Annotated in this window: 49 protein-coding genes (2 of these 49 only partly in view); 27 read left to right on the top strand and 22 right to left on the bottom strand. The window is 60.6% G+C overall.

The genetic code is table 11. From position 1 onward, the window contains the following. Positions 1-54 carry the 5' portion of an SDR family oxidoreductase gene (locus tag BM438_RS16440; RefSeq protein WP_093635288.1) on the bottom strand. The gene continues 735 nt to the left of window position 1, outside the view, so only the first 54 of its 789 coding nucleotides appear in the window; its start codon is at positions 52-54; its stop codon lies beyond the left edge, outside the window. Between the two features lie 389 nt (positions 55-443). Here BM438_RS16440 and BM438_RS16435 point away from each other — a divergent pair, with 389 nt between their 5' ends. Genes BM438_RS16435 through BM438_RS16415 form a run of 5 tightly spaced genes read left to right on the top strand, consistent with a single transcriptional unit; the run spans position 444 to position 4,966 of the window. Then, positions 444-1,622, top strand: a complete 1,179-nt coding sequence (locus BM438_RS16435) for an alpha-hydroxy acid oxidase (RefSeq protein ID WP_244179386.1) — start codon at positions 444-446, stop codon at positions 1,620-1,622. Continuing rightward, positions 1,619-2,110, top strand: a complete 492-nt coding sequence (locus BM438_RS16430) for an aromatic-ring-hydroxylating dioxygenase subunit beta (protein ID WP_093635286.1) — start codon at positions 1,619-1,621, stop codon at positions 2,108-2,110. Before BM438_RS16435 ends, BM438_RS16430 begins: the two co-directional genes overlap by 4 nt. Before the next feature lie 16 nt (positions 2,111-2,126). Continuing rightward, positions 2,127-3,359 (top strand): aromatic ring-hydroxylating oxygenase subunit alpha, encoded by a 1,233-nt coding sequence (locus BM438_RS16425; protein ID WP_244179385.1) that lies wholly within the window; start codon positions 2,127-2,129, stop codon positions 3,357-3,359. Beyond that, complete coding sequence (locus BM438_RS16420) at positions 3,356-4,606, top strand: NAD(P)/FAD-dependent oxidoreductase (RefSeq protein WP_093635284.1); 1,251 nt, start codon at positions 3,356-3,358, stop codon at positions 4,604-4,606. The genes BM438_RS16425 and BM438_RS16420 overlap by 4 nt, the downstream gene beginning before the upstream one ends. 42 nt (positions 4,607-4,648) lie before the next feature. Continuing rightward, positions 4,649-4,966 (top strand): non-heme iron oxygenase ferredoxin subunit, encoded by a 318-nt coding sequence (locus BM438_RS16415; protein WP_093635283.1) that lies wholly within the window; start codon positions 4,649-4,651, stop codon positions 4,964-4,966. 15 nt (positions 4,967-4,981) lie between these two features. Here the strand turns inward: BM438_RS16415 and BM438_RS16410 are convergent, their stop codons facing one another. The 4 genes from BM438_RS16410 to BM438_RS16395 all read right to left on the bottom strand — a co-directional run bounded on the left by BM438_RS16410 (position 4,982) and on the right by BM438_RS16395 (position 8,189). After that, the gene (locus tag BM438_RS16410) at positions 4,982-5,554 is read right to left on the bottom strand and encodes a DUF2889 domain-containing protein (protein ID WP_093635282.1); all 573 of its coding nucleotides are present in this window, start codon (positions 5,552-5,554) and stop codon (positions 4,982-4,984) included. A gap of 106 nt (positions 5,555-5,660) precedes the next feature. Further along, positions 5,661-6,506: an enoyl-CoA hydratase-related protein gene (locus BM438_RS16405; RefSeq protein ID WP_093635281.1), complete on the bottom strand. Its 846-nt coding sequence runs from the start codon at positions 6,504-6,506 to the stop codon at positions 5,661-5,663. A gap of 58 nt (positions 6,507-6,564) precedes the next feature. Next, positions 6,565-7,335, bottom strand: coding sequence for an SDR family NAD(P)-dependent oxidoreductase (locus BM438_RS16400; protein WP_093635280.1), 771 nt, complete (start codon positions 7,333-7,335; stop codon positions 6,565-6,567). A gap of 80 nt (positions 7,336-7,415) precedes the next feature. Further along, positions 7,416-8,189 carry an enoyl-CoA hydratase/isomerase family protein gene (locus tag BM438_RS16395; RefSeq protein WP_093635279.1) on the bottom strand — a complete coding sequence of 258 codons (774 nt, stop codon included), beginning with the start codon at positions 8,187-8,189 and terminating at the stop codon, positions 7,416-7,418. 206 nt (positions 8,190-8,395) lie between these two features. Between BM438_RS16395 and BM438_RS16390 the strand changes: the two genes are divergently transcribed. Continuing rightward, on the top strand, positions 8,396-9,259 hold the full coding sequence (locus BM438_RS16390; RefSeq protein ID WP_167378408.1) for an IclR family transcriptional regulator: 864 nt from the start codon (positions 8,396-8,398) through the stop codon (positions 9,257-9,259). A gap of 47 nt (positions 9,260-9,306) precedes the next feature. Here the strand turns inward: BM438_RS16390 and BM438_RS16385 are convergent, their stop codons facing one another. The 5 genes from BM438_RS16385 to BM438_RS16365 all read right to left on the bottom strand — a co-directional run bounded on the left by BM438_RS16385 (position 9,307) and on the right by BM438_RS16365 (position 17,007). Next, complete coding sequence (locus tag BM438_RS16385) at positions 9,307-10,680, bottom strand: MmgE/PrpD family protein (RefSeq protein ID WP_093635277.1); 1,374 nt, start codon at positions 10,678-10,680, stop codon at positions 9,307-9,309. 9 nt (positions 10,681-10,689) lie between these two features. Beyond that, a complete protein-coding gene (locus BM438_RS16380) occupies positions 10,690-12,765 on the bottom strand; it encodes an acetate--CoA ligase family protein (protein ID WP_093635276.1) in 2,076 nt (691 codons plus the stop codon). After that, the gene (locus BM438_RS16375) at positions 12,762-13,973 is read right to left on the bottom strand and encodes a CaiB/BaiF CoA transferase family protein (protein ID WP_093635275.1); all 1,212 of its coding nucleotides are present in this window, start codon (positions 13,971-13,973) and stop codon (positions 12,762-12,764) included. Before BM438_RS16375 ends, BM438_RS16380 begins: the two co-directional genes overlap by 4 nt. A gap of 10 nt (positions 13,974-13,983) precedes the next feature. Further along, a complete protein-coding gene (locus tag BM438_RS16370; protein ID WP_093635274.1) occupies positions 13,984-15,207 on the bottom strand; it encodes a MaoC family dehydratase in 1,224 nt (407 codons plus the stop codon). A 111-nt stretch (positions 15,208-15,318) separates the two neighbouring features. Further along, positions 15,319-17,007, bottom strand: a complete 1,689-nt coding sequence (locus BM438_RS16365; RefSeq protein WP_093635273.1) for a thiamine pyrophosphate-binding protein — start codon at positions 17,005-17,007, stop codon at positions 15,319-15,321. 216 nt (positions 17,008-17,223) lie between these two features. Between BM438_RS16365 and BM438_RS16360 the strand changes: the two genes are divergently transcribed. The 5 genes from BM438_RS16360 to BM438_RS16340 all read left to right on the top strand — a co-directional run bounded on the left by BM438_RS16360 (position 17,224) and on the right by BM438_RS16340 (position 22,399). Beyond that, a complete protein-coding gene (locus tag BM438_RS16360) occupies positions 17,224-18,447 on the top strand; it encodes a CaiB/BaiF CoA transferase family protein (RefSeq protein ID WP_093635272.1) in 1,224 nt (407 codons plus the stop codon). 47 nt (positions 18,448-18,494) lie between these two features. Continuing rightward, the gene (locus BM438_RS16355; RefSeq protein WP_093635379.1) at positions 18,495-19,553 is read left to right on the top strand and encodes a hydroxyacid dehydrogenase; all 1,059 of its coding nucleotides are present in this window, start codon (positions 18,495-18,497) and stop codon (positions 19,551-19,553) included. A gap of 173 nt (positions 19,554-19,726) precedes the next feature. Beyond that, entirely contained in the window at positions 19,727-21,232 is a 1,506-nt protein-coding gene (locus tag BM438_RS16350) for an aldehyde dehydrogenase family protein (protein WP_093635271.1), read from the top strand. Positions 21,233-21,248: 16 nt separating this feature from the next. Further along, positions 21,249-22,007, top strand: coding sequence for an SDR family oxidoreductase (locus tag BM438_RS16345; RefSeq protein WP_093635270.1), 759 nt, complete (start codon positions 21,249-21,251; stop codon positions 22,005-22,007). Then, complete coding sequence (locus BM438_RS16340) at positions 22,004-22,399, top strand: hypothetical protein (RefSeq protein ID WP_143131711.1); 396 nt, start codon at positions 22,004-22,006, stop codon at positions 22,397-22,399. Before BM438_RS16345 ends, BM438_RS16340 begins: the two co-directional genes overlap by 4 nt. Positions 22,400-22,497: 98 nt before the next feature. Here the strand turns inward: BM438_RS16340 and BM438_RS16335 are convergent, their stop codons facing one another. Then, the gene (locus BM438_RS16335) at positions 22,498-23,547 is read right to left on the bottom strand and encodes a porin (protein WP_244179384.1); all 1,050 of its coding nucleotides are present in this window, start codon (positions 23,545-23,547) and stop codon (positions 22,498-22,500) included. A gap of 365 nt (positions 23,548-23,912) precedes the next feature. Between BM438_RS16335 and mhpT the strand changes: the two genes are divergently transcribed. Next, complete coding sequence (gene mhpT, locus BM438_RS16330; protein ID WP_093635267.1) at positions 23,913-25,190, top strand: 3-(3-hydroxy-phenyl)propionate transporter MhpT; 1,278 nt, start codon at positions 23,913-23,915, stop codon at positions 25,188-25,190. Between the two features lie 47 nt (positions 25,191-25,237). Here the strand turns inward: mhpT and BM438_RS16325 are convergent, their stop codons facing one another. Further along, positions 25,238-25,525, bottom strand: coding sequence for a DUF4148 domain-containing protein (locus tag BM438_RS16325; protein ID WP_093635266.1), 288 nt, complete (start codon positions 25,523-25,525; stop codon positions 25,238-25,240). Between the two features lie 536 nt (positions 25,526-26,061). On the opposite strand from BM438_RS16325, the gene BM438_RS16320 reads away from it, so the two are divergent. Beyond that, entirely contained in the window at positions 26,062-27,321 is a 1,260-nt protein-coding gene (locus BM438_RS16320) for a cytochrome P450 (RefSeq protein ID WP_093635265.1), read from the top strand. A 610-nt stretch (positions 27,322-27,931) separates the two neighbouring features. Here BM438_RS16320 and BM438_RS16315 read toward each other — a convergent pair. The 5 genes from BM438_RS16315 to BM438_RS16295 all read right to left on the bottom strand — a co-directional run bounded on the left by BM438_RS16315 (position 27,932) and on the right by BM438_RS16295 (position 34,884). Then, a complete protein-coding gene (locus BM438_RS16315) occupies positions 27,932-29,686 on the bottom strand; it encodes a GMC family oxidoreductase (RefSeq protein WP_093635264.1) in 1,755 nt (584 codons plus the stop codon). Positions 29,687-29,793: 107 nt separating this feature from the next. After that, the gene (locus BM438_RS16310) at positions 29,794-31,284 is read right to left on the bottom strand and encodes an aldehyde dehydrogenase family protein (protein WP_167378407.1); all 1,491 of its coding nucleotides are present in this window, start codon (positions 31,282-31,284) and stop codon (positions 29,794-29,796) included. A 72-nt stretch (positions 31,285-31,356) separates the two neighbouring features. Then, on the bottom strand, positions 31,357-33,030 hold the full coding sequence (locus BM438_RS16305; RefSeq protein ID WP_208620665.1) for an AMP-binding protein: 1,674 nt from the start codon (positions 33,028-33,030) through the stop codon (positions 31,357-31,359). 87 nt (positions 33,031-33,117) lie between these two features. Then, positions 33,118-33,957, bottom strand: coding sequence for an enoyl-CoA hydratase-related protein (locus BM438_RS16300; protein ID WP_093635263.1), 840 nt, complete (start codon positions 33,955-33,957; stop codon positions 33,118-33,120). Positions 33,958-34,032: 75 nt separating this feature from the next. Next, entirely contained in the window at positions 34,033-34,884 is an 852-nt protein-coding gene (locus tag BM438_RS16295; RefSeq protein ID WP_167378406.1) for an enoyl-CoA hydratase/isomerase family protein, read from the bottom strand. 219 nt (positions 34,885-35,103) lie between these two features. Here BM438_RS16295 and BM438_RS16290 point away from each other — a divergent pair, with 219 nt between their 5' ends. Together BM438_RS16290 and BM438_RS16285 are read left to right on the top strand one after the other, a co-directional pair. After that, positions 35,104-36,336, top strand: a complete 1,233-nt coding sequence (locus BM438_RS16290) for a CaiB/BaiF CoA transferase family protein (protein WP_093635261.1) — start codon at positions 35,104-35,106, stop codon at positions 36,334-36,336. Positions 36,337-36,392: 56 nt separating this feature from the next. Next, complete coding sequence (locus tag BM438_RS16285; RefSeq protein ID WP_093635260.1) at positions 36,393-38,051, top strand: class I adenylate-forming enzyme family protein; 1,659 nt, start codon at positions 36,393-36,395, stop codon at positions 38,049-38,051. Positions 38,052-38,057: 6 nt separating this feature from the next. Here BM438_RS16285 and BM438_RS16280 read toward each other — a convergent pair whose 3' ends face one another. Then, entirely contained in the window at positions 38,058-38,927 is an 870-nt protein-coding gene (locus BM438_RS16280; RefSeq protein ID WP_093635259.1) for a PaaX family transcriptional regulator, read from the bottom strand. 124 nt (positions 38,928-39,051) lie between these two features. Next, positions 39,052-39,438, bottom strand: coding sequence for a PaaI family thioesterase (locus BM438_RS16275; RefSeq protein WP_093635258.1), 387 nt, complete (start codon positions 39,436-39,438; stop codon positions 39,052-39,054). 250 nt (positions 39,439-39,688) lie between these two features. Here BM438_RS16275 and BM438_RS16270 point away from each other — a divergent pair, with 250 nt between their 5' ends. Together BM438_RS16270 and BM438_RS16265 are read left to right on the top strand one after the other, a co-directional pair. Next, positions 39,689-40,789, top strand: coding sequence for a porin (locus BM438_RS16270; protein ID WP_093635257.1), 1,101 nt, complete (start codon positions 39,689-39,691; stop codon positions 40,787-40,789). 63 nt (positions 40,790-40,852) lie between these two features. Continuing rightward, complete coding sequence (locus BM438_RS16265) at positions 40,853-42,160, top strand: MFS transporter (RefSeq protein WP_093635256.1); 1,308 nt, start codon at positions 40,853-40,855, stop codon at positions 42,158-42,160. A 24-nt stretch (positions 42,161-42,184) separates the two neighbouring features. Here the strand turns inward: BM438_RS16265 and BM438_RS16260 are convergent, their stop codons facing one another. Together BM438_RS16260 and BM438_RS16255 are read right to left on the bottom strand one after the other, a co-directional pair. Beyond that, entirely contained in the window at positions 42,185-43,069 is an 885-nt protein-coding gene (locus BM438_RS16260; RefSeq protein ID WP_208620664.1) for a PaaX family transcriptional regulator, read from the bottom strand. A gap of 13 nt (positions 43,070-43,082) precedes the next feature. Continuing rightward, the gene (locus BM438_RS16255) at positions 43,083-44,762 is read right to left on the bottom strand and encodes a class I adenylate-forming enzyme family protein (RefSeq protein WP_093635254.1); all 1,680 of its coding nucleotides are present in this window, start codon (positions 44,760-44,762) and stop codon (positions 43,083-43,085) included. 349 nt (positions 44,763-45,111) lie between these two features. Between BM438_RS16255 and BM438_RS16250 the strand changes: the two genes are divergently transcribed. The 4 genes from BM438_RS16250 to BM438_RS16235 all read left to right on the top strand — a co-directional run bounded on the left by BM438_RS16250 (position 45,112) and on the right by BM438_RS16235 (position 49,265). Next, the gene (locus BM438_RS16250; RefSeq protein WP_093635253.1) at positions 45,112-46,314 is read left to right on the top strand and encodes a cytochrome P450; all 1,203 of its coding nucleotides are present in this window, start codon (positions 45,112-45,114) and stop codon (positions 46,312-46,314) included. A gap of 56 nt (positions 46,315-46,370) precedes the next feature. Continuing rightward, on the top strand, positions 46,371-47,474 hold the full coding sequence (locus tag BM438_RS16245) for a Zn-dependent alcohol dehydrogenase (protein ID WP_167378405.1): 1,104 nt from the start codon (positions 46,371-46,373) through the stop codon (positions 47,472-47,474). Positions 47,475-47,512: 38 nt separating this feature from the next. After that, positions 47,513-48,928, top strand: coding sequence for an aldehyde dehydrogenase family protein (locus tag BM438_RS16240; RefSeq protein WP_093635251.1), 1,416 nt, complete (start codon positions 47,513-47,515; stop codon positions 48,926-48,928). A gap of 82 nt (positions 48,929-49,010) precedes the next feature. After that, entirely contained in the window at positions 49,011-49,265 is a 255-nt protein-coding gene (locus tag BM438_RS16235; RefSeq protein ID WP_143131710.1) for a ferredoxin, read from the top strand. A gap of 265 nt (positions 49,266-49,530) precedes the next feature. Here BM438_RS16235 and BM438_RS16230 read toward each other — a convergent pair whose 3' ends face one another. Beyond that, positions 49,531-50,445 (bottom strand): VOC family protein, encoded by a 915-nt coding sequence (locus BM438_RS16230; protein ID WP_244179383.1) that lies wholly within the window; start codon positions 50,443-50,445, stop codon positions 49,531-49,533. A 368-nt stretch (positions 50,446-50,813) separates the two neighbouring features. On the opposite strand from BM438_RS16230, the gene BM438_RS16225 reads away from it, so the two are divergent. The 6 genes from BM438_RS16225 to BM438_RS16200 form a co-directional block, all read left to right on the top strand. After that, a complete protein-coding gene (locus BM438_RS16225) occupies positions 50,814-52,118 on the top strand; it encodes an MFS transporter (RefSeq protein WP_093635249.1) in 1,305 nt (434 codons plus the stop codon). A 159-nt stretch (positions 52,119-52,277) separates the two neighbouring features. Beyond that, complete coding sequence (locus BM438_RS16220; protein WP_093635248.1) at positions 52,278-53,498, top strand: porin; 1,221 nt, start codon at positions 52,278-52,280, stop codon at positions 53,496-53,498. A gap of 49 nt (positions 53,499-53,547) precedes the next feature. Further along, positions 53,548-54,927, top strand: coding sequence for an amidohydrolase (locus tag BM438_RS16215; RefSeq protein ID WP_093635247.1), 1,380 nt, complete (start codon positions 53,548-53,550; stop codon positions 54,925-54,927). A gap of 75 nt (positions 54,928-55,002) precedes the next feature. Further along, on the top strand, positions 55,003-55,962 hold the full coding sequence (locus BM438_RS16210; protein WP_167378403.1) for a LysR family transcriptional regulator: 960 nt from the start codon (positions 55,003-55,005) through the stop codon (positions 55,960-55,962). A gap of 223 nt (positions 55,963-56,185) precedes the next feature. Further along, the gene (locus BM438_RS16205; RefSeq protein ID WP_093635245.1) at positions 56,186-56,893 is read left to right on the top strand and encodes a gluconate 2-dehydrogenase subunit 3 family protein; all 708 of its coding nucleotides are present in this window, start codon (positions 56,186-56,188) and stop codon (positions 56,891-56,893) included. Positions 56,894-56,957: 64 nt separating this feature from the next. Beyond that, on the top strand, positions 56,958-57,671 hold the beginning of the coding sequence (locus BM438_RS16200; protein ID WP_093635244.1) for a GMC family oxidoreductase. 1,059 nt of this gene lie beyond the right edge of the window; only the first 714 of its 1,773 coding nucleotides appear in the window; its start codon is at positions 56,958-56,960; the stop codon falls past the right edge of the window.

Genomic DNA, 57,671 nt, shown 5'->3' with positions numbered 1-57,671 from the left:
CCCTTTGCTCGCGCCAGTAATCAGCGCGGTACGCCCCTGCAGGTCGATGTTCATCTCAAGGCTACCTGTTCTGGTTGCGTTAGCGACGGAATCGCGAATCCCGGATGACGAGGAGAGCCGCGCATGTCTTAACTACCGCGCCATTGAACACTGAGCGACTTGGCCGAACAAGCGGGCAAGCGGTCCGCATTCGCACTGCGTGTCACATTGTGAACCGATCGTCCCGAACACACCCGTGTCCGCGCCACCCAGATATCAACAAGAGTTCATATCGTGAACTCAGTCATGTCGATCCCGCCTGTGAGACGAAAACGCGTGCCTATACTCCGCAGACATCACTTAAAACCGAAAGCCGGACACAGGATCCGTCACAGTCTGGAGACAACGTGCAAGAGAGTTCGACTACGCAATCAAGAGTTTTTACGTCGGTTGAGCGCCGGGCAGTGCCTCGAACATCCCCGGTCAAGGCGTACAACATCGCTGATCTACGTCTGGCCGCCCGGCGCGCGCTTCCTCGCGGGCTTTTCGAATTCGTCGATCGAGGCACCGAAAACGAATACGCGCTGCGGAGCATGCGCGCCGCCATCGAACGGGTAGGATTCAGGCCTCGCGTGCTCGTCGACGTATCCGCGCGCACGCAAAAGACCTCGTTGTTCGGTATTCCTGCCGACATGCCGCTTGCGGTGGCCCCCACCGGGGCGGCCGGCCTGTTGTGGTTCGACGGCGAAATCGAGATCGCACGCGCGGCGGCACGAGCGAATATCCCGTTCACGCTGTCGACTGCGTCGATCGTCTCGCTCGAACGTGTCGCCGATGAAGCGGGCGGACGGCTGTGGTTCCAGCTTTACATGTTCCCCGATCGGCAGCTCTCCTATGAACTGGTCGACCGCGTGCGCAGCGCTGGCTATGAAGCGCTGATCGTCACCGTCGATACGCCCGTCACACCGAATCGTGAATACAACCGTCACAATGGCTTCACGCTTCCGATGCGCATTAACCGGAGTAACGCACTCGACGTCGCCTGCCATCCGCGCTGGCTCTTCAATGTGTTCGCCCGCTACATGCTGCACTCCGGCATTCCGACGCTGGAGAATTATCCTGAGAGCATGAAGCGTCGGCTGGATCAGGCACCGAGCCCGCTCAAGAACGACTCAGTTAGTTGGGACGATCTGAAGGAATTGCGCAAACGCTGGAATGGTCCGCTGATCGTGAAAGGCATCTTGCGCGCCGATGATGCCCAGCGGGCCCGGGAATGCGGCGCCGATGCGCTCATCGTTTCGAACCACGGGGGCCGCAACCTGGACGCTTCGGTACCGCCGTTCGCCGTGCTACCCGAGATCGTCGACAAGGTCGGCACGAGCATGGACGTAATGATCGACGGTGGATTGCAACGCGGCAGCGACATCGTGAAAGCGCTGGCCATTGGCGCGAAATGCGCTTTTGTCGGCCGCGCGCCGCTGTGGGGTGTTGCAGTCGACGGCGAAGCGGGCGCCTTTCTGGCGCTCGACATCTTACGTACCGAGATCGACCGGGTACTGGCTTTTACGGGCTCTCCTTCCCTGCAGGCGGTTGACCGAAGCCTGCTTCACCTTGACGATACCAACTTCCCCGCGCCGCAATGAAACCGACTCCTTCCCCTTTCCCGCCTGAACTGACCCGCGAAATCGCGACCCTGTACGAGGATTATGCAGCCGTCGTCGATAGCTGCAATCTCGAAGAATGGCCGGGCTATTTCACCGACGATTGCCTGTACCGCGTAATCCCACGCGAAAACTACGACGCCGGCCTGTCGCACGCGACGATTTACTGTGAAGGTATCGGCATGGTACGTGACCGTGCCGCAGCAACACGAGACTGTACGGTCTATGAACCCCGCTACCTCCGCCACTTTCTGAGCGGTGTCCGGATTTCGAAGATCGAATCGGAAGTGATTCATGCCACAGGGTCATTTCTCGTCATCGAATCGGTGTCCGATATGCAACCGTATGTGCTTCTGGTCGGGCAATACGTCGATAGGATCGTCGCCGGACCTGACGGAATGAAGTTCAAGGAACGCTCGTGCGTGTACGACAACTACCGCATTTTCAACTCACTTGTTTTTCCCGTTTGAGAGGCGACAGATGAACATGCAAGCGACAACGGCCACACCGCGCACCTGGCCCGAAGGCGGTATCACCCGCGTTCCCGCGTGGATCTATTCCGACGAAGAAATCTTCCGCAAGGAGCTGACCACATTCTTCTCCGGCGACACGTGGAGCTTCGTTGGACTCGAGTGTGAAATCCCCGATGTCGGCAGCTTCAAGCGCGCGTGGATGGGCGACAAACAGGTTATCGTTGTACGCGACGAGGACGGCATCAACGTCGTCGAGAACCGCTGCGCGCATCGCGGCGGCGCAATTTGCTGGAAAAACAGTGGCGAAGTGAAAGACCTCACCTGCGTCTACCACCAGTGGAATTACAGCCTCAAAGGCGAACTGCGGGGCATCCCACTCAAGCGAGGCGTCCACGGCGCGGGGGGAATGCCCGAAGACTTTGACGCGAGCAAACACAATTTGAGGCGCCTGCGCGTTACCGTACGCGGCGGCGCGGTGTGGGCATCGTTCAGCAACACCGTGCCGGAGTTCGCCGATTATTGCGGTCCGGAACTGCTCAAACGGCTGGACCGTCTGCTATCGGGACGGCCGCTACGGATGCTCGGGGTGTCGCGGCAACTCATTCCTTCAAATTGGAAACTGTACTTCGAAAACACCCGCGATCCGTATCACGGCACCTTGCTGCATACGTTCTTTATCACGTTCGGGCTGTATCGCGCGGATTCGAAACACATCACGTCACCAACCGAAAGCGGCAAGCACTCGTGCAACTATGCGGTACCCGGCGATCGGAGCAAAGGCGAGGACATCACGAACGAACTCACACGGTTTCGGGGCGATCTGCAACTGAACGACATGGAGACAGTGCGTTACTTCGACGAGTACGGCGACGGCGAAATGTCCGCGATGCAGGTCTTTCCAAGCGTATTCGTCCAACAGCATGCCAACATCCTCGCGATGCGCAGCATCGTGCCGAAATCGACCCGCGAAGTGGAAGTAATCTGGACGTACTTCGGCTATGCGGACGACGATGAGCATCTGCAACGCATCCGTCTGAAGCAGTCGAACCTGCTCGGGCCGTCCGGATTCGTATCGATGGACGACAGCGAACTGCTCAAACAGATGCAGAACCAGGTAGCCGGCTATCCGGGCTCGGTCGGCGTCGTCGAAATGGGCGGACATGGCACGGAAACCCAGGTGACCATGGCCACCGAAGTCGGCATCCGTGCGTTTTACGACTATTACCGGCGCGAAATGAGCCTATGAGTCGGACGACCCACCAGACAATCGTGATTGTCGGCACCGGATATGCCGGTTGCAGCGCGGCGCTCGAACTACGCAAGCGAGCCTTCGAAGGGCGCATCGTGATGATCGGCGACGAACCGCATCTGCCGTATGAGCGCCCCTTGCTGTCGAAAGCGGCAATCGTGGGTGTGCCCCCGCTGCTGCATCCGGCGGCACATTACGCGGCGCAGCGTATCGACATACTGGCCGGCACACGCGCGGATCAGCTCAACCTGGACGAGTCGAGTGTGTCGCTGTCTGATGGAACGCCAGTGCGCTACGACGCGCTGTTGCTCGCAACCGGCGGCACCGCACGCAGGTTGAACGTGCCTGGCGCCGAATGCGCAATGACATTGCGAACTTTCGACGACGCATTGCGTTTGCACGAACGCTTGCGTCAACCCGGGCATATGACCATTGTCGGCGGCGGCGTGATCGGACTGGAGATTGCCGCGCTAGCCCGTACGATGGGCTGGTCGGTCATCGTCCTCGAGTCGGATCAACGACTGATGGCCCGTGCCGTATCCACGCATGTCAGCATGTTTGTCGCCGATGTGCACCGTGAGGAAGGCGTCGACATCCGGCTAAACGCACAGCTGATCGCGTTGCGCAACGGAATGAACGGCCGAGTCGAAGTCGTGACGGAATCGGCTGTATTCGCGTCCGACCTGGTGGTGGCCGGCATCGGTATGCAGCCGGATATCGCACTCGCGGCCGATGCTGGAATTGAAACCGACGGGGCGATCGTCGTCGACGAACTCGGGCGAACGTCCTCACATGGCGTATTCGCGACCGGCGACGTCGCAAGTTTCTGGCACGCGCGCTACGGGCGCCGGATGCGGCTCGAAAACTGGCGGCACGCTTCAGCACACTCAACGATCGTCGCGGCCAATATGGTCGGACACCACGTGCGCTATGACGAAGTGCCGTGGTCCTGGACGGACCAGTACGGCATGAACATGCAGATTGTCGGCTTGCCTGCGGACGCTGATCAGACGGTGCTACGTGGTGACCCCGGAGAACGGAAGTTCGTCGCGCTGCATCTGCGCGAAGGGCGTCTTACCGGCGCCACGCTCGTGAATCAGGGTAAGGACATGCGCCCCTGCAAGGCGTTAATCGAATCCGGCGTTACGCTGGACGCAGACCGCTGGCGAGACACATCCCTCGATCTGCGCCGCCTCGCTGCTGATGTAATCGTAGCCCCCAATGTAATTTCCTTGTCCGCATAACGCGCCACCTGGTGTGGCTAATCAGTTTCGGGAGTTCAGGATATGGGTTGGATCAAAGCCATTTGCACGGCCGACATCGCCGCAGGCGAATGCCAGGGCGTCGAATTGAACGGGATCGAGATCGCGATCTACAACGTCGACGGCCGCTTTCATGCGACGTCGAACATCTGCACGCATCAGAAAGCCTATTTGACAGAAGGCTATCTGGACGGCGAATTCATCGAATGCCCCCTGCATCAGGGACGTTTCAACGTCGTCACCGGTGACGCCGACGGTGCGCCCGTCACGCAACCCGTTCGCGTCTTCCCGATCGTCGTCGAAGGCACGGATGTGCTCATCGACGTCGGCAATGAAAGCTGAATACGTGCCTGAAGCCTAGTCGCTCTCCGTGCTTTTCCCGCCCGTGTAGTACGCGGGCCATCTGCGCATCACGACGCCACGATTGCTCGCATACGCAAAGCAGCTATCTACCTTCAGTGGCTTGCCATTGCTGTCCAGCGAGTCAGGCCTCCCCAATCGAGCCATCGTCAGCGATTGATACGCCGCCGTTGCCATCGGAGTCAGGATTTCCATCAGATGCGTGCAGCTTTGCGCGCCGCCCAAACGATTACGCACTTCCCGGCTCCAACCACCGGCGATCCGCAATCCCTTGAGCACCTGCAACGTACCTGTCGCCGATACGCAGTCCGCGTAAGGCGCCGAGTGCGTCGTCGCACTGACGTCAACTACGCACATTTCCTGATCGATCACCAGCTTGACGGTCATATCGTGAATCGGCGCACCTGCCGGCACAACCTTGGTCCCACCAGGCGAGGTGAATTCGTGCGGCTTGCGATCGGTCACTCGGCCTTCGATCTCGAAGAGGCCATCGGCGCGTTTCCACCCGCGCATGTCGATGCGTCGGAAATGCAGCTCTTCGCGCGTCATCGTTTCATCTGTTTCGGTCATATCGGTTATTCCTGTCGCTACAGTTTTCAGTTCGGGTCCAACGCAAAGCGCCCGGCGCGTCTCGTCGCATGTAAGCAATCATGCGACGAGACGCGCTGCTCGACCTCTATTGCAGTTCAGGCCAGAAACGCGGCGGACGTTTCTCGAAGAACGCGCGTTGCGCTTCGTGCGCTTCGTCACTCTCGACGAAATTCGGCGACATCAGATGGGCATGACGGCGTACGTCGCCCGCCATTTCATCGATCTCGACGTCAAACACCGCCTTCAGGATGCGAATGCAGGTCGGACTGCCGTCGAGTACATAACTGCACCACTTCAACACCTCCTGTTCGTGGTCGGCGAGTGGCACGACTGCATTGACGAGCCCCCATTCGAGTGCTGTTTTCGCATCGATCCGACGCCGCGTAAGCCACATCTCGCGCGCACGCTTCGCACCGATCACCCGAATCAGATAGCGCACCATATAACCGTCTGCGGGACTGCCATGGCGAGATCCGATCTGCCCGAATATGGCGTTGTCCGCCGCCACTGTCAGATCACACGTATAGGCAAGATGGTTGCCGCCACCAATCGCATAGCCGCGCACGGCGGCGATCACGGGTTTCGACGAAAAGCGGACGACGTGATTCGGCGGCACGTCGAAAAACCAGTCGGCAGTCGTGCGCTCGCCTTCCCAATTCACGTCGCCGCCCGTCGAAAACGCGCGATCGCCGACGCCTTGCAGCACCACGACGCCCACACCGGGATCGCGGTTAGCCACTTCGACCGCGATCATCAGATCACGCATTGTCTTGTTGGTGAAAGCGTTGAGCACCTTCGGCCGGTTGATCGAAATTCGCGCCACCGACCCACCGATCGAGCGTGTGCAGCGCTCGTAAAGTACATCGCCGAGATTCGGTAAATCGGACGGTGTTTCCCACGACGTAAAAGTGACTTCAGGTTGTTCTTGCATGATGCCCTCAGGAATTCAAAGATGATCTCAATGAGTTGTCCGGCCCTATCGACACAGTTCAGGTGGTGACGAAGCCACCATTGACCGGTAGCGTTTGCCCGGTAATGAATTCGGCTTCATCGCTGACAAGGAAAGTGACCGCGCCCGCAATATCGCGCGGATGCCCAACCCGGCCGACCGGATATGACTTGATAATCTTCGCCATCATTTCCGGCGGCCGGTTCCGGCTTTGCTGCATGCTACCCTGACCGATTTCGTCCGCCGTTTCCGGAATCGTCATTGCGGGCGACACCGCGTTGACCGTCACGCCGTAGCGCCCCACCTCGTGCGCCAGCGATCGTGTCATGCCGAGCACCCCCCCCTTGGCCGCCGAATAGGCAACCTGCTGGCGCTGCCCCACGCGCCCGGCCTCTGACGCGACGCTCACTATCCGCCCGAAATGCCGCTCAAGCATCCCGGGCAACACCAGGCGCGTCAGGACCAGCGGTGCCAGCAGATTCAGGCGAATTTCGAAGTCCATTTGTGCGAGATCTTTCTGTGCAAACTCGATGCTGTGCACCCAACCCGCGTTGTTCACCAGAATCGCGACCTGCTCTTCGCTAGCGAGACGTTGTCCCAATGCCTGCACTTCGCCGACCTCGCTGAGATCGCAGCCCATCACGCGAATCCTGCCCGGGCGAAGTGCCGCAGTCAGTTGCGCCTGCTCGACATCCTTGTCCACGATGATGACCTGCGCGCCGGAATCGGCGAGCTGCAAGCTGATGCCTCGTCCGATATTCGACGCACCGCCCGTCACCACCGCGGTGCGTTGCTTAAGATCGATGTTCAAAACCTGCCTCCTACTATCTTGCCTCGATCAACTTGCGAGGCAACTGTCGATTTCCGATGTCACGCTTTCGAGGGCGCGCCTTACTTGCCGTGCGCCGCGAAGTGCGCGACGCCACTGTCCATTGCGTCCGATTCACTCCGGTATCGATGCTGGACCCATCGCTCCATCCAGAGGCCTTCTTTCAGCGGCACTTCGAGACCCCGGCGCGCGAGCAGCTTCATCGCAGCCAGCGCACGCCCATCGGTCTTTGCGAGTTCGCGGGCAAGTTCAAGCGTCGTTTCAGCGAGTGCACCGGTGGGGGTCGCGATCGAAACAAGTCCAAGCCGCTCCGCCTCGCGTCCGCTCATGCGACGCCCGGTCAACAGGTAAAACAGTCCGCGTGCGAGCCCGATCTTTCGCGGCAGGCGCTGCGAACCACCGCCGCCCGGCAAAAGATTCCGACGAATGTGCTCGTCGCCGATCTGTGCGTCTTCGGCCGCGACAACGAGGTCGCACGACAACGTTAGTTCCAGGCCGCCCGCAAGCGCGAAACCATGCACTTCAGCAATCACGACCTGATCGGCCGCTTCGAGCGTCTCGCACATCTCCTGCAATCGGTCCTGAAAGTGGAGATGCGCGGCGGCGTCGGCGAGCACACCGCTGCTGAGCCACTTCAAATCGGCACCGGCGCAAAACGCCCGGCCCGAGCCACGGATCACGATCACCCGTATGTCCCGATCCGGTGCGGAACACTCGCGCACGGTCGCCAGCAGGTTTTCGAGCGAAGGACCGTCGAGCGCGTTGAGCCGTTCGGGTCGGTTCAAGGTAAGGATGCGAATTCCCGGATGAGAATCGTCGACAAGTAGGGTTGTCATTTAATCCAATATCAGTAGTTAAACGAATTGCCTCTGGCCTCTCGCGGCGGGCACACTTACTCTAGTGGAGGGCTCGCGCCGCGCCTATCGAACGAAGGCTGCCCGGAGCGGAAAGGTTCACCATATGAACAGGGCGCTCGCATGAGCCAGCGGTTGCCATGTCGGGTCGATGGGATTCTCTTTGTCTAACCAGCGGGCAGGTAAGCATGACGAACCAGTCAAACGACAGTAGGCCGACCGGAACTCAGGCCATCGAGCGCGCGATTCTTCTCCTCAAACTCCTCGCCACGCGCGGGCAATTCGGCTGGGGGCTCACCGATCTTGCGCGCCGCTCGAAGCTCGACAAGGCAACTGTGCATCGCATCATCTGCCGGCTCGAAGCTGATCGGCTGGTCCGGCGCGATCCGGTGAAACACCGTTACTTTCCTGGTCCGATGCTAGTCGAACTGAGCCTGTCGGTGATGTCATATCCCACACTGCTCGATGAGGCACGCTCGACCATCCGCCGCCTGGCGCGGTTAAGCGGTGGCGTGTCGTTCTGCTACCTGCGCAGCGGCGATGATTTTGTCGTCGCGGGACGCGTCGATCAGGAAGTGCATCTGGGGATGCTGAACGAGGTGGGCTACCGGCGTCCTCTGCTGATGTCTGCGGGAGGTGTCGCGATGCTGATCGTGATGCCGGAAGCTGAGCGAGAAATAGTCGTCGAAGCGAACCGGCGCGCGATGACGGAGATGGGAATCGCGCAGATCGAGCGCTTCGAGCATATGCTCGGACGATCGCTCAATCTGGGCTATTCGGCGAACCTCGCCGACGTGGCGCCAGGCATCCATTCGTTCGGCGTCGCGATACTGGATTGCGCCGGCGCGCCGGTAGCGTCAATCTCGGTTGCGGGCAATCCCGACCGGTTCCCGGTGGCGTCGGGACAACGCTTCGCCGATCTGTTGACGCTCGAAGCCATTCGACTCGGAGAATTGATGCCAGTGTCGCCGGTGGCACCCACATCACTGATGTCTGTGTCACCGGCGACACTGGTTCAATCGGTCATCGAAAGCGCCGCTGCGGCGGTCTAGCAGACTTCGCGGCGTGGTATCGCGTCATTGACGCGGCCCGCGCAGGTTCACGCGTGCAGAGGAAGATTCTTCAGTGCGTGCACGACAGCGCTAAAGCGTTGCTCGCTGTCGATCTGGCGTAATACGTCCCAAAGCGGATCGAGCGCATCCTGCGACGCCGCGCGAGACGCGCAATCGTTGAATTTCCCGCGCAGGCGTTCCGGCGAAAACCAGCGTGCGGGCTTTCCCTGCGCAAGCGGCACGAATCGCGTGAGGCGCGCGCCGTCTTCGGTTTCCACACTGACTTCTGTCGCGAACTCGTTGTCGTCTTTCCATCGGTCATCGAGTTCCATGGTCACGTTCGGAATCAGCGCCCTTATCCGCGGATCGTTCACGTTCGCGTCGCTGAACGTGGAAAGCCTCACGTCGCCGTAAAGCAGCGCGACGGCCACACAGAAATGCAAGCTGAATTTCGCTTCCAGTGCCGAATCCGGCATCACATGAATCAGTGGCGAGAAAGCCATATCGCAGACACCGACGCGAACCGAGCGGATCGCGCGTCCTTCGAGAATCCGGTGCAGTTGCTCTGCCGCCTCGATGCCTGGATGCGTCGCCCCACATGCGGCATAGGGTTTGAGTGCGAGGCCGTGTTCAGTGAGGATTTCCGGCACGATGCCCATTTCACATAGCGGCTTCGCGTCGAAACCGATGCCGTCGTTGAATACCGCAAGGAAGCCACGTTCGTGTTCGAGCGAATGCTCGCTTGCGGTGAACCCGGAACGCGCGAGCAGCGCGGCAAGCACGCCGTTACGGGCGGCCTGCCCAGCATGCAGCGGCTTGGTCATGCTCCCGAAGTTGGCGCGCAACCCGCTTGCCGACGATGCGGCAATGCCGAATGCCATAACCATCTGCGCTTCGCTAAGCCCGAGCAATCGCCCCGCCGATGCAACCGCCGCCAATGCACCGAACGTACCCGTGGTGTGCCACCCACGTTTGTAGTGCTGCTTATTCAGCGCGCGCCCCAGCTTCCCGAAACATTCGAAGCCGACGATATACGCATCGATCACGTCCCGGCCATTTATATCGACCAATGGCGCAAGCGCAAGCATCGTCGAGACTAGCACGGCGCTCGGATGCGCGTACGCGGGGTGATTGGTATCGTCAAAGTCGAGTGCGTGCGCGATCGTGCCGTTGTAAAGCGCCGCGTCTGAGGGGGACGCGTAACGGCTTGTGCCGACGAGCAAGGACGGCGTCTGCGCGTGAAACGCATCGAACGCCGGTAGCGTAGCGAGCAGTGGCCCGGCGAGCGCTTCCCGGCTGCCCGCCAGCATGCAACCCATGCAGTCGATCAACGCATCCCGCGCCCGTTCACGCGCAAGCGAATCGAACGTATGGCGACCGATAGCGAATTGCGCCATCGCGTAGGTGACATCAAAACTCATCGTCGTTCCTCATGACTTGAAAAGAGCATCGACCGCGACAACACCCTGCCCCTCGGGCAACACAATCAGTGGATTGATTTCAATCTCGAAGGGTGCAGGCGTGGTTGCAAGGAATGCATCCCCAAAGCTCACAGCGGCCTGCACCAGCGCATCGATATCAGCCGCAGGCTTGCCACGAAAACCCGCCAGCAACGTAGACAAGCGCAGTGGCTTCAGCGCCTCACGAACTGCGCAGGTATCGGTTGGCAGTGTCAACCAGCCGACGTCGCCGAACAGTTCGATTGCCGTGCCGCCCAGACCAATTGCCATGACCGGCCCAAAGTCCGGATCGCGCATGGCGGCGAGAATGGCTTCGACACCGTGGGCTGCCATCTGCTGAACGAGCACACCCGCATCTTGCCGTCCAAGCAGCCAGCGAATGCGCTCGGCTTCGACATCGACGGTACCGGGGTCACGTACGTTCAACGCAAGCAGGCCCAGTTCAGTCTTGTGATCGGAGTCTTCGGGCAACGCTTTTACGGCCACCGGAAACACCAACTCCTGGCACGTCGCGCCCGCCGGCATACCAGGTCCGACGATGCGCCACGGCGGTGGTGTACATCCTGCCTGAGCCAGCCAATCGGCCATCTGCGGCCACGACACGGGTAGCGCCAGTGGGGCGGTGTCGCGCAGTTCGCTCTGCACAGTCACCTCAGCACGCCTGCACGCCTGAAAGAGCCAGCCAAGATAACGTGCGGCCTCCGCGGGATCTCGCGCGCAAACGATTCGTTGTGCGCGAAGCACTGCCTGATCGGCAGAGGACAAAGCATCACCAAGAAATGTCGCAATGATGGGCAAATTCGTATCACGCGCGATAGCGCCGAGCAGATCCACACGCTCCATCACGTCGCGCGGGCCCCGATTGGCAACCTGAACAATCAATGCTTCGCTATTGGGATCGCCTGCTATCGCGCGAAGACACGTATCGAAAAGACCCGGATGCGACAGCACCTGTCCGGTCAGATCGGTTGGATTTTCGACACCGCCGAATTCTGGCAATGCGTTCGTCAGTACCTTGACTGTTTCGCGCGTAAAGGTTGCGAGCGCCACGCCGTGTGCGTCGAGATGATCCGCGGTCATCGCTCGCGTGCCGCCGGGGATGCTGAAAACAGACACACCGCCATGCGCACCTCGCGCCGGCGGCAGTGGCGCAATGGCGAGCACTTTCGTCGCTGCGATCAGATCGGTCAGGCTGTCCACCAGCACTGCGCCCGCGCGCCTCAACAGATGTTGATACACGATGCTAGCGGACGCGATCTTGCCTGTGTGCGACGCTGCTGCTTTCGCACCGGCATGCGTGTTGCCCGATTTGAGTGCAACAATACGCATGCCTTTCGCAGTCGCCCGCTCGATTGCATTCAACAGGCGCTTGCCGTCACGCAAACCTTCGATGAACAGCGTCACGACTTCGACGTCATCCTGTTCGATCATCCATTCCAGATAATCAGAAATCGTCAAGACCGTTTCATTGCCGACCGATACGACATATGCGCAGCCAACGCTGTCGTCCTGGAGATGACGAGCTAGCGCACCGGCCATCGCACCACTCTGCGACAGGATCGCGATGGGCGCGTGATGTAGTTGGTCGCGCCGCGCCGCCGACCCGAACGTCAGCAGCAAGCGCGAACGAACCGACCATAACCCCTCACAGTTTGGCCCGACGATCACAACACCGGTCTCTTCTGCCGCGCGTTTGAGGTCGTTTGCGATGGTTTCGCCGTCGTCCGTCTCCTCGAAACCCGAACTCGGAATCACGCACGCGCGAATTCCCTTGGCCGCACACTCGCGCACCGCTTCCGCACATGCACTGGCAGGCAACATGATCATCGCGACATCAGGCACGGCAGGTAACGCGTCGATGCGCGGATAGGCACGCATGCCCTGTACTTCGGCGCGCTTCGGATTGACGGGATAAACCTCGCCGGTAAAGCCCGTCTGACGCAGGATCTGCAACGGCGCGCCAGTCATTTTCTTTGGATCGCCCGACACGCCGATCAGTGCGACCGAGCGTGCGCGAAACAAGGGATCTAGCGGTGAGCGTGTCATATCACCTTCCGTTCGCGCAACGACGCGATCGCGTCCGGCGAGCGCCCGAGCAGTTGCGCAAGCACTTCGTCCGTGTGTTCGCCAAGCATCGGCGGTGGCTTACGAATGTCGCCACCGCAGTCGGAGAAGCGGAACGGCACGCCCAGTTGCGACAGTTTGCCAAGTGCAGCATGTTCGACGGTTTTCACCATGTCTGGCGACGTCGTCTTCAATTCCTCAAACGCGTCGCTGAGTTCGTTGACCGGCGCGCATGGCACATCGGCGGCTTCGAGGATTTCGATCCAGCGCGCGCAGGTCTGCTGACGAAACACGGCAGACAATGCATCGACCATCTCAGCGCGATTGAGGACACGGCTCTGATTGGACGCGAAGCGCTCGTCGACGGCGAGGCTGGAACAGCCAATCGCATCGCACATTGTCCGATATGTTTTGTTAGTCCCCGTCGCGACGACAACGAAACCGTCGCTGGTTGGAAACGCCTGATATGGCACCAGTTGCGGATGGCCCGACCCCAATGGCCGCACATTCGCGCCACCATCCATCACCGCAACCGAGTAGTTGATCAGCAGACTCATCGTCGCATCGAGCAACGAGACGCTGACCTCCTGCCCACGTCCGGTCCGCTCACGATCGAACAACGCGGCGAGCAACCCGGCGACAAGATAGATGCCGCCGCCGAAATCCGCGATCGATGCTCCCGGCCTCAACGGCTCATCGCTATTAACCGCCCCTGTGATACGCATCACGCCCGAACGCGCCTGCACCGCGATGTCCATACCGGCTTTTTCCGAGAGTTCGCCGCTTGCCCCGTATGCGGAAATGTTCGCGTAGATCAGTTTCGGATTGAAGCGTTTCAGGCTTTCGTAGTCGAGGCCGAGACGCTGTGTCACGCCGGGGCGGAAATTCTGCACGACTACGTCCGCCCATGCCGCGAGTTCCTCGCACAGCTTGCGACCGTCTTCACTTTTCATTTCGATCGCCACACTACGCTTGTTGCGGTTGACCGCGAGGAAGTAGTCGCCACCGACACGTGGGATATCGCTATGGAATTTCTCGCTGACATTCATGTAGCGGGTCGCGTCGCCCCGTTCGGGTTTTTCGATCTTGACGATGTCGGCACCGAGATCGCCAAGCACCATCGTGCAATAGGGTCCCGCGACACCGTGCGTCAGATCGAGTACCTTAATTCCTTCAAGAGGTCTACGCATCGTTGCTTCCTTAGCATGTGAGCGTGATATCGCGCGACGGCAGTCGCACGGTTGCTTCACCACGGCAATTGCGCTCGCCGCGCTGGTTTTCGCCCCACCAGCTCACGTCGATCAATGCTTCGCCACCTTCCACTGAACTCGTCTTGCGCTTGCCGGTGATTTCGCCTGTCAGGCGCGTCAGATCACCGACCAGATTCGGCTTTGTCACGCGCCCGTCAAGACGGCGGACAAAGCCGCGGTCGCCGCACCAGTTGGTAAGCAGATGCCCAGCCCAGCTGATGCGCTGCCAACCCTGGTCGTAGGCGCCAGGCATGCCGATCTCGTGCGCAATCTCGACGTCGAAGTGACCTGCGGCCGGGTGCATGGGGACGTTACGCGCCGGCGAGTAGTACACGTTGCGCGGATGGCGGTCGCGATCGGCAAACGCCAGCTTCATCACGTTGTAGACCGTGCGCCGCCCTGAATAGAATCCGACAATATCGACCAGCGTGAGCGGGCCTTTCAGCACGGTCGGCAGTTGGTCGCCGATCTGCACATCTTCCCAGTACAGCGTGTCGTTGCCGCGGCGGTACTCGTTGCGATAACCGTTGGCGATGGCCTCAATTTCGTCGTCCGTATAACGGTAGGGCGGCGGAAGCTCCTTCTTGTCATCGACCGCAAATTTGAAGCCCCCGCCACTGCGTTTGCGAGGCACGCGGTAGATGTCACCCTCGTATCGCGTCACGAGCTGATTGTGCTGGTTTGTATACAGCACTTCTCCTACCTGATTGACGTACCGGGCAATGTTCGATCCTTCCTTGATCTGCACATCGATCAGCCGCGCACGTGCCGTGATCGTGTCGCCTGCCTTGACCGGAAGAAAATGCTCAAAGCGTGAACCCGCGAAAATCCATTGAATGCCAGGCAAGCCGGGCGCGACGATGCCACTGTCGATCGTGTACAGGAATGTCGGCGGTGCGACTACCGTTCCCCACGTACTGCGTTTTGCATAGTCGGACTCGGAGAAAAGCGGATTGTCGTCGCCGACGCTGTAGCGCGCCCAGCGCCGGATATCGTGAACCGACAACGGCTCGTAAATCGCCGGCGTATGCACGTCGCGCCGTAGCCAGACGCCGATCAGCTTGCGGGCGTCTTCAATCTGATCGTCGGTAAGGCTCGGAGAATCCTCGCCGCTTCGTATCATGCGTGGCGCTGCTTTCTTCGAGGCATCATGCGTGATGTCGTCGGTTTTCATTTACCATGCCTTTTCTATTTATTACGTCATGCAAAATATAATGATCGGACCTTCTTTGAATCGACGGTCCATCTGCTTGTCGGCCTGGAGTGCGACAGATGGTGCGCATTTTCAGCGTTTGCGTCGCTCGTACTCGATCGTTTCGAGCAGGAATGGCGCGGCAACACTCGCGTTGATTTTGCAATCAAGCAGGATTGGGCCAGATTGGCTCGCAAGCAGCGGCTCGAGCGCGCGTAATTCGTCGAGTGTGCGTACCGTTTCAGCCTGAAAACCGACCGCCTGCGCAATGGGGGCGAAATCGAGATCGGCAAACACCGATTTCGCAACCGGCATTGAACGCATCTTCAGATAGTGCAGTTCGGCGCCGTACGCACCGTCGTTCATGACAACGATGATGAGCGGAATATCCTCGCGTACTGCTGTCTCGAGTTCGCCAAGCGTCATCAGGAAACTGCCGTCGCCGACAAACAGCACGGTCGGCTGATCGACACGCGCACACGCAAAACCGAGTGCCGTTCCAAAACCCATGCCAATCGACGAGAAATCTCCAGCATGTTTGATGTGTGCCGGCCCCGGCACAGAGATATAAGGCGCGATCTGCAGAAAGTTGCCAGAGTCGTACACGATATTGCGTTCCGTTGGCAACAAGCGGTCGAGTTCCAATGCCAGCGAACGCGGGTCCATCGTGCGCGGAGTGTTAGCAGGTTCGAATTCGCTTTGCAGCTTGAAGTCGGCGAGCCACTGCCGGTTCGCCGCGCCATGCAGTGGCTTCTGATCGGCGCTACGAGGCGGCAGGACTTCAAAAAGCTGTTCGGCAGCCTGTTTCACGTCCGCGACAACCGCGACGTCCGCGTGGAACCAGCGTCCAATGTTTTCCCGATGCGTGTCCACGTGAATCAACGGCACGTCATTTGGCAGCGACGTGCCAAAGCTCGTCGTGCGCTGATTCAAGCCGGCGCCAAATGCGACGATGCAATCAGCCTGATCGATCAGCCGTCGTCCGCCGGCATGGGAAAACGAACCGATAATGCCGACGTCGAACGCATAGCCGCGGAACATGTCCTTGGCCTTGAACGTCGTGCCGGTGCATGCGCCGACCTTGTCGGCGAGCCGGATCAACGCGTCCCGCGCGCCGGCGCGATGCGCGCCGAGCCCCGCGACGAACACCGGGTGCTGGCTACGTTTGAGAATATCCGCGGCAGCGTCGATAGCAGCGGCACGCGTGGGCTTTGGTGCACTGCCGGCGACAGATCCGCGCGGCGCCGTTTCGACATCCTCGACCGCGCCATATTGCACATTCATAGGCAGCAGCAGCGCGACCGCGCCATATGCGGTGGCAGCAAGCGCGGTGGCCAATGCCTGACGCGCACCACCGGATTCAGTCGCGACAATCGTCTTGACGCCCGCCGCGTTCAACACGGCGGTGCTATTGAACCCTTTGCTATCTGGTCCGTATCCGGACGGCGGCGCCCAGGCCACCGAGGCTTCGCCAAGCACGATCAGCACGCGTGATCCACTGCGCTGCGCATAGGTTACGCCGTGCAACCCGTTTGCGGTGGCGGGTCCGCGCCCCAGTATCACGATCCCCGTTTCGCCCGTGGCGGCCGCATAACCCTCGGCCATCGCGACGGCGTTGTTCTCATGGCGTGCGCCGTAAAAACGAACCCCCATTCCGTCGAGGGTCGCCACCAGCAAGGCGGTATCGTCGCTCATCAGACCGAATACTGACGTCACGCCGGCGTTCTTAATGTCGATCGCCAGCCACTCGTATGCCGGTCTCTGGATTACGGATGATGTCACGCGTTGTCTCCCTGGTTCGTTGAATCGAAAGACTACCTCCGGTGGGCCACCGCAACGGCGCGTTGCCGACCGTCCGGTTCACGATATGAACCACCCCTCGCGGAACGCAGAGAAACCGCTTGTTTCACCATCTGAACCGCGTGGCCGTCGGCCGACACTGCGCGCCTGCCGACCTTCATATAGTTGGAACTCCTTTGTTCTGTTCACGGAAAACTAATGACACAGCAGTGCAACGCGTCGCACGGCGATCAGCCGGCGGGACCGCTCGCCGGCATCAAGGTGGTCGAAATTGCGTCGATCGTGCTCGGACCGCTCGCCGCCCAATATCTCGGCGACATGGGCGCCGACGTCATCAAGATCGAACCACCCGAAGGCGACCTGACGCGTTCGCTCGGGCCGCAGCGCAATAAGGGCATGTCGGCGGTATTCATCAATTGCAATCGCAACAAGCGCAGCGTCGTGCTCGACCTCCGCATCGAGGCTGATCAGCGCAAACTGCATCAGATCGTCGCCAGTTGCGATGTCGTCGTTCATTCGATCCGCACCCAGGCGGCACGACGGATGGGCATCAGCTATGAGGCGCTCTCGCGTCTCAATCACCGGCTGATTTATTGCCATCTCAAGGGTTTCTCCGACGAGGGCGTCTACGCCGGCAAACCCGCTTACGACGATGTCATCCAGGCGCTGTCCGGCATCGCGTCGCTGCAGACTTCGATCGTCGGCGAGCCTCGTTACGTACCGACCATCTTCGCCGACAAGGTCAGTTCGCTGCATGCAGCCTATGCGGTGATGCTTGGCCTCTACCATCGCAGCAACACAGGTCTCGGTCAGCAGATTACCGTGCCCATGTTCGAGGCGATTGCGGCTTTCAACGCAGTCGAACATCTATGGGGTGCGACGTTCGAACCACCCATTTCGTCGATGGGGTACGAGACGATCGTGAAGGCAGCGCGCCGCCCTTATGCGACAAAAGACGGTCACATAGCGTTCCTGCCCTATACCGACGCACACTGGCAACGTTTTTTCGAAGCGACGGGTGCACTTGAGTTGATCGAGGACGAGCGCTTCTGCAACTACCCCGCCCGGCAAAAGCACTTTCAGGCCGTATGGTTACACGTCACGGAGCAGCTCGCGCTGAAGACGAACGCGGAATGGATGAGCCTGTTCGGCAACGACATGCCGATCGCGGTCGTCAACACACTTGATGACCTTCTTAAAGATCCGCATCTCGAGAGTGTCGGCTTCTGGGAATTCCGCGAGCATCCGAGCGAAGGGCTCTTGCGTTTTGCACGCAGCCCGTTCGAGATGGACGATTGCCCGCCGTCAATCCGTCGTCTGCCCCCGACGCTCGGCCAGCACACAACTGAAGTGTTCGACGAATTTGGCGTCGAAACAGTTGCCAGCAATCAGGGCGGCGCGGCAGCGCTGGCACAACCTTGAGCGGAGAAAGCCACGCCCACTCTGTGCAACGTATTGCCGGTGATCATATGACAACCGGCCACTGGAATATCGTCCGGTTTGACCTGCCGTTGGACTCGAGCTTCGACCGTTTGCTCGACGAAGCGCCCAGCGTGCGCGTCAGGATATGTGACCCGCACGGGGATGAACGGACGACGCAGGCGGTGCTCAGTGCGCTATCCATCGCGCACGGCTATCACGTTTCGTCGGCGAAAGACGAACTTCCCGCACGCTGGTTCGTCACTGAAGCGCTGCTTGAACGCTGTCCGCAGTTGCTATGGGTCACCACGTATGGCGCTGGCTACGATACCGTCGACGTCAACGCCTGCACGCGCGCGGGCGTCTGCGTCGTCAATCAGGCTGGCAGCAACGCGGTAGCCGTAGCGGAGCATACATTTGGATGCCTGTTGGCGCTGACTCGCCGGATTGTCGAATGCAATCAGCAATTGCGTCTCGGTGGTCACTTTTCCAGACACGACTTTATCGGGCGGGACCTAAGTGGACTCACGCTGGGCATTGTGGGTATCGGACATGTCGGGAAACGGGTGGCGGCACTGGCACGCGCTTTCGGCATGAACGTGATCGCAGCTGATCCGCTCGTCGACGAAGCAACGATCCGTGCGCGCGGTGCCAAGCCGGCTTCTCTGGAGACGCTGCTGGGCCTCGCCGACGTCGTGTCGCTACATTGCCCGCTCAATGCCGGAACGGCTGGGCTTATCGATCGCGCGGCATTCGAACGCATGAAGCCCGGTTCACTTTTTATCAGCACTGCACGCGGCGGTGTGCATGACGAAGCTGCTCTGTACGACGCGCTGCAACAGGGCCATCTGGCCGGCGCGGCGCTCGACGTGTGGTCGAGCGAACCGCCGGCCCCGGATCATCCATTGCTTAGCCTCTCCAATGTCGTCGCCACTTATCACATTGCCGGCGTCACGACGGGTGCGCGGCAGGCAATGGCGTCGACGGCGGCCGGACAGATTGTTCAGTTGACGCAGGCGGAGCCGCCAGCAAACCTCGTCAACCGCGAAGTATGGCCCGCCTGTGCACGCCGCATCGATCTTGCCCGCCAGAGCCTGGGTCGTGCGTGAACGACAGGACGGTCCGGTTCATATTGTGAGCCGGTGCGCGGCCCGGCATGCCGCAACGCCTTGTGTTCGCATACGTCGGCGTATTCAATGGTGACTCGCTATCAGGACATCGAAGGAACGTTCAGTCGATGCCGATCTTAAGGTGCACCCAGCAACAAACCCCTCGCACCACCATGGAGACACGAGTGACCGATCAATCCGCCCCGTTTGCCAGTCCGCAATTCATCAATCCCGACACGCCCAGACTTCTGCTGATCGATGGCCAATGGCGACCGTCCGCTAGCGGCAAAACCTTCTCCACATCGGACCCCTCCACCGGCCGAATCGTCGCGTCGATTGCGGAAGGCAGTGAACGCGATGTAGACATGGCGGTGGCCGCCGCGCGACGCGCATTCGAAGGCGCCTGGCGCAAGTTCAAACCGTTCGAACGCCAGCGGTTGTTGCTGCGACTGGCCGATCTCGTCGACGAGCACTTTGAAGAACTGGCAACTATTGAAACCATCGACATGGGCGCGCCGATCACTCGCACCCGCGGTGGCCGTCAACGCGTCGTGGGCCTGATCCGGTTCTACGCCGGTCTTGCCACAGCGATTCATGGCGAAACGATCGAAAACTCGATCGCTGGCGAAGTGTTTTCGTACACCCTGAAAGAACCCGTCGGCGTCGTCGGCGCAATCGTGCCCTGGAACAGTCCAATCGGCCTCGGCATCTGGAAAATCGCGCCTGCACTGGCAACCGGCTGTACGGTTGTTCTAAAGCCCGCTGAGCAGGCCTCACTGTCGTTACTACGCCTGGGTGAACTGATCTGTGAAGCGGGCTTCCCCGACGGGGTGTTCAACGTCGTGACGGGATTCGGCAACGTCGGCGCTGCGCTTTCCGCGCATCCGGACGTGAACAAGATTACGTTTACCGGATCGACCGAAACAGGCCAGGCGATCATTCGCGCATCCGCCGGCAATGTCAAACGCTTGTCTCTGGAATTAGGAGGTAAATCACCCGATATCGTATTCGCCGATGCCGATATCGAAGCGGCCGCGTTAGGCGCTGCAAACGCGGTTTTCGTCAATAGCGGGCAGATGTGCATCGCCGGCTCACGCCTCTACGTCGAACACGGCATCTACGATGAATTCGTTGCCCGCGTCGCCGAATACGGCGCAAACATGCGCGTCGGGGCGCCACTCGATCCAGACACACAGATGGGACCACTCGTGTCGGGCGAACAATTGGACCGCGTGACCGGCTATATGGCCGCTGGCGTGCGAGAAGGAGCAAGGGCCGTCACCGGAGGCGCCCGTTTGCACGGTGCGGCGTGGTCTCAGGGCTTTTTCGTACCGCCAACAGTGTTTGCGGGCGTCAAGGACAGCATGTCGATCGCACGTGAAGAGATCTTCGGGCCAGTGATCAGCGCAATGCCGTTTACCGATATCGACGATGTCATTCACCGCGCCAACGATACAGCATTCGGTCTCGGCAGTGGCGTCTGGACGCGCGATGTCGGCAAGGCGCATCGCGTATCGGCAGCGATCCAGTCGGGCACTGTATGGGTGAACTGCTATTTGCCGCTGGACCCAGCCGTACCGTTCGGCGGCTACAAGATGAGCGGCTACGGTCGAGAGTCGGGCATCCATCATGTCGACGAGTTTCTCAACGTCAAGTCGGTCTTTCTCAAGACCGCATAATCAAAAGGAGACCAGTATGCGATTTTCCAGAAGGACGGTCATCGTAACGGGTGCCGCTTCCGGCTATGGCGCAGGTATTGCCGCGCGGTTCGCCGGCGAAGGCGCCAACGTCGTCGTAGCGGATCTGAACGCCGACAATGGACTACGGGTAACGGAATCGATCCAGTCAGACGGCGGCAATGCGACCTTTGTGCGCGCTGACGTGTCAAACATGAATGACGTCACAGCATTGCTGTCGAAGTCGCTTGACGCATATGGCAGCGTACACGCCGTCATCAACAACGCAGGTACCACACATCGAAGAAAGCCCCTTTGTGATGTCACCGAAGAGGAGTTCGACAGGCTGTTTTCGGTCAACGTAAAGAGCCTGCTTATTTCCGCAAAGGTGATGGTGCCGTATTTCCGTAGCGTAAAGGCCGGCGTATTCGTCAACGTCGCCTCGATCGTTTCATTCCGGCCGCCGCCTGGTCTTGCCTGGTATGCAGGCAGCAAGGCAGCGGTAGTCAATATAAGCCGCGCAATGGCCGCTGAACTGGGTCCTGACAACATACGCGTGAATTGCGTAAATCCCGCCGTCGGCGACACAGGCCTGCTGGCAGAGTTCATGGGGGAGCCAGATACGCCTGAGCTCCGGACAAAATACGCGTCGATGATTCCACTCGGCCGCTTCACCACACCGGATGACGTAGCCGGCGCTTGCCTCTACCTGGCATCGGACGACGCCAGATTCGTCACCGGCACTTCGATCGACGTCGACGGCGGTCGATCCGTATGAGCGGCGTGCGATCAAGATGTCCCACGAACATTGGACAAGAGACCAATATGAATAAACGTAGATTCACCGGCATTTCAACACTGGTAATCGCGCTGCTATGTGTCGCCGCGCCTCCCGAAACCCGCGCCGACGATAGCGCCAGCGCAGCGGCTGTCACAACGTCGAACGCCGCATCGTCACCGCAGCAGATTCGTCGTGCGCAGCGCAAGGCAGCACGAGCTAAAAAGAAAGCCCAACTGGAAGCGGAAAGGCAGAGGTTGCAGAAAAATGGCTATCAGGCGAGCGATCAGGACGTCGACACACCCAAAGCAATTCAGGACGCGCAAAACAACGCAGCAGCAAAAGTAGACGCCAAACGCAAAGCCGCTTCTGGCGCCGAAGTGAACCGCTAACCTCACCGGCTCGTCTCATTGCTCACTGAAGATGAAGAAGGCCTTCTGCATGACCTGAGAAGGCCTCCTCTTATGATCATCACACCAGGCACGTGATTCTAGAAGCGCGATAGAATCCCGACGCCAAGCGTCTGACCACTCGATAGTCCCGTGAAATGATCGTACGCGTACGCCGCATAGATTTCAGTACGCACCGAAAGCGGATAGTCATACATCAATGCGGCGATGTTGCGTGTCTTACCCTGCCCGACAGTTCCTTGCGAATTTTCTGAATACACATATGACCCTTTGACTGTCCCCACTCCCACCGGGATCGTAAAGCCGACCTGGCCCGTGTTATTCGACATGCCGCCCAACTTGACGTTGTCCTTCAGATACAGATATTCACCATAGAGTTTGAACAGCGAGAAGTCGTACGCAACGTTGACCTCAGCAACCGACTGGCTGGTCAAGCCGGCAACGGACGCACCAAGATCATCTGCGGTCAGGTTGTACTTGATCGTTTGATAGACGATGCTGGATGAGAAACGCCCGTTGTAGTACGCAGCACTGAGCGACCATTTGTTCTGCCCTGCTTCGCCCGCTGCGCCGCCGAACGCGTACAACGCGGAGCCGACAAAGCCCTTGAGATTCGGACTTACATAGCGCACCGCGTTGTTCCAGTCCGAGTCGCCTAAAACGGTCTGGTTTCCGACGCCATTGAATACCCGGGTAATCATTGGCGAAAAGACTGTTGAGTCTCCCATTGGATTGAACGACACGCTGTTGTAGTTGATAAGCGTGGCCATCCGTCCGGCCGTGACTGTCCCCCACGGCGCCTCGATACCCGCGTAGGAGTTGCGTGAGAAGAACGAGTCACCGTTATAGCGTCCATATGCGCCGCTCGTCATACGGAGAAACGCCTGCAGCGTGAAGATCGCGTAGTACCCGCTGCCCAGGTCTTCACGACCTTTGAACCCGAGAAATGCAGGGGAGTCGCCAGAGTTGCCAAGCACGACGGCCGTTTTTCCACCGAGCGGCTTCTGCATACCCACCCATTCGTCAGCAGCACCATATAGTGTCACGCTGGATTGCGCAGCGGCAGGAGAAGCAATGCATAACTCGCAGAACGCCAGTGCGCCGGCCGTGTAAAGAATCGACTTTTTCATACGTCTCCAAAGTTGTTTTTTAGTCGTCATTGGTGGCTCGACTGAGCACTCGCGAACGATGATCAACCGAAAAGACGCTGCGAAAACATCGACTCCATCAAGATTTCACACAATGTGAACCGTTGCATCTAAGCGCGAAAATATGCGAGTTTTATAAAAAAATCGAAGAAGAGACCTGCTTACCGTATTTGTTGACTGATGCAGTGACGGCAAGCCGACCAGACGCGATCCATACGAGTCGATCGCTCAGACGGTCCACTATGTAGATAGTTTTGCAGTGCGACCGTTCTCGCCGGTTGAATGCCGCGCAATGATCTTCCCTGAACGTGCCGTCATAGCGGAACGTCAGGCCGGTGGATTCGGGAATGAACCTGCCGTCGCTTATAAAAAACACATTGGAGAAGGCTTTGAAGTCAATCAACCCAGCGCAATCGTCGAGTACGCTAACCATTTGGTTATGTCTGATTGTCGCGTTACTGGAAGGTCTCGACCTGCAGGCACCCGGTATTGCTGGAGCGCGAATGGCGCGCGAATTTGGACTCGACCACGCTCACCTGGGCCTGGCATTCAGCTTCGGCTCGTTGGGTTTGCTTCCGGCTTCGGCCATTGGTGGCCGTCTATCTGACCTGTTCGGGCGAAAGCGCGTGCTGATGGGATCGGTCGTGTTGTTTGGTGTCTTCTCGCTCGCCACGACGCAGGTGGACGGATTCAATTCGCTGCTTGTTGCACGCCTGTTGACCGGTTTAGGACTTGGTGCTGCAATGCCGAATCTGATTGCCTTGAGTTCGGAGGCATCTCGCCCCAATCGACGCAACCTCGCGGTGGGCGTGATGTATTGTGGCATGCCCTTCGGCGCATCGCTTGCCGCATTGATCGGTGTGTTATGGCCAGATTCCTCGGGCTGGCGACAACTGTTCTACATAGGTGGCTTTGGTCCGTTGCTGGTTCTTCCACTCCTTGGACTATTCCTTAAGGAATCCAATTATTTCATCGCTGGACAAACGACGATTTCGTCAGGCAAAGCCAACAAACCCGGCATTTTTTTCGCGCTGTTTCGCGATGGCCGCGCCGCCGCCACCGCGTCGCTTTGGGTCAGCTATCTTGGAACCGTCATCATCCTGTATTTTCTTCTCAACTGGTTACCGTCCATGCTGCTAAGCCGCGGCTTGACGGCCAGCGAGGCAAGCACGGTGCAGATGGTCTATAACTTCGGCGGAGGCATCGGGTCCATTCTGATTACATCGATGATGGATCGCATCGGCCGCACACCAACTGTCACGATCATGTATGCCGGGATGGTTGTTGCTTTAGTGTTGCTGGGTACCACGAGCGGAAGCATGGTGCTGGTCTGCGGCGGATTTGTCGCGGGAATTTGCCTGCTCGGCGGACAATCTGCGCTCTACTCTATCGCTAGCTCTGTCTATCCAACCGAGGTTCGAGGGACAGGCGTTGGCGCGGCGGTCGCCATCGGTCGCGTGGGCGCGATTATTGGTCCGCTCGGCGCAGGCCAGTTACTAAGCGCCGGGCACAGCGAAACAACGCTGCTATTTGCGAGTATTCCGTTAATCGCCGTATCGGCTGTGGCTGCGTTACTCGTCGTAGCGCGATTTCAGATGGAAAGCTGCGAGGCGATCGTGCAATAGCGTCAATTCCCGAGGAGAGACGTCTATGTTTAAAGTCGCGTCAACGCTCACTCCTCGCGCAATACGGGACGGGCGGACTGCGATGAGCAAGGGACAGAGCCACCATTGCTGTTTATAGCCCCTTGGCGGGCCGTGACGCGCGCTTCCGCGGCCTGCACATTGTCTGGGTAAGCGTAAGGATCAGCGGTGGCCGGGTTGTAGCCGGCCTGCTCAATTTGAATCAGCCGCGACTTCACTTCTGCCCGCGTCAACGATGAAGCTGTTTGAGCGGAGGACACGACGGGAATGGCAAGCAGCGTAAGTATGACGGCGGCTGCCTGAATGGTTGCGTTCATGCTGGATACCTCGATGAAACGTGATCGTTCTGATGAATCACCCGTGGCAATTCATAGCGCAAGTCTAATGGCCATTTTCCTACGGGTAAACGCTTCTTTTGAACAGTCACTGTTGCCTCTCACACACTAATGATCTGCAGTGGACGGTCGGACTCGGAAGCTGATCGACATGATTGAGATCGACCTACCCCTTTGATCCGTTGAAACAGTAGCTACGCAAGGGCTACGACGAGTCGAACGCACTCGCCGATATCGCGCGCTTCGTGACATCAGACCAGGCATCCCATAGTGCTGGCACGGCAACCGACGTCGAGGCAGATATATCCGCCGTCACCTGACGGCAGTCGTAAAGCGAAACCGCATCGATGTTGGGCGCCCGCGGTGTGCGCGAAGTCCACGATATGAATGAATAGCCGTCGAGGCCTATCGTCTTTCTGGGTTGCGTTGCGCAGAATTCATGCTGACGTTTCGCGATGACAGTGCTCGCCGCGACACGCTGTTTCGAAAAGGCCCAAGCACCCACAAAGGAGATGGTAATGGACGGCAAGGCTGTAGACGAGGCAATCGCCAGTGGAACAACATACGGCAACCCTGAAACCGAACATGCACTGTTCGCACAACTGCGCAGTGAAGATCCAGTCCATTGGACTGAACCAGACGGATACAAGCCGTTCTGGACCGTTACCCGCCATGCAGACGTCGTTGCGGTTCAGCGCGCGCACGAACAGTTCATCAATGCGCCTCGCCAGCATCTTGTCAGTCTCGACTTCGAAGCCCTCGTCAAGCAGGCGATGGGTGGACGCAAGCACCTAACCAAGTCGATGCATTTGATGGACGGCGAGCAGCACACAGCATATCGGGAAATCACAGCGAACTGGTTCTTTCCGCAGCAGGTCAAGCTGCTTGACAAAAGCATTTCGGCGCTGGCCCGTCGCGCGATCGACGACCTCGAGCGTAAGGCACCCGAGTGCGACTTTTATCGCGACATCGCGGTATGGTACCCGTTGCGCGTGATCATGCTCATCCTCGGGTTGCCCGATAGCGACGCACCTCTGCTTCAGCGCCTGACCAGCTCGTATTTCGGCGGTTCAGACCCTGAGATGCAGACCGCCGGCGATGTGATCGACGCGGCGCTCGCGCTACGCCAATACTTCGACGTGGTCGCCGCCGACAGGCGCGCGCATCCGACCGACGACGTGTCAAGCCTCATTGCGAACGGCACAGTTAATGGACGGCCTCTCGAACAATACGAAAGCGCCTCCTACTACGTTGCGCTGGCGACCGCAGGCCACGACACCACTAGCGCGTGCATCGCCGGCGGCGTACTCGCGCTGATCCAGAATCCCGATCAGTGGCAAAAGCTAAAGGAAAATCCCTCGCTGATTCCCACCGCCGTTGACGAGATCATCCGCTGGGTTTCGCCAATCAAGCACTTCTTCCGCACTGCGACCCAGGATTGCGAGGTCGGCGAAACGCCGGTCAAGGCAGGCGATAGCCTGATGATGGTCTACACGTCGGCGAATCGTGATGAATTAGCATTCGATCAGCCGTTCAGTTTTCGAGTCGATCGCAAGCCAAATCGCCATGTCGGCTTCGGCTACGGTGTGCATATGTGTCTCGGGATGATGCTGGCCAAGTTCGAGATCCAGATCCTGCTACGCGAAATGTTGACGCGCATCGACAGCCTCGAACTGAACGGGACGCCGGCGTGGGTGGAAAGCGGCTTCATCAGCGGCCTGAAGCGCTTACCGATCTCATTCCAGATGAAGCAGTCACAAGCGGCACTCGCCGAGTAACTGCTGCTTTGCGCTGCGTTGGCGCTCAACCGCACGCCAACGCACGATTGGGTCCCGAGAAAACCTTTCAGTCCACGCGAACGGTTCTGGCCGTTGTCGAAACGCTTCGAAGCCGATTAGCTTGGCGACGTACCTATTCGCAACCCCGGCGGCGATGGCGCCGATTTTTGGCGACAACAAACACGAGCTTCGTCGGACGAAAACGGCCGACCTTCAGCCCCCCGCCGAATTTACCTTTTCAAACATGGCCTACATATGGGGTAGACAGCCGACTCCAACAGTTGCCCGCAAAGCAGCGCCAAGTTTGACTCCCGCTCTGCCCGACCAGTGCGTACCCATCATCCTATCCATACTGCAAGATCAATCGCCACAACAAATCAGCAAAAGGCGCGCGTCGTGCTTCCGACATTGTTCATTGCAGTGGCAGTGCCACGATCGATCTTGGACCAAGCGAATTGGACCTGAATCAATTGCCTTCGTGGCTGGCCGAGCCGATCGCGCCGCAGCAGTTTGGCGTACGGACGGTTTATACGCTGAGAGTCGTCGGCGCCCCGGGTCGCGTAATAGGCACTGAGCAACGGCCGGACTAACCCAGGCGAAGGCACAGGCATCACGCCGGCGACATCGCTCTATCCGCGATCGCTCCGCCGCCCGGCTGCGTCGATAACAAACCATCGGCAATCTTCTCCGCCACCATGAGTGTCGGCGCGTTCGTGTTGGCACCCGGAACGACCGGAAAAATGGATGCGTCCACGACTCGCAATCCCTGCACACCACGCACCCGCGCAAACTCATCCGTCACGGCCAGGGGATCGTCGGCGGCGCCCATGCGGCAGGTACACGAGGCATGCCACACGCCGACACATGCACCGCGAATGAAGGCGCGCAATGCCTTATCGTCTCCGAGCAATTCGTCCAGCGTCGGACCGCCGGCCACGACACGCCGCATCAGGAAGCCGCGCAAGGGTGCCGGGCCGTCAAGCAGTTTTGCCAGTACGTCCGTAATGAATTTGTTCTTCGCGCTCAGCATCGCGACCTGCCGCACTTTCTCACTGTAACTGGCGGGAAAAGGATCTTTCGTCACGGCCTGCATGCTCGCACTCGCCTGCAACAAGGCCATGCGCTGGAAACCGTCGACGAGCCGGTCCAGATCACGTTCGTCGTCCAGCAGATTCAATGCGACGTTGGGTCGAACACGCCAGTCGCGCGACTGCAGCGTAACCTCGCCTCGCTTCGAGAACGGGTTGTTGACGTAGTTAAGCAAAGTGCCGATGCGGCGGCCCACCGCATGCCACGACGTCTTGGTTACGCCGAGGATCAGCATATCGCCTTGCGACGCGCCGCCGATCTTCGACGAATAGCGGGCTCCGACGCGGATATGGTGGCGTGTCACGTCGTTGATGCGTGCGCCGTCGTCGATGAACGACGCCAGTGCGATCGACGGATGCTCCATCAGGTTCTGCCCGACACCCGGCAGTCCCGCGACAATGTCGATGCCGAGATCGCGCAGATGCGCGACCGGCCCGATCCCCGAGCGCAGCAGCAATGCCGGCGAGCCAATCGCGCCCGACGATACGATGATCTCGCCGCCACTCACACGTTTGCCTTTATCGTCTTCCTGAATCACCACGCCCGTGCAACGCGTGCCATCGAAAATCAGGCTCGCGACTTCGGTGCCAGTTCTGATCGTGAGGTTCGGCCGACTGCGCGTTGCCGCGTCGAGGTAAGCCGTCGCGACCGACACGCGCTGCTCGTTGAAATTGGAAATCGCAATCGGGAAATAGCCGTCGCGGAAGTCGCCGTTCTGATCCGGCAAATAGTCATAACCTTGCGCCTCGAGCGCCGCGGCGACAGCTCGCGCATGACCGGACCATTGCTTGGGAAAAATGCGCCGCACACGTATCGGCCCATTCGTACCGTGCAGCGCATCATGAAAGTCAATATCCGTCTCCATTCGCTTGAAGAATGGCAGCACGGATTGCCAATTCCAGCCCCGCGCGCCATGTGCCTCCCAGGCGTCGTAATCGGACGGTGCACCCCGGTTGAAGAACTGGCCGTTGATCGACGAACCACCACCGAGAATGCGCGCCTGTTCATACTTGCGTGCGCGGCCCGCTACACCGTTGATCCGCACAGTCGTCGCTTGCAACTCCGGCCAGATGTAATCGGGATTCAGATAAGCGGTGCCCGGATAGCTGTCGAGGATCGCGGGCGGTACGTTGTCGAGCGAAATGTCGGCGCCCGCCTCGCAGAGAAGCACGCGGTTGGCGGCGTTCGCTGACAGGCGGCTCGCCAGCACACAGCCGGCCGAACCGCCGCCGACGATGATGTAATCGAAATACTCAGAAGGAGACGTTGCAGCCATGTGGCACTCCTTTCACATGCGCGCGCGAAAATGCTGCGGATATCACGCACTTCGGGTTCGAGCGGTTGGCGGGTCGGGACAGGTCCACGAGCAAACGGCATCCATGGCTATGCATTGATCCACACCGCCTTCGTATTGAGGAACTCCTCGACGTGTTCGCGTCCAGACTCGCGGCCGTAGCCGCTCATCTTGTAGCCACCGAACGGCACCGCTGGATCCATCGCCTGGTAGCAATTGACCCACACGGAGCCGGTGCGCAGACCACGCGTCACCTGCTGCGCCGTGGCGAGGCTGCGGGTCCACACGCCGCCGCCGAGGCCGAAGTCCGAGGTGTTGGCACGCGCGATCACATTGGCCGCGTCGCTGAACCGCAGCGCGGAAATCACCGGACCGAAGATTTCCTCTCTCGCGATGCGCATGTCGTCGCGCACGTTGGCGAACACGGTAGGTCGCACGAAAAATCCGTTGTTCAATTCGGACTGACCAGCCGGCAGGCCTCCGCCGAGCAGCGTCGCGCCCTCATCCTGACCGGCGCGCAGATAGCCGGCGACGCGCGTCAGTTGTTGCTCGGAAACGAGCGGCCCGAGCTGCATGCCGGGGTCGGCGGGATCGCCGACGCGCAATGCGTTGCCGAACGCCGCGACCTTTTCGACGAACTCGTCGTATACCGCCTCCTGCACGAACAGCCGCGTGCCGGCGCTGCAGATCTGCCCGGAGTTGGCGAATACCGCCATCGCGGCAGCCGGCACCGCGGCGTCGAGATCGGCGTCCGCGAAAATGATATGAGGCGATTTGCCACCCAACTCGAGCGAGAGGCGCTTGATGTTGCCGGCCGACGCTTCGATGATCTTCTGCCCGACGTGGGTGGATCCGGTGAAGGCGATCTTGTCGACGTCATGGTGGGCGGCCAGTGCCGCGCCCGCGCCGCCGCGTCCGGTGACCACGTTCAGCACGCCTGGCGGCAAGCCCGCTTCGAGGCAGAGTTCCCCTAACCGCAACGACGACAACGGTGACTGTTCAGCGGGTTTCAGGACCACCGTGCAACCGGTGGCCAACGCCGGACCGATCTTCCACAACGCCAGCGTCAGCGGTCCATTCCAGGGCGTAATTGCGCCGACCACGCCGAGCGGCTCCTTCACCGTGTACGAAAAGATATTGCCGGGGACCGAGTTCGGGATCGTCTCGCCATGAATACTCATCGCAAGACCCGCGTAATAGCGGATCAGACCGACGGCGCGCTCGCGCGAAGCGCGTGTGCGCAACAAAGGCGCGCCCATATCGAGCGTATCCAGCGAAGCCAGTTCTTCGTAATGTTCGTCGAGGACATCCGCGAGACGCAGCAGCAGCGCCTGACGCTCAGCCGGCTTGAAACGGCTCCACGGCCCTTCGAAAGCCTTGCGCGCCGAAGCGACAGCGCGATCGATATCGACCGCGTCGCCATCAGACACGGTCGCGATCACGCGCCCCGTCGCCGGGTTGATCGACGTGAACGTCTGCCCGGAGGCCGCGCTCACATGCTGACCGTCGATCAGTAGTCGTTTCTCGCCTTCACGGAGGAAGATCTGCTTTTCGCGCAAGGCGTCGTTAAATGGCATCATGCCTGTCTCCTGTGAGCGGCGGCCTGACCGCTCCGTTTTATACCGCGAGCTTTCGCAAGCGGCCTTAAGTCTCTATGCGATCGACACCTTCGCGACAGACGGGACCGCAGTTTGCGAGGCGACGCGTGGCTCGCTGACCAAATCACCTGCCGCGATCTGTTCGCGCAACCTGTATTTCTGGATCTTCCCCGACGACGTCGCGGGAAATTCATCGACGAAGAACCACAGCGCCGGCGTCTTGTACGCCGCGAGCCGTGCGCGGCAGAACGCATGCAGATCGTCAGCGGTTGGCTTCGGTACGTCGGCTTTGAAGCGCACCACGGCAGCCACGATTTCGCCCCACTTCGAATCCGGAGCGCCGACCACCGCGACCTGCGCAATGGCCTCGTGGGTCCACAGCACGTCTTCGATCTCTTTCGGATAGATGTTCTCGCCGCCGCGAATGATCGAATCCTTCAGACGCCCGGTGATGCGCAAATAGCCGTGCTCATCCATTCGGGCCTGGTCGCCGGTACGCAGCCAACCGTCCTCGCGCAGCGTGCTTTTCGACGCTTCATGCATGTCGAAATAGCCGAGCATGGATTGGTAGCCGCGCGCCCAGATTTCGCCCGTCTGGCCGAGCGGCAGAGTCGCGCCAGTTTGCGGGTCGGCAATCTTCACTTCCATCTGCGGCGCGGGACGTCCGATGGTTTCAGCCTGACGCTCCGGGGTGTCGTCGGGAAAGGTCTGGCAGATGACGCCGTTCAGTTCCGTTTGCCCGAAGGTGATGGTGAAGCGGCAATCGAAGGTCTGCATGACCTTGACCACCAGCGGCGCCGGCACGGGCGTTCCGCCGCTCATGATCACCTTCAGACTCGTTAGATCCAGTCGCGGCCGGCTCGGATGCTCCATCAACGCGATCACCATGGTGGGCACCGCATGAATGTGATTTCCCCGCTCCGCGGCGATCAGTTCGAGCATGAATGCAGCGTCAAACTGGGTGAGCATCACGAAAGTGCCCAGCCGTGTGAACGCGCCCAGTTGACTCCCCGCGCACCCGCCGACGTGAAAGAGCGGCATCGCGCTGACCCACACACCGCCTTCCGGAAAGTTCGCGCGCAACGATGCGAAGCGTGATGCGTTGACCAGGCCGCGATGGTGTAGACATGCCCCCTTCGGAAAACCAGTAGTCCCAGACGTGAACTGAATCTGCACCATATCGGTGGGCCGCACGCGCGGCAATTCAACCGGCGTGTCGCCGGCCTCGCAGAATTGCGCCCAGTCGTCGAAGCAGATCATCTCGCGCAGATGCGGCAAGCTCGGGGCAATCGCGTCGATAATCGCACGTTGATCCGTATTGCGGTAGGCCGCGGTAAAAAATACTCCAGCCGCTCTCGCACTACGCAGTACGTGACGCACTTCATCGGCGAGATACGCTGGATTGACAGTCACGAGCACCAAACCGGCAAGGCTCGCGCCGTGCTGCAATAGAATCCATTCGGCGGAATTGGGCGACCACACCGCCACTCTGTCACCGGGAGCGAAGCGCTTCAACAATGCAAACGCCACCCGCTCGGCGGCGCTCAACAGGTCGCGATAGGTCCAGCGCCGCGTGGCCTTCGTGGCCGCGTTGCCTTCCACGAACGCGGTGCGATCCGGCACCTTCCGCGCGGCGTCGCGCAACACGTCGCCTAGCGTGGTTTCCCACAGATCCGGCGCACGGTCCGCGGGCCAATACGACTCATCAAGTTTCACTTCAGCTGGCATCCCGCTTCCCCCTCTTCTGCAACGGCGACACAGTCCGGCGATCCGCATCACCCATGTCCTCTTTCTGCGTGTAACTGATCGCGCGGTTCATGGCGCCGCCAGCGCCGCGAACGCCGGCGCGCGCTTTTCCTGCATCGACTTGACGCCTTCCAGATAATCGGGCGCCTTCATCAATTCGCCGATGAGCCGCTTCGAATCTTCGACGGCAGCGCCCACGTTGGCGCTCAGCAACTCGGCATAGACCTGTCGCTTGGCGGTTTTGACCGCGATCGGCGAGGTTGTCCTCGCAAGGTCCTTGGCGATATGCATGATCCGCGATTCGAATGTTTCCGCTTCGAACACGCCGTTCAGCCAGCCCATACGGTCTGCTTCCTCGGCAACCAGCACACGGCCGGAGATCAGAATATCCATGGCATGCGTCAGGCCGACGATGCGCGGCAGAATCCACGCGAGCCCGTATTCGGCCGGCAGACCGAGGCGCGGCGTCGAGGTGGTGAGCTTGGCGCCGCTCACTGCGTAGCGCAGGTCACAGAACGACGCGAGTGCAACGGCAATGCCCGCGCAGGCGCCGTTGATCGCCGCGATCACAGGCTTTTGCAGGCCCCAGTGCCAGACCATCTCGTGATCGAATTCCTCTCGCACGCCATGTCCCGGTTGTGGCAACACCTGTGCATTGGTGCTTTCCACATAGTCCTGTTTTGCGTCGACATAGTGATCGAGCGCCTTGAAATCGGCGCCGACGCAAAACTGCCGCCCCGCGCCGGTCACGACGATGACACGCACCTCTGGATCGGCGTCGTGACTCGCCATAAGCCAGCGATATTCCTCGTTCATGCGTTTGGTCCAGGAATTGCCTCGACCCGGGCGGCTCAGGCGCACGATCGCCACGCCATCTTCCTTGCTCGTTTCCGTGACATGCAGATCCATACTCTCGTCTCCTCTCATGTGCGTGCGACAAGCGCTCAATCACGGCGCCGTTGATGTCTGCACGACGCAGGCGAATCAGTCGAACTCCTTGTTGCGTTCCTTGAACGCAGCAGTGGTGCCTTTGTCGCGCCGCTCGCGTAAAAAGTTGTATTCATCTTCTTCCAGCCGAAGATTGGTCCCGAGCGTGTGGCCTACATAGCCACGATAGAACTGCTGAGAACCACCGAGACTGTCGAGCGCCATCTGGAACATCGCCTTGCCGGTGACGAGCGCGTCGCGCGGATGCTGTGCGACGCGGCGGGCCCAGTCTTCGACAGTGGATTCGAGTTGCTCCTGCGGCACGCTTTGATTCACGAGGCCGAGGCGTTCCGCATCGCGGCCGTCAAAGTTGTCACCCAGCAGTAGTAACTCACGCGCTTTCTTCGGACCATAGGTCATGATCTGCGTATTCAGATGCCACGTATTGCCGGCCAGTCCGAGGCGTTGTTCCGAATGGCTGAAGCGGGCGTCGTCCGCGGCAATCGCGAGATCCACCAGTTCCACCAGATAGAGCCCGGCGCCCGTGCACCACCCCTGCACCTGCGCAATCACCGGCTTCAGCGAATACTGGAACGCCATGTAGTTCTCGCCAAGCTTACGATCACGCAGCAAGCGCGAACGCTGACTCGGTCGGCGCGGTTTCACACCAGGTTCAGTCGTTTCGAGCCCGTATGAGCGCACGGCGTCGTTGTAATCGTGTCCGGAGCAGAACGACTGCCCACGCCCTTTCAGGATGATGACCTTGACGTCGTCGTCGGCCTCCGCTTCGTGAAGCGCTTCGACCAGCGTGTCGAGGTCATCGAACTTCAGCGCGTTGTGCTTTTCGGGGCGATTGAGGATCAACCGCGCAACCGGACCGTCTTTCTCGACCAGGATCGCTGGTTCCATACATAGCTCCATGCAAAAGGTTGCCAACCGCGAGGACAGGGCCATCGACCGTTCAATCCAGCCCGCTGCGCCAGCGCCTGAATAAATGCTACATCGTTTGACTAATAGTATCAACATATGTAGTATTTTTTCAAGGCCAACCCGATCCCTCGCAAGCGCCGCATTGTCATTTCAGGCTTCATCGATCGGGACGCTTCTGAAAAACCCTGGAGAACAGATATGAGCGAGACACCGCACGGCGCCCACGCAGCGCCGCACGATCAAGGCGCACAGCCGTTGGCTGGCATACGGGTGATCGAATTTGCGCACTGGATGGCCGGGCCGCTAGCCGGCGGCCTGCTGGCCGATTGGGGTGCAGACGTGATCAAGATCGAGCCGCCGGGCGGCGAACCGATGCGGGCAATCTTCTCATCGCTCGGTGCGCGCAGCGACACGCCCAACGGTGCGTTTCTGGCGGCCAATCGCGGCAAACGGTCGGTGGAACTCGAAATCAAATCCGAGGCGGGCATGCAAGCGTTCGACGCCTTACTAGCTAGCGCCGACGTGCTGCTCACCAACTTGCGCCCCGACGCACTGATGCGCCTCGAACTGACACCCGAGGCGATTCGCGAGCGCTATCCGCGGCTCGTCTACTGCTCGGTCAGCGCATACGGCTGGGGTGGTCCCGACCAGAACCGCCCAGGTTATGACGTGGCGGCTTTTTTCGCGCGCACCGGCATTTCGCACGAGATCACGCAGCAGGACAGCGCACCGCTCGCCCTGATGCAAGGCATCGGCGACAGCTTCACCGCGATGACGGCGGTGACCGGCACGCTGGCGGCATTGCTGGAGCGCGAGCGCACCGGCCGGGGCCAATTCGTCGAGGCTTCGTTATTGCGCACCGGCATGTGGGCGCTGTGCGGCGAACTCGGCGTGCAGGCCATGGGTGGCAACCCCAAGCCGCCATATCCGCGCGGCGAGTCGCGTACGCCGCTGTACAACTCCTATCGCACTCAGGACAGCCGCTGGTTCTTCCTGGTGGGCGTAGAGGCGCAACGCCATCTGCCCTCGGTGCTCGCCGCGATCGGCCGCAGCGATTTGCTGGGCGACGAGCGCTTCAACAGCGCCCGGGCGATCGCGAAGCATCGCGCTGACTTCATTCCCATGCTCGACGCCGCCTTTGCCGCGCATCCGCTCACGCATTGGGCCAAAGTGTTCGATGAACACGGGGTGTGGTGGGCGCCGGTGCAAACGCCGGCGGATCTGATCGACGACGCGCAGGCCGCCGCCACGGGCGCATGGATTGAAGTGGACACCGGCGCCGATTCGGCATCGGTGAAATCGGTTGAAGCGCCGATCCGTTTCGACGGCAAGCGACGTTCGCGTGTGGCCGCGTCGCCCGCCGTGGGTGAGCACACCAACGAAGTCCTCGGCGCGCTGGGTCTCGCCGCGCGCCAGTGCGCCGGTTCCTGAACCACGCAATGCATCTCGCGCACGCAGCGCTTTCTATCCAATCACTGAGGTAAAAAATGGCGGAAGTCGTAACCGAAGCCGGTCAATCCCAACGTTGGGGCCGCGATGTCGAATCGATCACGGTCGATCAGCATGCCTGCCGCGCCTATCGAAACCGGCCACGCTCGCTCGCCGAATTGCTGACCGATAGCCTGCGCTGGGGCGAGCGGCCGTTTCTCGTCGAAGGACAGCGGCGCCTCAGCTTCGAGACGCATGCGCGTGCCGTCGGCGTGGTGGCGACACAGCTTCGCGCGGCCGGCGTGCGGACCGGTGACCGCGTGATGCTGCTCGGCTTCAATAGCGTCGAGTGGCTGCTCGCGTTCTGGGCGACCCAGCGTCTGGGCGCCGTCGCCGCACTTGGTAATGCCTGGTGGAGCGACACGGAAACGGCGCACGCAGTGGATCTGGTGAAGCCCGCGCTCATCGTCACCGACCGGCCCGCCGAACGTACTTTTCCCGCCGGCTATACACGGCTGGCCTTCGATCAGTTGCACGCGGAACACGGCGCGGACACGATGTTTCATCTGCCCGACGCGGATATCGCGGAAGACGATCCGGCCATTCTCATGTTCAGTTCGGGCACGACAGGCGCCGCCAAGGCCGTAGTGATGTCGCATCGCGCCGTGATCGCGAACATCCAGAATCTGCTGGTGCTGACCGGCCGCCTGCCGGATGAACTGGGCCCGGACCACGCCGGCACGACCAGCTTGCTGACCGTGCCGCTGTTTCATTTGTCGGGCATTCAGATCAGCTTCTCGACGCTGCTGTCCGGCGGCGCACTGATTTTTCTGGAAGGCCGCTTCACACCTGAAAAGGTATTGAGTCTGATCCAGCAGGAACGAGTACGCGTGTGGGGCGGCATTCCGACGATGGTGTCACGGGTGGTCGAGTTCGAGCACTTCGCCGACTACGACACCTCCAGCGTCAAATCGATCCCGATGGGCGGCGCCGCAGTCTCGCCCGAACTGCGCGCGAAAATTCAGGCGGCGTTTCCGCTCATCAAGAAGCGTGTCAACAGCTTGTATGGGTTAACGGAGGCCGGCGGCGTCTTGGCCGCGGCATCCGGTGCGGAGTTGCAAGGCCGGCCTGGTTACGTCGGCCGGCCATTGCCGGTAGTCGAGATCAGGATCGATAAAGCGGATCCGCACGGCGTGGGCGAAATCTGCGCGCGCACGCCTTCGGCGGCCAGCCGCTATTGGGGCGAAGAAGCGTCGATCGCCGACAAGGACGGCTGGATTCGCACCGGCGACCTCGGCCGTCTCGACGAAGAGAATCGACTCTATGTAGTGGGCCGCTCGAAAGACATCATCATTCGCGGCGGCGAGAACATCGCGTCGGCTCATGTAGAGCGCTGCCTGGCTACGCATCCGGATGTGCTCGAAGTCGCCGTCATGGCATTGCCGCATGACGATCTCGGCGAGGAAGTGGCGGCCGCGGTCGTGCTGCGGCCGGGCGCGACGATACGCCCGGAGGATCTCGCGGAGCATGCGGGCACGACACTCGGTCGCTTCGAAATTCCGTCCCGTTGGTGGCTGCGCTTCGACGCGTTGCCGACCAATGCGTCAGGCAAGATTCTCAAGCGCGAACTCGTCGAACAATGGCCCGCAGCCAACGCAACGGCCGGCCCGCGTGACACACAGCTCACGGAGCCTTCGCGTGTCACTCCTAACTGCTGAGGCCGGTTACCGCGCGGGCGCGGTGCCGGTTAGCTCCGTCCACCTCGCGTGGGCGGCGTCCTGCCAGCGCGCCCGAATCGTGCCCAGCTTCGCGGCGTCCTGGCGTCCCTGCCAACCGGCCGGCAACAGAATGTCCGGCAGACCGGGATCGATATAGGGCAGGCGTTGCAACTGATTGACCAGTTGCACGTGCGCAAACAGGATCGCGTCGTCCGAGCGCGGCCGCATTTTCTGGAACGTCGATGCGAGTTCGCGATAGTGCTCCGACACGGCGTCAAGATTCCATGCGCGTTGGGCGAGCTCGGCATCGCTCACCCCGAGATCGAACGATTTACCGACAAACCCGAAGGCCACCCCCGACAGACCCAGTTCCGCAAGTACCGCCTTCGTTTCAGCCTGTCTGTTCACGTGAGGGTTGACCCACAGCGCCGGCGATGGATTGCCGAAACCCAACCAACTCAGCGCGCGATAGGCTTTGACGCGCATCGTGCGATGCGTTTCGGGCAAAGACAGATGCAGGACGAGCCAATGACCGTTCCACGCCTCGCCTGCCAGCGACTTCACACGCAGCGACCCCGCTGCGATCAGATCGCGGCCGCGCGTGGTCAGCGACCAACTGGCGCGCCGGCCGTCACGTGCATTCTCGATCCACCCCGCGGTCGCTGCACGCGCAATCGCCTGGCGAGCCGCTTTCTCGGCCACGCCAACACCTTCTAATGCGTGCAGCAAGGTAGCCGTCCACACTGGACGATCCTCGCGCACGACGAACTCGCCGAGCAGCGTCAACAGAAGCGACCGCGCGCTGCCCGGCGTGACGCGTTCTGCGGTATCGGCCTCGTCGCCGAATTCAATTGCGTTGTGAGACGAATCTGCCATGCCGCGTTCCTGATCTGACGAACGTAAAAATGGAGGGTGCTGCTTAAAAACGTCCGATGGTAGGCAATTTGCCACGGACACGTCAAGCGGCGAAGCGTGCCCTCAGGAGCAACTGCCATCTGCTTCATGCCGCGACCGTGGCGTGGCTGAACACGCCTTGCGCGGTTGCGATAAGCACACCGCTATCGGTCCACGCCTCGCCGTTGGCAAAGAACACTGAACGGCCTTCGCGCTGAACGTAGCCCTTGCCGACGATATGCGTGCCCACGCCCTTCTCCAGATACGACAGCGTCAGCGAAAGGGTTGAGCCTACGCGCTGCTTCCCCTCTTCACGATTGAACAGACCCGCGAGGCCGCACACCGAGTCCAGCAGCGCGGCGGTCACACCGCCGTGCAGAATGCCACCGGAATTCAGCAGGCTCGGCGTGACCGGTAAAACGATCTCGGCATAGCCGTCACGCCATACTTCGACCCTTGCACCCAGCAGATCGATGAACGGATTGAGCTTCATGTGTCCCTGCTCCAAGGTGAATTGGCGAACGCGTCCCCCGGCGCCAGAAATCGCCGTTTAAGGGTAAACACGTCGCTGCATAAATGCTACATGAGATGTAAATTGATATCGCATAATGTAGCACATCAGAAGCGCTCCGTTACATCTCATGTTCCGCGACGAACGAATCGCGGCTACGCAAAGCGCCACGCCAGACCCATATCCTTAGTCATACGTATAACAAAAAAATCCCGATCATTTGGAGACGTTGATGAAGAAGATTGCTTTCGGCATGACCTGTCTGGCGTTCACAGGCGCCGCGCACGCGACTGTGACGCTCTATGGCCTGATCGACGCGGGCCTCACCTACACCAACAATCAGAAAGGATCATCGAACTGGCAGACCGCCAGCAGCGTGATGCAGGGCGACGCCTGGGGACTGCGCGTCACAGAAGACCTGGGCGGTGGATTGACAAGCGTCGCGGTGATGGAAAGCGGCTTCAACCTGTTCGACGGCACGTTCATGCAAGGCGGCCGCGAATTCGGCAGGCAAGCGTATCTTGGCCTGTCGAACCAGTACGGCACGATCTCGGTCGGCCGGCAATACGACCTGATCGCGGATTTCGTCATTCCGGTCAGCTCCGTACCGTATCTCGGTGTCTATTCCGGGCATGTTCAGGATAACGACAACCTCCAGCACACGTTCCGCCTTAGCAACGCCGTCAAATACATCAGCCCGAGCTACGGTGGCTTTTCGTTCGGCGGCATTTACGCATTCGGTAATGAGGCAGGCTCGTTCGCGACCAACCGGGTATGGAACGTCGGGGCAAGCTATAAACACGGTGGGTTTTCGATTGCGGCGGCCTATGAGGATCTGAACCAACCTGCGGGCAACACAACGGGTGCGGTGGGCATGTCCGGAACTTCCGGCTCGGATTATCCGTCGCTCCCGGCGCTCTACGAGACCGGCACCGTGCTCAAACAACAGATCGCAGTCGTGTCCGGCAACTACCAGATCGGCAAGTTCACCGTCGGCGCGACCTACAGCCATGTGCGTTTCGACGTCACCACCTCGCCCGTGAATGTCGACAACTTCGAAGTCTTCGGCAGTTACGCGGCGAGTCCCGCGCTGTTTCTGACCACCGCGCTCGCACAGAGCAACGTCAAGCTGGTGGATTCCGGCATGAAGCCGAAGTACCAGCAAGTCAGCGGCACCGTGGATTACTTCCTCTCCAAACGCACAGACGTCTACACGTCGATCTCTTACCAGCATGCGGGTGGCGATGCCAAGGTGGCCAACCTGTACTCGCTGCCGGCTTCCTCCACGACCAATCAGCTCGCGGTACGCATCGGTTTGCGGCACAAATTCTAGGTCACGCGGCGTCGCTCCTGTTGCCCTCCCGCCACCGCACGTGCAAGCTCAAAGGAAAACCAAATGCAACCGACTTATGAAGCGCCCGGCATCGCGTTGCCCGTTGCAACGACGGCGTCGATATACCGGAAGATCACCTGGCGGCTGATTCCGTTTCTGTGCCTTTGTTATCTCGCCGCGTATCTCGACCGCATCAACATCGGTCTGGCGAAGTTACAGATGTCAGTCGATCTGCAGTTCAGCGAAACGGTTTACGGACTCGGCGCAGGCCTGTTTTTCGTCGGCTATGTCGCGCTGGAAGTGCCGAGCAATCTCTTGCTACACCGCTTCGGCGCGCGGCTATGGATCAGCCGCATCATGATCACGTGGGGCGCGTTGTCGATGTGCACGTTGCTCGTGACGACACCGACTCAGTTCTATGTCGTGCGCTTCCTGCTCGGCGCGGCCGAGGCCGGTTTTCTCCCCGGCGTACTGCTCTATCTGACGCAGTGGTATCCGCCGGACCTGCGTGGCCGCGCAGTCGGGCTGTTTCTGATGGGACTGCCGCTCGCGAGTCTGATCGGCAACCCACTGTCAGGCTGGATCATGGGCGCCTCCGCCGGCGTGCATGGCTGGACAGGCTGGCAATGGTTGTTTTTTCTCGAAGGCATTCCATCGATCGCACTCGGCCTGCTGGTGCTGATTCTGTTGCCGCGCAACGCTCAGGCGGCGACCTGGCTGACTGCGAGCGAAAAAGACGCGCTGCACGGCGATCTGGCACGCCATCCGCCGATGCTGAAGCACGAAGGCGCCGGCCCGGCGTTGCGTAACGGCTATGTGTGGGTGTTGTCTTTGATCAACATGACGCTGGCGCTGATCATCTACGTGATCGGCTTCTGGCTGCCGACCATTATTCGCGAGTCGGGCGTACAAGGCAGTCTGCGGATCGGCCTGCTCACCGCCATTCCGAGCCTCGCGGCGATCCTGTTGATGCTGGTGCTCGCGGCACGCTCGGACAGGCACCGCGAGCGGCGCTGGCATCTGATCATCCCGCTCTTCACTGCGGGCGTCAGCATTGCAGTGGCGGCACGTTTTCTCGACAACACATTCATCACGCTCGCACTCCTGACTGTCGCAAATGCGTGCATCTTTGCGTCGTTTCCTGTGTTCTGGGCCATTCCCGGTAGTCTGCTGAAGGGCCGCGCCGCGGCAGCGGGCATTGCACTCATCAACTCGGTGGCCAACCTCGGTGGGTTCTTCGCGACCTTCCTTATCGGCTGGATCAAGGATGCCACGCATAGCGTCGGCGCCGGGCTCTTGATATTCGCCGGGTTCGCCATGCTGGGCTGCCTGCTCACATTCCTGCTGCCGGCCAGGATCACCAACCGCTAGCGCAAAGAATCGGCGCGACGCCGCTCAGAGGACCGGCGCGGCGCCCGCGAGCTCGCCCCAACGCGCATGCGCCGCGCCGCTCCATTGCTCGCGCAACGACTCGAGCTTCGCGGCCACCTCGCGGCCCCGCCAGCGCGACGGCAGCAAGGCGGTTGGCAAACCCGGATCGATGAACGGCACACGCTGCCACGCGTTCACCAGTTTGACGTGCGTGAACAGCACCGAGTCATCGGAGCGCGGCCGCAGCTTGCCGAACTGTTCGAGCAACACGTCATAATGTGCCGCGACCGACTCCAGGTCCCATGACTTTTCGACCAACTGCCGGTCCGTCAAACCGAAACGCAACCCGGACCCAGCGAATGCGCACGTGAAGGCGGCCAGACCCAGTTGCTCGACCACGCGTTGCGTCTCTTCTTCACGTTCCGTGTGCGGATTGACCCAGACACCCGGCATCGGATTGCCGAAACCCGCCCACGACAACGCGCGATAGAGCTTGATGCGCTCGGGCCGATGCGATTCCGGCAGCGAAATCGCAACGACCAGCCAGCGGCCGTCCCATGGCGCATTGTGGCTCATCGACTGCACGCGCTGCGCACCTTCGTCGATGATGCGGCGGCCGCGCCCTGTCAGCGCCCAGCAGGTCTCCCTGCCGACCCGGTGCGCCTCGATCCATCCCGACGCCCCAGCGCGCGCGATCGCCTGACGCGCCGACTTTTCAGTGATCCCGATTCCACCCATCGCGTGAACGAGCGTGGCGGTCCAGACCGCGCGTCCACCGGGTCGCACGAATTCGCCGAGCAAAGTGAGCAGCAACGAGCGAGCGCTACCGGAATTCATACGCCGCGCAGCGGTATCCGCAGGGGCAGCACGCGTTGAGGTGTCTGTCGCGAGGGCGAGGCGTGCGGTCATGAGGCTAACCTGATCAACCGACCGGTTGCACGGGCGTCTTCGTGGCAACCAGCCCACGATGGCCGCCACCCAGGATCTGCTCGCGCAGCACGTGCCTGCGCACTTTGCCGCTCGCGGTGAGCGGCCATTCGTCGATGAAGAACCAGACGGCAGGCGTTTTGTAGGCGGCGAGACGGCTGCGGCACCACGCATGCAAGCCGTCGACAAATGCCGCGCAAGGAGGCGTTGTATCAGGAGCCGCCCCGTCGTTAGCCGAGAGCCGTATGACTGCCGCCACGACTTCACCCCACCGCTCGTCGGGCAGACCTATCACGCACACGTGCGCAACGCCGGGATGATCGAACAGCACCTCTTCGATCTCACGCGGATAGATATTCTCGCCGCCGCGAATGATCATGTCCTTGAGCCGGCCCGTGACGCGTACATAGCCGCGCTCATCCATTGCACCGAGATCGCCGGTATGAAGCCAGCCGTCTTCGCGCAGCGTGGCGCCGGTCGCATCGGCCGCGTTGAAATAGCCTTTCATGGTCTGATAGCCACGCGCGCAGATTTCGCCCGACGTATCGAGCGGCAGCACTTCGCCCGAGATTGGGTCGGCAATTTTCAGTTCCATCTGCGGTAACGGACGGCCTACAGTTTCGGCCTGATCCTCAGGCGAGTCGTCGCCGCCGGTTTGCGTAATGACGCCGTTCAGTTCCGTCTGACCGAAGAGGATCGAAAACTTGCAGCCGAAAGTCGTGGTCGTCCGCCTGACGAGCGCGGCCGGAACAGCCGACGCGCCGGAGAGAATCAGCTTGAGCGACGACAGATCGCGGCGCGGCCGGTCCGGATGATCGAGCATCGCAACCAGCATTGTGGGCACGACCAGCGTGGCCGTACCCCGTTCGCTTTCGATCATTTCCAACATCTTCGGGGCATCGAAGCCTGGCATCAGCACGAAGGTCCCGCGTTGCGCTAGCGCACCGACCGCGGACACGCCGCAGCCACCCACATGGAACAGTGGCATGGCGTTGATCCACACGCCGCCGTCGCCGAAGCCCGCGCGCAACGCGGCGAAGCGCGATGCGTTGACGATGCCGCGTTGATGTAGACAGGCACCTTTCGGAAATCCAGTGGTGCCGGACGTGTACTGAATCTGCACCATGTCGCCGGGGGCGATTGCCGGCAGCGGCGTGCTCGCGCCGGCCGAATCGACGAAGTCCTCCCAGTCGCTCAGACACACCGTTTCCCGCAGATGCGGCACGCGCGCGCGCACCGACGCCAGAACCGCTGACAGATCGTTATTGCGGTAGAGCGGTGCGTAGAAGACGCCAGCGACTTCCGACGTCTTCAGAACGTGCGTGAGTTCGTCCGCGAGAAAAGCCGGGTTGACCGGCACCAGAACGATTCCCGCGAGCCCCGCGCCGTGTTGCAACAGGATCCACTCGGGACAGTTCGGCGCCCACACCGCAATCCGCTCGCCGGACGCGAAACGGGAAAGCAGCGCATGCGCCACCTGCTCGGCCGCTTCGAGCAACGCGCGATAACTCCACCGCCGCCGCACCGCGCAGTCTTCGATTCCTTCGACCAGTGCGATGCGCTCAGGCACCTCGGCCGCTGCCTTACGCAACAGATCGCCGAGCGTGCAGTCCAGCACCTCGACCGATGTGTCTTTCGCCCAGTACGACTCGGCCAATCCAACCTCCGCGCCCATCGCTTCGCTCCATCGATTGTAGTGAATGCGGGCTGTGGCGCGCCATGTTTGTTACGGACTGCAGGAACACCGCGCTGCACACAGAATTTAATCTACTCAATACGATCCTATGTTTGTTTTTATGTAGAACATAACCAAGTCTAGTTCATCGCTTGCGTCAACCTCGATAGGTGTAAACGCGGCATCGGCGCAGCGATCTTTGCCAGCAGGTTATCCGCGATCTCCGACGACAGCCGGAGCGCATTTTGCCGTTCCGGATACCTCATAAAACGTACTACACACTTTGACATTTTGGATTGTTATATGTAGTGTTAACTGCACGTGACAGGGAACGACACCGGAGACACTCATGAGCGACGCAACGAACGCAAGCAACGTAAAGGACGGCTACGACATCTTCGCGGGCGACTACGCCAACGACCCAGATGCGCTGTGGGCTGCAATGCGGCAAGGCGGCTGCCCCGTGGCGCACAGTGACAAGTGGGGTGGCTCATGGGTGGTCACCCGTTATGACGACGTGCGCGACATCGCTCACGACGGCGCGCGCTTTTCGTCACGCGCCGTCGAAGTAGCCGGACCGATTCCGGAAATCGGACACGAACTCTTTTTGCCGCCGCTCACGTCGAGTCCTGATGACCACAAGGCACATCGCGATCTGCTCGCGCCTTTCTTCACGCCCGCGAAGATCGCCGAACTGGAACCGTTCGTGCGCGACGAAGCACGCCGGCTCGCCACGGCCATCGCCGAGCGAGGTGAAGGCGATGCCGTCGGCGATTTCGCACGCCCGCTCGCGCTCTCGGTGATATCGCACATTCTCAAAGTCCCGCTCGACGCGCAAAACCGTTTTGTCGATTGGGTCGTCAGACTGGTGCGGCTTGGACCGCTCGACCAGAAAGTGCGCAGCGCCGTCGTGCAGGAGAAGCTAGCGTATCTGGAGAAGCTTCTCGAAGAACGCGCGAGCGCGCCGGGTGACGATCTGATCAGCTATCTCGCCCATGCCACGCTGGACGGCGAACCGCTCAGCCGCAAGCACAAGTTGGGCAGCCTGTTCCTGCTTGTATTGGCCGGCGCGGACACGACCTGGAGCGCGATGGGCGCGAGCCTGTGGCACCTCGCATCGCACCCTGACGATCGCGCGCAGCTGTTGGCGCAGCCGGACATGATGCGCACCACTGCGGTCGAAGAACTGTTGCGCGCTTATGCGCCGGTTTCGATTGCGCGCCTGACCTCGGAGCCGGTCGAACTACACGGCCGCTGCATCGCCGCGCAGGAACGCGTGATTCTGCCGCTGGCCGCCGCCAATCGCGATCCAGCCGTGTTCGACGAGCCCGACACCGTCAAGCTCGATCGCAAACGCAACCGGCATCTGACGTTTTCCTCCGGCGAGCATCGTTGCCTCGGCTCGAACGTGGCGCGCCTCGAATTGCGCGTGGCGCTCGAAGAATGGTTGCGGGCCATGCCGAATTTTCATCTCACCGCGTCGGACGCAGTCGAATGGACCGCCGGTCAAACGCGCGGACCGGAACAGGTTCTGATCGCTGTCGATCGCTGACTGGCCGGCAGTACCTGCCCATCGTCTCTTTGCTCTCCGCGGAAACATCCTCACTTATGAAAACGCAAGCCGCCGTCCTCACCCGTCCGGGCGAACCGATCCGGATGATCGATCTGGATCTCGAACCGCCGCGCGCCGGCGAAGTGCTCGTCGCAATCGGCGCATCGGGTGTCTGCCATTCCGATCTGTCCGTCTTCACCGGACGCCTGCCCAATCCATTGCCCGTCGTTCTCGGTCACGAAGGTGCCGGCACAGTAGTCGAAGTCGGCGAAGACGTGACCGAACTCGCTGCGGGCGATCGCGTCGTGTTGAGCTGGCTCACCCAATGCGGCCGATGCTTCTACTGCCAGCACGAGCAACCGTCGCTGTGCGACTCGGGCACGGCGGCGATGGCGCGCGGCACGATGCCTGACGGCACGACTCGCTACCGATGGAACGGCGAGCCGGTCTACCACATGGCCGGGCTCGGAACCTTCTCGAGGCATTGCGTCGTGCCCGCCCGCGCCGCTGTCAAACTGCCGCCCGAGATGGATCTCGCCCCGGCTTCATTGATTGGTTGCGGCGTGCTGACCGGGTTCGGCGCGGCGGTCAACACGGCCCGCGTCGCGGTAGGCGAATCGATTGCAGTGATCGGTTGCGGCGGGGTCGGTCTGAACGCGATACAAGGCGCGCGTATCAGCGGCGCGAGCCAGATCATCGCGATCGATCCGAGTGAGGAACGGCTCGCGTTCGCCCGTGAATTCGGCGCGACGCTGACGCTACAGCCAGGCGCCGAACTGATCCGCCAGATTCGCAAGGCGACAGAGGGACGCGGAGTGGACGCCGCCATCGAGGTGGTCGGCCATCAGGACACAGTGCGCGACGCGATCCGCATGACGCGGCGTGGCGGCCGTGCCGTGCTGGTCGGTGCGGGCCCCGACGATGTGGTGGTCAACGTGCCGTCGTTTACCGGCATCGTCATGACCGAGAAAACCATTCGCGGTTCGCTTTACGGTTCCGCGCACGTTCATCGCGAAGTGCAACGCCTGATTGGTCTCTACGAACAGAAACTGTTGAAGCTCGACGAACTGGTGACCCACACGTTCGAGTTTCCGGCCGTCAACGACGCACTCGACTACTGCGCATCTGGACGCGGCGCACGCGCCGTCTTGCGGTTCTGACCGGACGCAACGCCGCCCTTTTCCAATCCGGAGTTTTTATGAGCCTCTACAACATGACGATCGACGGCGGCGAGACGACCGCTGCCTCGTGGTTCGACGTCGTCAATCCCGGCACCGGCGAGATCTTTGCGCAGGCCCCACAATGCACCCAGGATCAGCTCGACGACGCGATGGCCAGTGCGTCGCGGGCTTTCGTGTCCTGGAGCGTAAGCGACGACAGCGCGCGCCGCGCGGCGCTGCAAGGCATCGCTAACGCATTGATCGCTGCACAACTGGAGCTTGCTGAACTGGTGACAAAAGAACAAGGCAAGCCGCTCATGGCGGCCGTCTTCGAAGTGACCGAGACCGCTCGCTGGTTCAGCTATTTCGCGGAGCTGCCGCTGCAGCCAGAGACGCTCCAGGACGATGCACGGGGTCAGGCAGTGCTCGTGCGCCGTCCGCTGGGCGTCGTCGCCGCGATCACGCCGTGGAATTTCCCGCTGCTTCTTCTCGGGATGAAGCTCGCACCCGCACTGCTCGCGGGAAATACGATCGTGTTGAAGCCTTCGCCGTTTACGCCACTGTCGACACTCGCCGCTGGGCGAATCATCACCGGGCATTTGCCACCTGGCGTACTGAACGTGGTCAGCGGCGGCGATGCGCTGGGTGCGTGGATGACCGGTCATCCGACGGTTCGCAAGATCAGCTTTACAGGATCCGTTGCAACGGGCAAAGCGGTCGCCGCTGCAGCATCTCCGGATCTGAAGCGCATCACCCTGGAACTGGGCGGAAACGACGCCGCGATCGTACTGGATGATGCCGATCCCTCACGCGTCGCGGCCGGCATTTTCTGGGGAGCGTTCACGAACAACGGGCAGATTTGCGCGGGAATCAAACGCGTCTACGTGCCGGACCGGCTGCACGATGCGGTGGTCGAGGCGCTCGCAGAGCGCGCGCGCCGCGCACGGGTCGGCAACGGCATGGACGATGGCGTGCAGCTCGGTCCGATCAACAACAAGCCACAGTTCGAGCGGGTCTCGAGCCTCGTCGCCGATGCGTTGGCTGACGGCGCACTGGCGGCCGCCGGAGGACACGCGATGGACAGGCCGGGCTACTTCTTCGAGCCGACGATTTTGCACGGGGCGCGTGAGGGCATGCGCATCGTCGACGAGGAGCAGTTCGGCCCGGCGTTACCCGTTCTGCGCTACAGCGATCTCGACGAAGCGATCGTACGGGCCAATGCAACGCCGTACGGATTGTCCGGATCGGTGTGGAGCTCGGACGAGGAGCGTGCGGCACGCGTGGCCGCCCGGCTCGATTGCGGAAGCGCCTACGTCAATACGCACCTGGTCGTGCAGCCGCATTTACCGTTCGGTGGCTGGAAATGGAGCGGCATCGGCATAGAGAACGGCCCATGGGGACTCGACGCATTCTGTTCGCTTCAGGTCCGCTATTGCCCTCGCGGCCGCTCCTGATGGCACGGAAGCCACGGTGGTCTATCGCTGGAAACAGTCGCAGGTCTTCACGATCTCATATCGCACACTGCAGGTGAAAACCATGAAGATAGGCATTACGCCAGGCCTCTGTCACGGCCATAACAATTGCAGCCGTCTTGCCCCGGAGCTGTTCGGACTCGACAGCGATGGCTACGCTATCGTACGAATCCAGTCGACACTGCCCAAGGAGTTGGAAGAGTTGGCCGAACTCGCGGCCGAGAATTGCCCCGAGTGCGCGATATATGTAGAGACAGCGGACGAGGTCGGCGAACGTACGCCCGAAGAGCGATCGTCGCAGTCATCAATACCGCGCTAAAGCCGGTAACCCGTTGGCGAATCGCCCGTTTTTGCGCCGCCGGCCTCGTGGCCGGCGGCGCCAGGTCCATTTCCATCACCGCACACATCAGGTGTGACTCCCGCTCCGCCTGAACACGGCCTACCCATACTTCGCTGCGACGCCCTGAGTGGGATTCACATTGACGCCGCTCAGCCCTTCACATCGGGGACCTCCCGATCTCGCTTATGCAAATCAACGACACAGGCACGGTACTCGCTTCTCCCAGTCAGGTTCGCCCTACCAATCAGAACACCCCGCCAAACCCCTCGCCGCCCATTCTGTAATTACGGTTGGTCATATCCGGGTTCCGGTTCACCAAGGGCCTCGCGTACAGCGGATGTCGCAAACTGCGTACTTCGTGCTCAAGCGTGAAGCAATGCGTTCCACTCACAGGATCGACGAGCTCGGCGAAGCGATATTGGTGAGTCTCCTCCCCATAACTCAACCCGCTCCCAGCGAGCCGCTCATAAGGTCCGGAAAAATCGGACACATAGATCTGAATGTGATGCCCATCGTATTCCTGGCTTGCCGAGAGGGTTTCCGCGTAGACGAGTTGTTGATGCCGACCGACCGCGATCACGGCTTGTAGCGAACCGTCGCGCTCACGTACGTCGACAGACGCATCGAATATCTCCCGATAGAACCCGGCAATCGACATCGCGCAGCCGACGGGCACATCGAGCTGCACATACGCGATGCCAAGGTCAATGTCCGCCCACGGGTCGCTCTCTGTGCATGCATCAGGATCGAGGCAGTCGTAACGATTCCCCCATGGACAGATCACTTCCACGCGGTCGTCCCGCTCGGTCCATGCGAATCGTGTCTGCTCCAGCACGGGCTCGATGGCGCGTAGCCGCTCGATCAGCGACGCGCGCCTGCCCACGACCAGCCCGACATGTCCGCGAAGACGCTGTGGGTCGCCGTGCGGCAAGTGAATCTGCGAGCGGCCGGCGTTGATCCACATGTTGGTCACGCCCGTCATCAGGAAGGGATCGCGCGTCAGACCGAGTGCACTGACATAAAACGCGGTCGCGAGACGCTGGTCCGGGATCGTGAGATTGACGTGTTCCAGCAGCACAAGACTGCCGATGTCTTCACGTGCGTAATTGGAAAGCCCCATCTGTTTGCCCTCGAAAGATTGATGCCGTAGATCAAACATACACCACTCGAGCGGCCCTCACGACATCCTTAATTCTCGCCGCCGCCCAGAGGGGCGATGCTGTTGATGGAGGCCGTTTACCACCGCGCTGAACAATTGGGGCGGCAGGTTGGCAACTTGCGCACTATCGGCCGCGTAAGCCGAAAGTGATGAGCGAAACCGGTGCCGCGTCCGTTTGAGGTAGAGGGCCGCAGGAATATCCCGGCCTGCAGGAGACGCATACAAAAAGTTATCGGCCCAAAAAAATGTGAATAGCCGTAGCTTTTTGTCCCGGAAATACTGGCCGCACCTCAAGCCGATGCCGGTTTCCGCACTTTCCGCGGACCCCCGTGTGCTTGCCATCAAACCGTCGTCCCTTCGGAAATTCGATGAGCAACGTCACCCTGCAAACCACCGAAACGCCCGTTACCGTTCGTCCTTCCCGGCCGACTCGCCAGGTACGCACGATCGCGGCCTGTTCGATCGGCAACGCAATTGAAATGTACGACTTCACTGTCTACAGTTTCTTCGCCATGCTGATCGGCAAGCTGTTTTTTCCTATCGATAGCGCATACGGCTCCCTGCTGCTTGCTGTCGGGACATTCGGTATCGGCTTTGTGATGCGGCCACTCGGTGCGCTGGTGATCGGCAGCTTTGCCGACCGAAGCGGCCGCAAGGCGGCGATGACGCTGACGATCACGCTGATGGTTGGAGGCACGCTGTGCATCGCCATCGCGCCGACCTACGTGATGGCGGGGACCCTCGGCACACTCGTGCTCGTATTCGGCCGCATGCTGCAGGGTTTCTCCCTGGGCGGAGAAATCGGCGCATCGACCGCGATGCTGATGGAGTCCGGCAGCTTCGGCCGCCGCGGCTTCCGGATCGGCTGGCAGGGCGCGAGCCAGGGATGTGCCGCCGTAGTAGGTGCGTTGAGCGGCGCCGTACTCTATGCGAGCCTGTCGCAATCCGCGCTCGAGTCCTGGGGCTGGCGTATGCCGTTTCTGCTTGGATTGCTGATCGCACCCGTGGGCCTTTACATCCGGGCTCATCTCGATGAGACGCTCGATAGCAATGCGGCGGAGCCTCACCCGCTTGCGACGTTGTTGACCCAGCATGGCAGCAAGATCGTGCGTGGAGTGCTGTCTATCGTCGCGGGAACGGTCGGCATGTACCTGGTGGTGTTCTTCATGCCGACCTATATGGTGCGTGTGCTGCATCTTTCCAGCTCACTGTCGTTGATGGCGGGCTGCGTGTCGGGCGCGACGATGACAGTCATGTGCCTTGTGTCCGGCTTGATCGCCGATCGGACTGAATCGCGCAAACCCATTGCGCTCGCGTCCGTCGTGCTGACGACGCTGCTCGTCTATCCCTCGTTCTGGGCAATGAACATGCACCCCAGTGTCCCGCTGGCCCTTGTCATGACGGCAGTCGTCACAGCGGCAAGCAGCTTCGGCAGCGCACCCATGTTGCTGTTGCTAATGGAGATGTTTCCGGCCAGCGTGCGGGCGAATGGACTGTCCGTCATCTACAGCATCGGTGTTGCGCTCTTTGGCGGATCCGCGCAGTTCATCGTGACCTGGCTCCTTGCAAAAACGGGCAATCCCATGTCGCTCGCGCTTTACATGATCGCCTGCGGAATCGTCACGGCGTGTGCGATGTGCAGCCTACCCGAGCCGCACAAGCGCGCCTCATAACAAATAGCACGGCACGCCTCTCGGGCGGCCGCACACGGTAGGCCAGGCCGATATTCGTCACTCTGAGTGAATCAGTATTCGCGTTTGAATGAGACGCGAGGGAGCGGCTCGTCCCGTTCCCCGGCGAATTTATCAAAAACACGCAAGTGGAGATTTGCAATGAAAAGGACATTGGGTGCGCTGCTAGCATCGATTGGCACATTGGCGTGCTCCGGGGCTTTCGCCGAAGTGTCGCCAGGCGCGCCGCCCGACGCGGCGGCTAGCGCATATGCATCCGGCACGCAAATGCAGTCGATCTTCCGGTACTGGGGAGCTGGCTTAGGGCGGCAGACGCTGGGGGTTGCCTCACAACGTAGCTTTGTGACGCTCTACGGCACGCTGGATATGGGCATCAACTATACGAAGGATGGTCCATACAGCATCGAGCGAGTTCAATCGGGCGGCGCACTGACATCGAAGTTCGGCTTCTACGGTCAGGAGTATCTGGGTAATCAATGGACCGTGTTTTTCCGGCTGGAAAACGGCTTCATGGGCAACACCGGATCGGTTCAGGACACGACGTCGCTCTTCAATCGCGCGTCCTATGTGGGGATGCAGAATCCGATCTACGGCCAATTGACAATGGGTCGCCAATATACGTCGGCCGGCGCAGCGGCGCTCGGCGCGGATCCGTTTCTCGCCGTCGCGCACGAATCGGTCTACACATACTTTCTCGGGGCAACGGATCTCGGTCTCGGTGCGAACAGCGACGCGCTGGGTCGCTTGCCCAACACGCTACGCTATATCTCGCCGCGATTCGGGCCATTCGGCTTCGACCTCAGCTATTCGCTCAAAGGCGATCAATCCGTAGGCCCGGCTGTGCACCAACGTTCGGCGATGATTTCTTACATCGACAAGCGGGCGGTGTTGTCAGTCGCTTTCGGGCAAAGCTGGTGCGATCCGTCGATGACAGGCAGTTGTGTCGGCAAGACTGCCATCGCGCCGGCAAAACGTACGGACACCTATCTTGCCTCCCTGATGTATGACGTTGGTCCGTTCGTCGCGCAGGCCGCCTACATCCGGTACGTTCCGCAGACAGCGGACAGCGCTATCGCAAGCGTGTATCTGCTCGGCTTGCAAAAGTGGTGGGGGGGTCAATCTGCTGCGGGTTTCGACTGCGTATCGCGATACGACGAAGTCGCAGGATTATGCATACGGCTCGACCATCGGTATCGATCACTTCCTGTCAAAACGAACTTCTGTGTATGGGCGTGTCGGTGTCGTACGAAATGGCCCGAATTCCAGCGTCACATACAACTACGACAGCGGATCACCGGCACCTGCACCCGGGCGCACCGTGTCGAGAGTCACGTTGGGTATCAACCATCAATTCTGATCTGATGCGTGGCCGCATCGCGCATCCATTTTCGTCAACAGTACCGAGGATAAAATCGTGTCAATTGAACTGGTTCAAGACTTCATCGAAAGCAGCAAGGACAAATACATTCAACTGTCGGACGACATCTGGCAATACGCGGAATTGGGTTATACGGAACAAAAATCCGCTGCAGCGCATATAGCGTTTCTGAAATCGGCCGGCTCTACCGTGCGCGAAGGAGTAGCCGGGATTCCGACGGCGTTCGTCGCACAAGCGGGTTCAGGCGGTCCGGTGATCGGCATCCTTGGCGAGTTCGACGCGCTGTCCGGTCTCAGCCAGGAGAGCCTCGCACTTAGATCCTGCCCGTCAAGCGAGAGCGACAACGGCAACGGCAACGGCCACGGTTGCGGGCACCACCTGCTCGGCACGAGCGCTCACCTGGCGGCAGTCGCGGTCAAGAATGCGCTGGAACGCAACGGAATAGAAGGCACAGTGCGGTTCTACGGTTGTCCTGCCGAAGAAGGCGGCTGGGGTAAAACCTTCATGACTCGCGCGGGCCTGTTCGACGATGTGTCAGCCGCGATCACCTGGCACCCCGGCGTCGCGAACACGATCATGAATATGGAGAGTCTGGCGGTTAAGCAGGCGTACTTCCGCTTCAAGGGCGTGGCTGCCCATGCCGGCGCATCGCCGCATCTCGGGCGCAGCGCGCTCGACGCACTCGAGCTGATGAACATCGGTACCAACTTTCTGCGCGAACACATGATCCCGGACGCGCGCGTGCATTACGCCATTACCGATGCCGGTGGCGTTGCGCCGAATGTCGTGCAACCGAATGCAGCGGCGCTCTATATGATCCGTGCACCGCGCAATCGCGACGCGAGTGAACTGTACGAGCGGATCTGCAATATCGCCCGCGGCGCCGCGCTCATGACCGACTGCGAACTGGAAATCGAAGTGCATTCAGCTTGCTCGAACCTGCTTCGCAACACCACGCTGAACGAACTGATGCAGGCAAAGCTGAAGGAATTCGGTGCGCCGGACTATGACAGCGACGAGCTGCAGTTCGCGGAGTCAATGCATCGCACGACACGCCCGGAAGAGATCGAGATGGCAGGCCGCATGCTGCAGGCCGCATGGCGTCAGCCGAAAGCGCTGTTCGACGGCGTTGATGCACTACACAACGACCGGCCTTCGAAGATGCACGGCTCGACCGACGTTGGCGACGTCAGCTGGGTCACGCCGACCGTGCAATGCATGACCGCATGCTTCGCTTTTGGTACGTCGCCGCATTCGTGGCAGTGGGTGTCGCAGGGCAAGAGCGCGATCGCGCACAAAGGCATGGTGCTCGCGGCAGCGCGCACGGAACTCGCCGAGCGCCTGGCCGTGGAGCCCTACGTGTGCCCGATTCCAGAGGGCGTGCAGCAGCCGCTGCCGAAGACCGTGGGCTGACTGCTGCACTGGCATGCCCGCGCGCAATTTTGTCCCGCTATCATGGCTCTCTGAAAGATGAAGTCAGGGGATGCTGTGAAGCTGAGACAACTCGATGCGCTGCGTGCGGTCGCTGAGGCCGGGAGTCTGCATGAGGCAGCGCGCCGTCTCTTCCTGACGCAGCCCGCGATCAGCCGTTCGATCAGGGAGCTGGAGGTCGAACTCGGCCTCCAGCTCCTCACGCGCTCGGCGAACGGTGCCACCCTGACGCCTTTCGCGCAACAAGTGCTCAAACGTGCGCAGGTCGTGCAGCGCGAGATTGGGCACATCACGGAAGACGCGCAAACCGAGCGGGGCGAACTTGCGGGACGGCTGACTCTCGCAATAACGCCACCGGCATCGACCCGCGCGCTTGCCAATGCGCTCATCGAGTTGACGGTCGCGCGTCCAAACGTGAAATTGCAGGTGATCGAGGGGCGTGCCGAAACGATTGCGGACGGACTGCGCAACGGTACGATCGACATCGGCGTCTTCACGCAGTACGGTGAACCGAAGAACGCGACGTTCGAGTGGACCCGACTGTACGAACTCGGCGTGCTGCTCACGATCCCCGCGTCGTATAAGTGTGCGCAGACGCTGTCTGTCGAGCAGATTCACACAATGCCGTGGCTCCTGCTGGATTCTCCGAATGACGAGTCGGGCTTTGTTGCGACGCTATTTAGCAAGTACGGCATGCCTGTGCCGGAGCGCGTAACCCGATGTTCTGCCATGAATCTTTATCTGGACCTCTCCATGCAAATGGAAGCCGTCGCGGTATGGTCATCGCTCGCGATGCCGATACTGTCAAAGCGAGCGGCGGGAGGATCACTCAGATTTCTGAGTCTTGTCGAGCCAATGCCGCCGATTGGCGTCTATCTCGCCTATTCCAGCGAGGATCTGTTGACCGCAACTGCGAAGGACTTCATCCGGCGTCTGCGCGCGAGGCTCGATGGCGGTGACGAAGCGCGAATGCCTGCGGGCATGGGCTTTAGCGACATGCACACTGGTGTTCGCTAGTCCGCTATCGCGCTGCCCGCTGCCTCTGCGTTTGCCGCGCCGAGTCAGTGCGCATCCACGGACATCTCACGGCGGCAAGTTCGCGCCGGCGCGTCCTCGGCTTGCCTGCATTTTGACTCATTTTTAACTAACCGGTTAGAATATTATGAGATCGAAGATTCAGGACGAGTCACGAGCCTTCCATTTCTGTCTGAACGTACGATGATTTTCTGGGGAAAACGACTTGTTACGCCGTAAATTTATTTCGTCAATGGTCCTGATGGCTGCGGGCATCGCAGTCGCCAAGGCCCGCGTGATTTTCGGCGGCATGCCGTGGTTCAAGGACCCGGTGGTGCTGCCGGAGCCGGTGGTGGCGGACGGCTGGAAATTCTTCACGGCCGAAGAGGTCGCCGTTGTCGAAGCGATCTCAGATCGCCTGATTCCTTCGGACGAGTTGAGCATCGGCGGCAAGGAAGCGGGCTGCGCACTCTTCATCGATCGCCAGTTGAACGGCGATTACGGCCGTGCGGCCACGCAATACCGGCTGGGAGAATTCAAGCCGGGCACGCCGAGCCAAGGCCCGCAAATCAAGGATACGCCCGCCGAACGCTATCGCGCCGGCCTGAAGTCGCTCGACGATCACTGCAAGCAAAATTTCGGCGGAAAAGCCTTCAATACGCTTTCGCCCGAACAACAGGATGAGCTGCTCAAACAACTCGAGGCCGGCGCGCTCGCCCTCGGCAGAGTCGATTCGAAAGCCTTCTTCAATCTGGTTCTGCAGAACGTGCGCGAAGGGTTCTTCGCCGATCCGATCTACGGCGGCAACAAGGACATGGCCGGCTGGAAGATGCTCGGCTTCCCCGGCGCGCAATACGACTTCCGCGACGTAATCGGTCGTCAGGGCGAAGACCTGAAGATCATTCCGATCAGCCTCATCAGCCGCAAGAGCTGACGCGCGCGCGTTTCCCATTGCGTCACTGCATCACTGCACCCCACTGCAACAAGCGGAGAATTACATGGCACTCAAACGTGCTAAGGCCGACGCTGTCATCGTCGGTCTCGGCTGGGCCGGTTCGCTCATGGCGAACGAGTTGACCCAGGCAGGTCTGAACGTGGTCGCGATCGAACGCGGCGCATGGCGCGATACCAGCAGCGACTTCCCCACCACGGTCGACACCGACGAATTGCGTTTCGCGACGCGCCGTGCGCTCATGCAGCCGCCCGCCGTCGAAACGCTCACGTTCCGTAACACGCCGGATCAAACCGCTCTGCCGCTGCGCGACTGGAACACCTACCAGTTCGGTATCGGCGTAGGGGGAGCCGGTACGCACTGGAATGGCATGACGTGGCGTTTCCTGCCGAACGACTTCCAGACCTATACGAACACGGTCGAGCGTTACGGCAAGAGCAAATTCCTGGAAGGCATGCAGGTGCAGGATTGGGGGGTGACGTACGCCGATCTCGAACCGTTCTACGACAAGTTCGAACGTCTGGCCGGCACCTCGGGCCGTGCGGGCAACATTCAGGGCAAAATCCAGCAAGGCGGCAACCCGTTCGAAGGTCCGCGCAATCGCGACTATCCGCTGCCGCCGCTCGAGCGCACGCGTGTCGCGACGATGTTCGACAAAGCGGCGCGCGAGCTCGGCTATCACCCGTTTCCGGTACCGGCAGGCAATACCTCAGGCGCGTATGTGAATCCTCTGGGCGTCCATATGGCGCCTTGCACATAT

This window comes from Paraburkholderia aspalathi, from assembly GCF_900116445.1.
Lineage (GTDB): Bacteria > Pseudomonadota > Gammaproteobacteria > Burkholderiales > Burkholderiaceae > Paraburkholderia > Paraburkholderia aspalathi.
Note: the sequence above shows the minus strand (reverse complement) of the source record. Positions and strands in the feature narration are given on the sequence as shown.

Coding starts and splice junctions, on each gene's coding strand:
- BM438_RS16270 (WP_093635257.1), top strand. CDS start 39,689: ATGAAGAAGATTGCTTTCGGCATGACCTGTCTGGCGTTCACAGGCGCC.
- BM438_RS16315 (WP_093635264.1), bottom strand. CDS start 29,686: ATGGCTGCAACGTCTCCTTCTGAGTATTTCGATTACATCATCGTCGGC.
- BM438_RS16310 (WP_167378407.1), bottom strand. CDS start 31,284: ATGATGCCATTTAACGACGCCTTGCGCGAAAAGCAGATCTTCCTCCGT.
- BM438_RS16320 (WP_093635265.1), top strand. CDS start 26,062: ATGGACGGCAAGGCTGTAGACGAGGCAATCGCCAGTGGAACAACATAC.
- BM438_RS16420 (WP_093635284.1), top strand. CDS start 3,356: ATGAGTCGGACGACCCACCAGACAATCGTGATTGTCGGCACCGGATAT.
- BM438_RS16360 (WP_093635272.1), top strand. CDS start 17,224: ATGACACAGCAGTGCAACGCGTCGCACGGCGATCAGCCGGCGGGACCG.
- BM438_RS16405 (WP_093635281.1), bottom strand. CDS start 6,506: ATGCAAGAACAACCTGAAGTCACTTTTACGTCGTGGGAAACACCGTCC.
- BM438_RS16430 (WP_093635286.1), top strand. CDS start 1,619: ATGAAACCGACTCCTTCCCCTTTCCCGCCTGAACTGACCCGCGAAATC.
- BM438_RS16395 (WP_093635279.1), bottom strand. CDS start 8,189: ATGACAACCCTACTTGTCGACGATTCTCATCCGGGAATTCGCATCCTT.
- BM438_RS16425 (WP_244179385.1), top strand. CDS start 2,127: ATGCAAGCGACAACGGCCACACCGCGCACCTGGCCCGAAGGCGGTATC.
- BM438_RS16390 (WP_167378408.1), top strand. CDS start 8,396: ATGACGAACCAGTCAAACGACAGTAGGCCGACCGGAACTCAGGCCATC.
- BM438_RS16265 (WP_093635256.1), top strand. CDS start 40,853: ATGCAACCGACTTATGAAGCGCCCGGCATCGCGTTGCCCGTTGCAACG.
- BM438_RS16260 (WP_208620664.1), bottom strand. CDS start 43,069: ATGACCGCACGCCTCGCCCTCGCGACAGACACCTCAACGCGTGCTGCC.
- BM438_RS16355 (WP_093635379.1), top strand. CDS start 18,495: ATGACAACCGGCCACTGGAATATCGTCCGGTTTGACCTGCCGTTGGAC.
- BM438_RS16305 (WP_208620665.1), bottom strand. CDS start 33,030: ATGCCAGCTGAAGTGAAACTTGATGAGTCGTATTGGCCCGCGGACCGT.
- BM438_RS16410 (WP_093635282.1), bottom strand. CDS start 5,554: ATGACCGAAACAGATGAAACGATGACGCGCGAAGAGCTGCATTTCCGA.
- BM438_RS16415 (WP_093635283.1), top strand. CDS start 4,649: ATGGGTTGGATCAAAGCCATTTGCACGGCCGACATCGCCGCAGGCGAA.
- mhpT (WP_093635267.1), top strand. CDS start 23,913: ATGAACCTGCCGTCGCTTATAAAAAACACATTGGAGAAGGCTTTGAAG.
- BM438_RS16280 (WP_093635259.1), bottom strand. CDS start 38,927: ATGGCAGATTCGTCTCACAACGCAATTGAATTCGGCGACGAGGCCGAT.
- BM438_RS16220 (WP_093635248.1), top strand. CDS start 52,278: ATGAAAAGGACATTGGGTGCGCTGCTAGCATCGATTGGCACATTGGCG.
- BM438_RS16285 (WP_093635260.1), top strand. CDS start 36,393: ATGGCGGAAGTCGTAACCGAAGCCGGTCAATCCCAACGTTGGGGCCGC.
- BM438_RS16245 (WP_167378405.1), top strand. CDS start 46,371: ATGAAAACGCAAGCCGCCGTCCTCACCCGTCCGGGCGAACCGATCCGG.
- BM438_RS16225 (WP_093635249.1), top strand. CDS start 50,814: ATGAGCAACGTCACCCTGCAAACCACCGAAACGCCCGTTACCGTTCGT.
- BM438_RS16290 (WP_093635261.1), top strand. CDS start 35,104: ATGAGCGAGACACCGCACGGCGCCCACGCAGCGCCGCACGATCAAGGC.
- BM438_RS16275 (WP_093635258.1), bottom strand. CDS start 39,438: ATGAAGCTCAATCCGTTCATCGATCTGCTGGGTGCAAGGGTCGAAGTA.
- BM438_RS16370 (WP_093635274.1), bottom strand. CDS start 15,207: ATGAAAACCGACGACATCACGCATGATGCCTCGAAGAAAGCAGCGCCA.
- BM438_RS16350 (WP_093635271.1), top strand. CDS start 19,727: ATGGAGACACGAGTGACCGATCAATCCGCCCCGTTTGCCAGTCCGCAA.
- BM438_RS16300 (WP_093635263.1), bottom strand. CDS start 33,957: ATGGATCTGCATGTCACGGAAACGAGCAAGGAAGATGGCGTGGCGATC.
- BM438_RS16250 (WP_093635253.1), top strand. CDS start 45,112: ATGAGCGACGCAACGAACGCAAGCAACGTAAAGGACGGCTACGACATC.
- BM438_RS16235 (WP_143131710.1), top strand. CDS start 49,011: ATGAAGATAGGCATTACGCCAGGCCTCTGTCACGGCCATAACAATTGC.
- BM438_RS16340 (WP_143131711.1), top strand. CDS start 22,004: ATGAGCGGCGTGCGATCAAGATGTCCCACGAACATTGGACAAGAGACC.
- BM438_RS16295 (WP_167378406.1), bottom strand. CDS start 34,884: ATGGAACCAGCGATCCTGGTCGAGAAAGACGGTCCGGTTGCGCGGTTG.
- BM438_RS16380 (WP_093635276.1), bottom strand. CDS start 12,765: ATGACACGCTCACCGCTAGATCCCTTGTTTCGCGCACGCTCGGTCGCA.
- BM438_RS16345 (WP_093635270.1), top strand. CDS start 21,249: ATGCGATTTTCCAGAAGGACGGTCATCGTAACGGGTGCCGCTTCCGGC.
- BM438_RS16255 (WP_093635254.1), bottom strand. CDS start 44,762: ATGGGCGCGGAGGTTGGATTGGCCGAGTCGTACTGGGCGAAAGACACA.
- BM438_RS16230 (WP_244179383.1), bottom strand. CDS start 50,445: ATGTTTGATCTACGGCATCAATCTTTCGAGGGCAAACAGATGGGGCTT.
- BM438_RS16240 (WP_093635251.1), top strand. CDS start 47,513: ATGAGCCTCTACAACATGACGATCGACGGCGGCGAGACGACCGCTGCC.
- BM438_RS16325 (WP_093635266.1), bottom strand. CDS start 25,525: ATGAACGCAACCATTCAGGCAGCCGCCGTCATACTTACGCTGCTTGCC.
- BM438_RS16335 (WP_244179384.1), bottom strand. CDS start 23,547: ATGAAAAAGTCGATTCTTTACACGGCCGGCGCACTGGCGTTCTGCGAG.
- BM438_RS16375 (WP_093635275.1), bottom strand. CDS start 13,973: ATGCGTAGACCTCTTGAAGGAATTAAGGTACTCGATCTGACGCACGGT.
- BM438_RS16385 (WP_093635277.1), bottom strand. CDS start 10,680: ATGAGTTTTGATGTCACCTACGCGATGGCGCAATTCGCTATCGGTCGC.